The organism is Paenibacillus sp. UNC496MF (assembly GCF_900113915.1).
GTDB classification, from domain to species: Bacteria; Bacillota; Bacilli; order Paenibacillales; family Paenibacillaceae; genus Paenibacillus_Z; species Paenibacillus_Z artemisiicola.
This window is the reverse complement of the sequence record NZ_FORE01000023.1, coordinates 1-57,671: the sequence shown is the minus strand read 5'-3', so window position 1 is coordinate 57,671 and position 57,671 is coordinate 1. Positions and strand designations below refer to the sequence as shown.

Annotated in this window: 51 protein-coding genes, 1 pseudogene and 1 riboswitch (1 of these 53 running past the window's edge); of the genes and pseudogenes, 50 read left to right on the top strand and 2 right to left on the bottom strand. The window is 62.6% G+C overall.

Going from position 1 to position 57,671, the window contains the following annotated elements; all coding sequences use genetic code 11:
* Positions 1–318, top strand: the 3' portion of a protein-coding gene (locus tag BMZ79_RS32055) for a 50S ribosomal protein L25 (protein ID WP_090648907.1). Its footprint begins 333 nt before the window's first position; 318 of the gene's 651 nt are visible here — the last part of the coding sequence; the start codon falls outside the window, past its left edge; it ends in the stop codon at positions 316–318.
* A gap of 45 nt (positions 319–363) precedes the next feature.
* Here BMZ79_RS32055 and BMZ79_RS32050 read toward each other — a convergent pair whose 3' ends face one another.
* A complete protein-coding gene (locus BMZ79_RS32050) occupies positions 364–564 on the bottom strand; it encodes a hypothetical protein (protein WP_090648904.1) in 201 nt (66 codons plus the stop codon).
* A gap of 156 nt (positions 565–720) precedes the next feature.
* On the opposite strand from BMZ79_RS32050, the gene pth reads away from it, so the two are divergent.
* The 21 genes from pth (at position 721) to BMZ79_RS31945 (ending at position 27,987) form a co-directional block, all read left to right on the top strand.
* Positions 721–1,281 (top strand): aminoacyl-tRNA hydrolase, encoded by a 561-nt coding sequence (gene pth, locus BMZ79_RS32045; RefSeq protein ID WP_090648902.1) that lies wholly within the window; start codon positions 721–723, stop codon positions 1,279–1,281.
* A gap of 140 nt (positions 1,282–1,421) precedes the next feature.
* Positions 1,422–1,652, top strand: a complete 231-nt coding sequence (locus tag BMZ79_RS32040; RefSeq protein WP_090648900.1) for an anti-sigma-F factor Fin — start codon at positions 1,422–1,424, stop codon at positions 1,650–1,652.
* A 148-nt stretch (positions 1,653–1,800) separates the two neighbouring features.
* Positions 1,801–5,328, top strand: coding sequence for a transcription-repair coupling factor (gene mfd / locus BMZ79_RS32035; protein ID WP_090648897.1), 3,528 nt, complete (start codon positions 1,801–1,803; stop codon positions 5,326–5,328).
* Entirely contained in the window at positions 5,315–6,478 is a 1,164-nt protein-coding gene (locus BMZ79_RS32030; protein WP_090648894.1) for a peptidylprolyl isomerase, read from the top strand. Before mfd ends, BMZ79_RS32030 begins: the two co-directional genes overlap by 14 nt.
* 116 nt (positions 6,479–6,594) lie before the next feature.
* Complete coding sequence (locus BMZ79_RS32025) at positions 6,595–7,644, top strand: lactonase family protein (RefSeq protein ID WP_177222459.1); 1,050 nt, start codon at positions 6,595–6,597, stop codon at positions 7,642–7,644.
* A 164-nt stretch (positions 7,645–7,808) separates the two neighbouring features.
* Entirely contained in the window at positions 7,809–9,323 is a 1,515-nt protein-coding gene (locus BMZ79_RS32020) for an alpha/beta fold hydrolase (RefSeq protein ID WP_090648890.1), read from the top strand.
* 146 nt (positions 9,324–9,469) lie between these two features.
* On the top strand, positions 9,470–12,790 hold the full coding sequence (locus tag BMZ79_RS32015; protein WP_177222458.1) for an S-layer homology domain-containing protein: 3,321 nt from the start codon (positions 9,470–9,472) through the stop codon (positions 12,788–12,790).
* A 350-nt stretch (positions 12,791–13,140) separates the two neighbouring features.
* Positions 13,141–14,400 carry an urea ABC transporter substrate-binding protein gene (gene urtA, locus BMZ79_RS32010; protein WP_090648885.1) on the top strand — a complete coding sequence of 420 codons (1,260 nt, stop codon included), beginning with the start codon at positions 13,141–13,143 and terminating at the stop codon, positions 14,398–14,400.
* Between the two features lie 82 nt (positions 14,401–14,482).
* Positions 14,483–15,391 (top strand): urea ABC transporter permease subunit UrtB, encoded by a 909-nt coding sequence (gene urtB, locus BMZ79_RS32005; protein ID WP_090648883.1) that lies wholly within the window; start codon positions 14,483–14,485, stop codon positions 15,389–15,391.
* A gap of 41 nt (positions 15,392–15,432) precedes the next feature.
* Entirely contained in the window at positions 15,433–16,524 is a 1,092-nt protein-coding gene (urtC, locus tag BMZ79_RS32000) for an urea ABC transporter permease subunit UrtC (RefSeq protein WP_090648975.1), read from the top strand.
* Positions 16,487–17,278 (top strand): urea ABC transporter ATP-binding protein UrtD, encoded by a 792-nt coding sequence (gene urtD / locus BMZ79_RS31995; RefSeq protein ID WP_090648880.1) that lies wholly within the window; start codon positions 16,487–16,489, stop codon positions 17,276–17,278. The genes urtC and urtD overlap by 38 nt, the downstream gene beginning before the upstream one ends.
* Entirely contained in the window at positions 17,256–17,951 is a 696-nt protein-coding gene (gene urtE, locus BMZ79_RS31990) for an urea ABC transporter ATP-binding subunit UrtE (protein ID WP_090648878.1), read from the top strand. Before urtD ends, urtE begins: the two co-directional genes overlap by 23 nt.
* 143 nt (positions 17,952–18,094) lie before the next feature.
* Positions 18,095–18,223, top strand: a riboswitch (guanidine-I (ykkC/yxkD leader).
* Positions 18,224–18,305: 82 nt separating this feature from the next.
* Complete coding sequence (locus BMZ79_RS31985) at positions 18,306–19,328, top strand: ABC transporter substrate-binding protein (protein WP_256253294.1); 1,023 nt, start codon at positions 18,306–18,308, stop codon at positions 19,326–19,328.
* A gap of 5 nt (positions 19,329–19,333) precedes the next feature.
* Positions 19,334–20,134, top strand: coding sequence for an ABC transporter permease (locus BMZ79_RS31980; protein ID WP_090648875.1), 801 nt, complete (start codon positions 19,334–19,336; stop codon positions 20,132–20,134).
* 69 nt (positions 20,135–20,203) lie between these two features.
* Positions 20,204–21,064: an ABC transporter ATP-binding protein gene (locus tag BMZ79_RS31975; RefSeq protein WP_256253293.1), complete on the top strand. Its 861-nt coding sequence runs from the start codon at positions 20,204–20,206 to the stop codon at positions 21,062–21,064.
* A 383-nt stretch (positions 21,065–21,447) separates the two neighbouring features.
* Positions 21,448–21,990: a stage V sporulation protein T gene (gene spoVT / locus BMZ79_RS31970; RefSeq protein ID WP_090648872.1), complete on the top strand. Its 543-nt coding sequence runs from the start codon at positions 21,448–21,450 to the stop codon at positions 21,988–21,990.
* A 118-nt stretch (positions 21,991–22,108) separates the two neighbouring features.
* Positions 22,109–24,103 (top strand): polysaccharide biosynthesis protein, encoded by a 1,995-nt coding sequence (locus BMZ79_RS31965; RefSeq protein WP_177222457.1) that lies wholly within the window; start codon positions 22,109–22,111, stop codon positions 24,101–24,103.
* 337 nt (positions 24,104–24,440) lie between these two features.
* Positions 24,441–25,568 (top strand): ABC transporter substrate-binding protein, encoded by a 1,128-nt coding sequence (locus BMZ79_RS31960; protein ID WP_256253292.1) that lies wholly within the window; start codon positions 24,441–24,443, stop codon positions 25,566–25,568.
* A gap of 208 nt (positions 25,569–25,776) precedes the next feature.
* Entirely contained in the window at positions 25,777–27,255 is a 1,479-nt protein-coding gene (gene mazG / locus BMZ79_RS31955; protein ID WP_090648865.1) for a bifunctional methyltransferase/pyrophosphohydrolase YabN, read from the top strand.
* A gap of 172 nt (positions 27,256–27,427) precedes the next feature.
* Complete coding sequence (locus BMZ79_RS31950) at positions 27,428–27,700, top strand: HU family DNA-binding protein (RefSeq protein WP_090648863.1); 273 nt, start codon at positions 27,428–27,430, stop codon at positions 27,698–27,700.
* A 2-nt stretch (positions 27,701–27,702) separates the two neighbouring features.
* Positions 27,703–27,987: an RNA-binding S4 domain-containing protein gene (locus tag BMZ79_RS31945; protein ID WP_090648860.1), complete on the top strand. Its 285-nt coding sequence runs from the start codon at positions 27,703–27,705 to the stop codon at positions 27,985–27,987.
* A 147-nt stretch (positions 27,988–28,134) separates the two neighbouring features.
* Here the strand turns inward: BMZ79_RS31945 and BMZ79_RS31940 are convergent, their stop codons facing one another.
* Positions 28,135–28,866, bottom strand: a complete 732-nt coding sequence (locus BMZ79_RS31940) for a 6-phosphogluconolactonase (protein ID WP_090648857.1) — start codon at positions 28,864–28,866, stop codon at positions 28,135–28,137.
* A gap of 213 nt (positions 28,867–29,079) precedes the next feature.
* Here BMZ79_RS31940 and yabP point away from each other — a divergent pair, with 213 nt between their 5' ends.
* The 28 genes and pseudogenes from yabP to lysS all read left to right on the top strand — a co-directional run bounded on the left by yabP (position 29,080) and on the right by lysS (position 57,462).
* Entirely contained in the window at positions 29,080–29,367 is a 288-nt protein-coding gene (gene yabP / locus BMZ79_RS31935) for a sporulation protein YabP (protein WP_090648855.1), read from the top strand.
* Positions 29,364–30,014, top strand: a complete 651-nt coding sequence (gene yabQ / locus BMZ79_RS31930; protein ID WP_256253291.1) for a spore cortex biosynthesis protein YabQ — start codon at positions 29,364–29,366, stop codon at positions 30,012–30,014. Before yabP ends, yabQ begins: the two co-directional genes overlap by 4 nt.
* Positions 30,015–30,040: 26 nt before the next feature.
* A complete protein-coding gene (locus BMZ79_RS31925) occupies positions 30,041–30,358 on the top strand; it encodes an FtsB family cell division protein (RefSeq protein WP_090648852.1) in 318 nt (105 codons plus the stop codon).
* Between the two features lie 167 nt (positions 30,359–30,525).
* Complete coding sequence (locus BMZ79_RS31920; protein WP_090648849.1) at positions 30,526–31,080, top strand: S1 domain-containing RNA-binding protein; 555 nt, start codon at positions 30,526–30,528, stop codon at positions 31,078–31,080.
* A gap of 435 nt (positions 31,081–31,515) precedes the next feature.
* Entirely contained in the window at positions 31,516–34,023 is a 2,508-nt protein-coding gene (gene spoIIE, locus BMZ79_RS31915; protein ID WP_090648847.1) for a stage II sporulation protein E, read from the top strand.
* Between the two features lies 1 nt (position 34,024).
* On the top strand, positions 34,025–34,753 hold the full coding sequence (locus BMZ79_RS31910) for a hypothetical protein (RefSeq protein WP_090648845.1): 729 nt from the start codon (positions 34,025–34,027) through the stop codon (positions 34,751–34,753).
* Between the two features lie 252 nt (positions 34,754–35,005).
* Positions 35,006–35,731, top strand: coding sequence for a vWA domain-containing protein (locus tag BMZ79_RS31905; protein WP_090648843.1), 726 nt, complete (start codon positions 35,006–35,008; stop codon positions 35,729–35,731).
* On the top strand, positions 35,715–36,656 hold the full coding sequence (locus BMZ79_RS31900) for a protein kinase domain-containing protein (RefSeq protein WP_090648841.1): 942 nt from the start codon (positions 35,715–35,717) through the stop codon (positions 36,654–36,656). The genes BMZ79_RS31905 and BMZ79_RS31900 overlap by 17 nt, the downstream gene beginning before the upstream one ends.
* A 59-nt stretch (positions 36,657–36,715) precedes the next feature.
* Complete coding sequence (tilS, locus tag BMZ79_RS31895; protein ID WP_090648838.1) at positions 36,716–38,152, top strand: tRNA lysidine(34) synthetase TilS; 1,437 nt, start codon at positions 36,716–36,718, stop codon at positions 38,150–38,152.
* Between the two features lie 67 nt (positions 38,153–38,219).
* A complete protein-coding gene (gene hpt, locus BMZ79_RS31890; RefSeq protein ID WP_090648836.1) occupies positions 38,220–38,759 on the top strand; it encodes a hypoxanthine phosphoribosyltransferase in 540 nt (179 codons plus the stop codon).
* 105 nt (positions 38,760–38,864) lie between these two features.
* On the top strand, positions 38,865–40,886 hold the full coding sequence (gene ftsH, locus BMZ79_RS31885; protein WP_090648833.1) for an ATP-dependent zinc metalloprotease FtsH: 2,022 nt from the start codon (positions 38,865–38,867) through the stop codon (positions 40,884–40,886).
* 390 nt (positions 40,887–41,276) lie between these two features.
* A pseudogene (gene nadA, locus BMZ79_RS31880) lies at positions 41,277–42,218 on the top strand (quinolinate synthase NadA); the annotation flags it as partial.
* 51 nt (positions 42,219–42,269) lie between these two features.
* Positions 42,270–43,886, top strand: a complete 1,617-nt coding sequence (gene nadB, locus BMZ79_RS31875; RefSeq protein WP_090648828.1) for an L-aspartate oxidase — start codon at positions 42,270–42,272, stop codon at positions 43,884–43,886.
* On the top strand, positions 43,879–44,775 hold the full coding sequence (gene nadC, locus BMZ79_RS31870; protein WP_090648825.1) for a carboxylating nicotinate-nucleotide diphosphorylase: 897 nt from the start codon (positions 43,879–43,881) through the stop codon (positions 44,773–44,775). The genes nadB and nadC overlap by 8 nt, the downstream gene beginning before the upstream one ends.
* Positions 44,772–45,539, top strand: coding sequence for a type III pantothenate kinase (locus BMZ79_RS31865; RefSeq protein ID WP_090648823.1), 768 nt, complete (start codon positions 44,772–44,774; stop codon positions 45,537–45,539). Before nadC ends, BMZ79_RS31865 begins: the two co-directional genes overlap by 4 nt.
* 80 nt (positions 45,540–45,619) lie before the next feature.
* The gene (gene hslO, locus BMZ79_RS31860; protein ID WP_090648820.1) at positions 45,620–46,531 is read left to right on the top strand and encodes an Hsp33 family molecular chaperone HslO; all 912 of its coding nucleotides are present in this window, start codon (positions 45,620–45,622) and stop codon (positions 46,529–46,531) included.
* Positions 46,532–46,549: 18 nt separating this feature from the next.
* Entirely contained in the window at positions 46,550–47,506 is a 957-nt protein-coding gene (locus BMZ79_RS31855) for a peptidylprolyl isomerase (protein ID WP_090648818.1), read from the top strand.
* Positions 47,507–47,620: 114 nt separating this feature from the next.
* The gene (gene cysK, locus BMZ79_RS31850) at positions 47,621–48,559 is read left to right on the top strand and encodes a cysteine synthase A (RefSeq protein WP_090648815.1); all 939 of its coding nucleotides are present in this window, start codon (positions 47,621–47,623) and stop codon (positions 48,557–48,559) included.
* A gap of 310 nt (positions 48,560–48,869) precedes the next feature.
* Positions 48,870–50,495: an anthranilate synthase component I family protein gene (locus BMZ79_RS31845; protein ID WP_090648964.1), complete on the top strand. Its 1,626-nt coding sequence runs from the start codon at positions 48,870–48,872 to the stop codon at positions 50,493–50,495.
* Positions 50,476–51,057, top strand: a complete 582-nt coding sequence (gene pabA / locus BMZ79_RS31840) for an aminodeoxychorismate/anthranilate synthase component II (RefSeq protein WP_090648813.1) — start codon at positions 50,476–50,478, stop codon at positions 51,055–51,057. The genes BMZ79_RS31845 and pabA overlap by 20 nt, the downstream gene beginning before the upstream one ends.
* Complete coding sequence (locus BMZ79_RS31835) at positions 51,054–51,926, top strand: aminotransferase class IV (RefSeq protein WP_090648810.1); 873 nt, start codon at positions 51,054–51,056, stop codon at positions 51,924–51,926. The genes pabA and BMZ79_RS31835 overlap by 4 nt, the downstream gene beginning before the upstream one ends.
* The gene (folP, locus tag BMZ79_RS31830; RefSeq protein WP_090648808.1) at positions 51,923–52,786 is read left to right on the top strand and encodes a dihydropteroate synthase; all 864 of its coding nucleotides are present in this window, start codon (positions 51,923–51,925) and stop codon (positions 52,784–52,786) included. Before BMZ79_RS31835 ends, folP begins: the two co-directional genes overlap by 4 nt.
* 73 nt (positions 52,787–52,859) lie before the next feature.
* Positions 52,860–53,252, top strand: a complete 393-nt coding sequence (gene folB / locus BMZ79_RS31825; protein ID WP_090648805.1) for a dihydroneopterin aldolase — start codon at positions 52,860–52,862, stop codon at positions 53,250–53,252.
* On the top strand, positions 53,224–53,805 hold the full coding sequence (gene folK / locus BMZ79_RS31820) for a 2-amino-4-hydroxy-6-hydroxymethyldihydropteridine diphosphokinase (RefSeq protein ID WP_090648802.1): 582 nt from the start codon (positions 53,224–53,226) through the stop codon (positions 53,803–53,805). Before folB ends, folK begins: the two co-directional genes overlap by 29 nt.
* Complete coding sequence (locus BMZ79_RS31815; protein WP_090648799.1) at positions 53,757–53,969, top strand: helix-turn-helix domain-containing protein; 213 nt, start codon at positions 53,757–53,759, stop codon at positions 53,967–53,969. Before folK ends, BMZ79_RS31815 begins: the two co-directional genes overlap by 49 nt.
* A 77-nt stretch (positions 53,970–54,046) precedes the next feature.
* Entirely contained in the window at positions 54,047–55,078 is a 1,032-nt protein-coding gene (dusB, locus tag BMZ79_RS31810) for a tRNA dihydrouridine synthase DusB (protein ID WP_090648962.1), read from the top strand.
* A gap of 250 nt (positions 55,079–55,328) precedes the next feature.
* Entirely contained in the window at positions 55,329–55,805 is a 477-nt protein-coding gene (greA, locus tag BMZ79_RS31805; RefSeq protein WP_090648797.1) for a transcription elongation factor GreA, read from the top strand.
* A 145-nt stretch (positions 55,806–55,950) separates the two neighbouring features.
* Positions 55,951–57,462, top strand: a complete 1,512-nt coding sequence (gene lysS / locus BMZ79_RS31800) for a lysine--tRNA ligase (RefSeq protein ID WP_090648794.1) — start codon at positions 55,951–55,953, stop codon at positions 57,460–57,462.
* The last annotated feature ends 209 nt before the right edge of the window (positions 57,463–57,671 follow it).

Sequence of the window (57,671 nt, the reverse complement as noted above, 5' to 3'; positions counted from 1 at the left end):
GATTCGGCGGGCGTGCGCGAAGGCGGGATCCTGCAGGCGATGCTGCACGAGCTGGAGATTCAGTGTTTGCCGGACCGCATTCCGGAGGCGATCGAGGTCGACGTCTCGGCGCTCGGCATCGGGGAGAACCTGCTGGTCGGGGACGTGAAGCTGCCGCAGGGCGTGACGACCCGGGTCGATCCGGAGCAAGTCGTCGTGACCATCCTGCTGCCGCAGAAGGACCTGACGGAAGAGGAGGCCGCCCAGGCGGACGAGGCGGCGGAAGCGGCCGCGGAGCGGTCGCACGAAGCGAAGATGGAAGTGCATACGTCCGAGTAAACGAGGAATACCGGGGCTGCTGTCGGCAGCCCCTTTTGTTTTTTTTCAGTAGCCGGGTCTCGAGACGAAGGTAAATTGCTTGCGGCTGTAGAAAATATTATTCATCTTGATGTACGATGGACTGATGTGCTCGACATAGCCGATGTCATGATGCTCCTTGCCCCAGTAGACCTGCACGGGCACGCCGCATTCATGATGGTCGCGAAAATGGCGATCGTCGAAAATCAGCTGACCGTTCACATACATCGCATCAACGCCCCTTTGCGCACGAAGTTTCGGAAGTCCGCCGCCCTTGTCCCTATGACAATCCGGCCGGACCATTCGTTGCATGGGCCCAGAGAAATTTTCGCATTTCGCCTTTTCGCAATCGAATATTCGTAAACAGGAGTTGACGACAGCAGCATGAAATGGATCGTCGGTCTCGGCAACCCCGGTACCGCTTATCAAGGAACGCGGCATAACGTGGGATTCATGGTCGTCGACATGCTCGCCAAACGGTGGGGCATCTCGGTGACGCAAAGCAAATGCAAAGGGCTGATCGGCGAAGGCAACGTCGGCGGCACGAAAGTCGCGCTGATCAAGCCGATGACGTACATGAACCTGTCCGGCGAGACGGTCCGCGGCTTCATGGATTATTTCAAAGCGGACCTCGAGGATGCCATCATCGTCTACGACGATCTCGACACGGAGACCGGACGGATCCGGCTTCGCTACCAAGGCAGCGCGGGCGGGCACAACGGCATCAAGTCGATCATCCAGCATACGGGGACGCAGACGTTCAATCGGATCCGGCTCGGCATCTCGCGGCCGACGAACGGCATGAGCATCTCGGATTACGTGCTTGCGAACTTTCCGAAGAGCGAAGGCGAGCTGCTGAAAGCCATGGTGGAGGAGAGCTGCGACGCGGCCGAGTACGCGCTGACCAACACCTTCGAACGGACGATGGCCAAATATAACCGTTAAATTTCGGCGGGCGCGGGCATACTGAGGGTAGGATGCACACCCGGGCAGCGAACTTGGAAGGACGACTGAATAGTGAGAGGCGCTCACGGATCAGAGAAAGTTCGCGACCAGGGTATAACGACCACTCAGGAGGCATAAATATGGCTGTGAATTACGTTTGCCGGCATTGCAAGACGCCGATGGGCTCCATCAACAACGCGCAGATCACGGAAACGCAGCTCGGTTTCCATTTCTTGACCCCCGAAGAACGCAGCGATATAATAGCCTATAATCCGAACGGAGACGTTACGGTCAACGTAGTCTGCGATTATTGTCGCGAAGCGATAGAGAGCAATCCCGAACTGCTGCTGGTAGCCAATCCGCTGCAGTAGCGGCGGGGGAGCGAAGGAAGAGCCTTGGCGCACGGCTGAGGCTTCTTTTTGTAACGCCGCGAGCCAGAAAACCATTGGATACGCTCCCGTCCGCCGCTTGCTTGGCGAACGGGCGGTTCGGTTTGGAAAGAAACGAGGTGCCGCTAAGTTGAAAGCATTACTGGAAGCTTACGCCGCGGATACGGATTTTGGCTCCATCGTATCCGGGATCAAGAAAGGAATGCGCGAGCAGCTCGTGTCGGGGCTGGCCGGTTCGTCGCGGCAGGTGATGATCGCGGCCTTGAAACGGGAGTTCGAACGGCCGATGCTCGTCGTGACGCATAACATGTTCGCGGCGCAGAAGATCGCCGAGGACCTGGTGGAGTGCCTGTCGCCCGACGAGGTGCTGCTGTATCCCGCCAACGAGCTGGTCGCGGCGGAAGCGGCGATCTCGAGCCCGGAAACGCTGGCCCAGCGGATGGACGTTCTCATCCGGCTGTCGCAAGGGTTTCGCGGGATCATTGTCGTGCCGTTTTCCGGCGTTCGCCGGTTCCTGCCGCTGAACAGCGTCATGGCGAACGCGCGCATTCCGCTCAAGGTCGGCGAAACGCTCGCTTTGGAAGCGTTTTTACGGCAAATGGTAGAGCTCGGCTACGAGCGCGTCGATAAAGTAGAAGGCAAGGGCGAGATGAGCGTCCGCGGGGGCATCGTCGACTTCTTCCCGCTGACGTCGCCGCATCCGTTCCGGGTGGAATGGTTCGACGACGAGATCGATTCCATCCGCACGTTCGATTCCTCCGACCAGCGCTCGATCGACAAGCTGAACGCCTACAGCGTACCGCCCTGCCAAGAGCTGACGGCGGATAAGCGCCGCTTCGAGAACGCGGCCCAGCACGCGTCCGAGCTGCTGGAGCAACAGCTGCAGAAGATGACCGACCGCACGGCCAAGGACCGCCTGCGCACGGAGATCGGCGCCGAGATCGAGATGCTGCGGGAGCACCGGTATTTCCCCGAAATCTATAAATATATTTCTTTGCTCTATCCCGAACGGCAAACCTTGTTCGATTACGTGCCCGCCGATACGCTGCTGATCTACGACGAGCCGACCCGCCTCATCGAGACGGGCCGCCAATTGGAGCGCGACGAGGCCGAATGGTCGACGCATCTCATGACGAACGGCAAGGCGCTGCCCGCGCTCGCCCTCGCGCGTCCGTCGGACGACGTGCTGTTCCACCGGCCGTTCCCGACGCTGTTCCTCTCGTTGTTCCTGCGGCAGATTCCGCACACGCAGCCGCAAAACATCCTGAACGTCGTCAGCCGCGCGATGCAGAACTTCCACGGCCAGATGAACGTGCTGAAGGCGGAGATGGACCGCTGGCGCAAAGCCGGCGCGACCGTCATGATGTTGGCGGGCAGCGCGGAGCGGATGGACCGCATGCGGCGGGTGCTGCACGATTACGGCATCGAGCCGCCGATGCTCCTTGAAGGCAACCTGCAGAGCGGCTTCGAGCTGCCGTCGGTGCACCTGATCGTCATCACCGAGGGCGAGATGTTCTCGCAGAAGCAGCGCAAGGCCCGCCGGCTCGACAAGAAGATGGACAACGCCGAGCGGATCAAGAGCTACACCGAGCTGAAGGTCGGCGACTACGTCGTGCATCAGAATCACGGCATCGGCAAATATATGGGTATCGGCACGCTGGAGATCGCCGGCATCCATAAGGACTACATGCATATTATGTACGCCGGCGGCGACAAGCTGTCCGTGCCGATCGAACAGATCGACCTGATTCAGAAATACGTCGGCAACGAAGAGAAGGAGCCGAAGGTCTATAAACTCGGCGGCAGCGAATGGACGCGCGTCAAGAGCAAGGCGCAGTCGTCCGTTAAGGACATCGCCGACGAGCTGATCAAGCTGTACGCCGAGCGGCAGGCGACGTCCGGGTTCGGCTTCGGCGAGGATACTTCGTACCAGCAGGAATTCGAAGCGATGTTCCCGTACGACGAGACGGTCGACCAACTGCGCGCCATCTCCGAGATCAAGAAGGACATGCAGACGCCGCGCCCGATGGACCGGCTGCTCTGCGGCGACGTCGGCTACGGCAAGACCGAGGTCGCGGTGCGCGCCGCGTTCAAGGCCGCGATCGAAGGCAAGCAGGTGGCCGTCTTGGTGCCGACCACGATTTTGGCGCAGCAGCATTACGAGACGTTCCGCGAGCGCTTCGCGGGCTTCCCGTTCAACGTGCAGGTGCTGAGCCGCTTCCGGTCGAAGAAGGAGCAGACGGCGACGATGAAGGGGCTGAAGGCGGGCACGGTGGACGTCGTCATCGGCACGCATCGGCTGCTGTCGCAGGACATCATTTTCAAGGATCTCGGACTGCTCATCGTGGACGAGGAGCAGCGCTTCGGCGTGTCGCACAAGGAGAAGCTGAAGCGGCTGAAGACGAACGTGGACGTGCTGACGCTGACGGCGACCCCGATTCCGCGGACCCTGCACATGTCGATGCTCGGCGTGCGCGACTTGTCCGTCATCGAGACGCCGCCGGAGAACCGGTTCCCGGTGCAGACGTACGTCGTGGAGTACAGCCCGTCGCTCGTCCGCGAGTCCATCGAGCGGGAGCTCGCGCGCGGCGGCCAGGTGTATTATCTGTACAACCGCGTTCAGGGGATCTATCAAATGGCGGAGCAAATCAACGCCCTGGTACCGGATGCCAAGGTGGCCGTCGGTCACGGGCAAATGTCCGAGCAGGAGCTGGAGAAGACGATACTCGACTTCCTCGACGGCGAATCCGACGTGCTCGTCAGCACGAGCATCATCGAGACGGGCGTCGACATTCCGAACGTCAACACGCTGATCGTCCACGACGCGGACAAGATGGGCCTCTCCCAGCTGTACCAGCTGCGGGGCCGCGTCGGGCGCTCCAACCGGATCGCCTACGCGTACTTCACGTACCAGCGGGACAAAGTACTGACGGAGGTCGCCGAGAAGCGGCTGCAGTCGATCAAGGAATTCACGGAGCTCGGCTCCGGGTTCAAGATCGCCATGCGGGACTTGTCCATCCGCGGCGCCGGCAACCTGCTCGGCGCGGAGCAGCACGGGTTCATCGCGTCGGTCGGCTTCGACCTGTATTCGCAAATGCTGGCCGACGAGATCGCGAGGCGCAAGAAGGAGATGGGCGGCGAGGTCGAGGAGGTCGTCAAGGAAGTCAGCACGTCGATCGACATGAGCATCGATGCCTACTTGCCGTCGTCCTATATTTACGATAGCATACAGAAGATAGAGATTTACAAGAAAGTGGCGGCCGTCCGCACCTTCGAGGAATGCGAAGACCTGCGCGACGAGCTGATCGACCGGTTCGGCGACTTGCCGCAGTCGGTGGACAATCTGCTCGCCGTGGCGCGGCTCAAGGTGTTCGGCGCGCTGTGCGGCATCGAGCAGATCGGCGGCAAGGCCGACGATATCACGCTGAAATTCGCGGAGTCCGAGAAGAAGCGGTTCGACGCGAAGAAGGTGGACCGGCTCTGCCTGCAGCTCGAGAACCGGTTCGCCCGTTCGAACGGGCAGGAACCGAACCCGCTCGTGCTGCTGCGCGGCAAAGGATTGTCCGTCGAGCAGAAACTGGAGCTGCTGGAGCGGTTTCTCACCCAGTACAAAGACACCATTCAATCGAAAGGGGAACTACAGGATGTTACGCATTAACCAGGCAAGACGGACGATCCTGCTTGCGCTTGTCGCCGTAGTGGTCGTCGTGCTTGCGGCGGGCTGCGGCTCGAAGAAGGAGGAGGCGTCCGCGCCGGGTGCCGGCGGCGGCAAGACGATCGCCACGTACAAGGACGGCACCGTCACGGAAGGCGAGTTCAAGAAGTACTCCACGTTCTTCGGCATCGTGCAGCCGCAGACGGAAATGTACCTGAGCATCCCGCAGCTCCAGGAGCAGTTCCTGCGCGAGTACATCGGTTATAAAATCTTGTACAAGCCCCTCGCGGACAAGAAGTTGAGCGACGAGGACCAGAAGAGCCTCGACACCTTCTACACGCAGGTGAAGCAGCAGATCGATTCCGACGAGACGCTCAAGAAGAAAGTGGACGACGCCGGCCTGAAGGAAGCGGACATCCGCTATTACTATACGATGATCACCAGCATCATGAAGGACGAAGAAAGCAAAACGACGGACGCGGAAGTGAAGAAGCAGTTCGACGATACGAAGGCGGACTACAACGTTATCAGCGTCCGCCATATCCTGATCGCGACCGCGGACCCGAACACGGGCGCCGAGAAGCGCACGGACGAAGAATCGCTCAAGATCGCCAAGGAAGTCAAAGGCAAGCTGGATGCCGGCGGCGACTGGGCGGCGCTCGCGAAGCAGTATTCCGACGATACCGGCTCCAAGGACAACGGCGGCCTGTACGCGGACCAACAGGCCAAGGGCTGGGTGCAGGAGTTCAAGGACGCGGCGAACAAGCAGGAAATCGGCAAGATCGGCGATCCGGTCAAATCGCAGTTCGGCTATCACGTCATGAAGGTCGAGAAGCGCACGGCGACGACGTTCGACAAGCTGACCGACGCGGATAAGGAGTCGATCAAGCAGGAGGCGGCGTCCGCCAAGCTGAACGCGTTCATGACGACGGATCTGCCGAAGCTCGTCACGAAGATCGACCTGCCGAAAACGGAGACGCCGGCCGACGGTTCCGGCGCGGGCACGAATCCCGGCACCAACTCGGGCGCCGGCACGAACACGGATACGAGCAAGAACGGCGCGACGAACACGGACACGAGCAAGAACGGCACCACGAATACGGAGAAGAAAGACGATGCGGCCACGAACGATACCAAGACCGACGGCAAGTAAGCTTGCGGCGGCAATCGGGGAGTAAGCGCGGCTTTTCTTGAACGACAGGCCCGGCCCGGATGAAGGCCGGGCCTGTTTTTCATTCTACTTATGCGATTATGGGGAGGCGCGGAATCATGGGACAGGAGTTGCGCTTGTATACGGGATCGTACGCGAAGCGGGAGCAAGAAGGCGTGGCGGCGTGGGGGCTGCGCGCGGAAGACGGCCGTCTGGAACGGCGGTCCGGCTTGGCGGGCATTCATCATCCGTCGTTCGTGCGATGCAACGCGGCGGGCACCCGGCTGTACGTCGTCAGCGAGACGGGGGCCGAGCCGGGCAGCGTCTACGCATATGCCATCGAGGCCGGCAGCGGCGCGCTGACGCCGATCAACGACGCGTCCACGCTCGGCGGCTCGCCGTGCCATCTCGCGCTGGACGCCGGGGAACGGCTGCTCGTCGCGACCAATTACACCGGCGGCACGGTGAGCGCCTATGCCATCGGGGCGGACGGCGCGCTGACGCTGACGGACAACGTCGCCCACGAAGGGCGCGGGCCGCGGGACGACCGCCAGGAAGGGCCGCATCCGCATTCGACGGTCTTCGATCCCGCCAACCGCTACGCGCTCGTCGCCGATCTGGGCACGGACGAGATCGTCCATTACCGGATCGATTACGAAGCGGGCAAGCTGATCCGCCACGGCGCGACGAAGACGGCGCCCGGCGCCGGTCCGCGCCATATGGCGTTCCATCCCGCGGGAGACGTGCTGTACGTCGTCAACGAGCTGGACAACACGGTATGCGCGTACCGGTACGCCGGCGAAGACGCCGTGCTCGCGCCGATGCAGACCGTGCCGACCTTGCCGGCGGCGTACGAAGGCGCCAGCACCTGCGCCGACCTCCACGTGACGGAGGACGGACGCTATCTGTACGCCTCGAACCGCGGGCACGACAGCATCGCGGCGTTCCGCATCGGCGGAGACGGACGGCTCGAGCCGATCGAGATCGTGCCGTGCGGCGGCCGGACGCCGCGCAACTTCGGGATCGCGCCGGACGGCCGGTTGATGCTCGTGGCGAACCAGGACAGCGACAACATCGCGGCGTTCCGCATCGAGCCCGGGACCGGGCGGCTGCAGCCGACCGGCGAATCGATCGCGACGACCAAGCCGGTGTGCATCGCGTTCCTCTAGCACAGGACGATTCCAAGAACCGAGCCTCCGATTACCGATCGGACGGCTCGGTTCTTCTTGTTTAAATTCGGATGAAAAAATCGGGTTTTCCTTGGATTCCACTATCTTGCGACCGGCTTCTGTGGTAAAGTTAGCCATATTTTGCATGGCCGGGAGTGAGCAGGATGCGAGAATTCAGGATCAACGGCATTCATATTCGGGATACGGGCGGCGAAGCGCCGGGCACGGGAGAAACGCTCGTCCTGCTGCATGGGCTGGGCTGGGACATGGGGTGCTGGGAGACGCTGCTGCCTCTCTTCCCCGCATCGTACCGCATCGTGATGATCGATTTGCGCGGGCATGGGCAGTCGGAGGGGGACAACGGCCGTCCGAGCTGGCATGCCTTCGTCTGGGACGTTCGCCGAATCGCCGACCGTCTGGGCTTGGAGACGTTCCATCTGGCCGGGTACGGATTCGGAGCCAACCTGGCGATCAAATACAGCGCGGCCGATCCGGGGCAGGTACGGCGCCTGATGCTCATGGCGCCGGTCGTCCTCCTGCCGCGCGAGGTCATCGGCGAAATGGTGCGCACGCGCAAGACCCTCCTGGAGCGGCAGTCGATTCGGGGGCTGGCTCGTTATCTCGCGGAGCAGCTCACCGCGCAGCCGGCGGGCGGCCGGACGTTCCGACGGGTCGAGCAGGCGTTCGCCGCGATGGATCCGGATCGGTATCTCGAAATGCTGGCGTTATATCTGGACGCGCCGACCGACTACGATTACCGGTCCATTCGCCATCCGGTTCTCACGCTGGTCGGCGAATTCGACGAGCTGAACGCCGCTTCGTACGCGCTGACCCTCCGCTTTCTGCGCGATTCGCGCGTGGTCGTCGTTCCGGGCGCGGCGAACGCGGTATTTCTGGATCAGCCGGAGGCGGCCGCGAAGCTGATGGCGGACTTCATGACGGCGAATTTCACGGCCCCCGCCGGAGACGAAGGCCCGTTCGCGGCGCGGCCCGAACGCCGCGAGCGCCGGAGCCATGAATCGGGGAGCGACGGCGGCGCGCGGATTCGGGCCGATTTTTTGGGCGGCTTTCGGATTCGGATCGACGGGGAGGAACGGCATGAGGGCTGGAACCAGCGGTATGCCAAAAGCCTGCTGCTGTTCTTGGTGCTGAACCGCGCCGCGACGCGCGAGCAGATTTGCGATGCCTTGTTTCCGGACAAACCGCTGAAGCGGGCGCTGGCGAATCTGAAAGTGTACTTGAATCATTTGAAGAAGCTGCTGGAGCCGTCCGGATCCGCTCGGCAGGAGGCTTCCGGCATGCTCGCGGTGGATAAGGACCATATCCGGCTGATCGGGCCGGTCGAATCGGACCTGCTGCAGCTCATGCAGGCGGTTCAGGCCGTGCAGCGGGAAGAAGAGCCCGGTGCCAAGCTGAAGCGCTGCCGGGACGCGGTGTTGAATGTGCCCGAGACGCTCCTTCCCGGCTTGTTCGACGACTGGATCGCCGATGTCCGGAGCGGCCTTGAAGCGCAATTGATCGCGCTGGCGGCGGAGGCGGCCAGGCTGGAGGAGGCGCGCGGCAATCTGGCGGGCAGCCTGTACTTCCTTCAAAAAGCCAGCCTGTACCAGCCGGAGGACGAGAGCTTGTTCGAGCAGACGCTGAGACTTGCGGACCATATGCTGCAAGCGAGACGATAGTAGTTTGTCGGAAGTTGGATTAACAAAACGGGTGTAACGTTCCTGTAACGGTGAATTTTGTATAATCGTGTTGCTTTGGAACTACCAAATTATACAGTCCATGGGCATTAATGCCTATGCGTAAATTCACGTTATGGGAGGATCTTATGTCTAAGAAATTACGTCGCACAACAGTTGGCCTGCTCGGGCTGACGCTCGCCATGAGCCCGGCTTCCGCATTCGCCGATCAATCGTTCAAGGATGTGGACGGGCATTGGGCGCAGAAGCAATTGGAGCAATGGATCGCAAGCGGCAACCTGAAGGGCTTCGACGACGGCACCGTCCGTCCGAACGAATCGGTGACGCGGGCGCAGTTCGCGGCCATGATCAACCGGCTGTTCGCGTTCACCGAGGAAGCGTCCATCGATTTCAAGGACTTGAACGCGTCGAGCTGGGCTTACGGCGATATCGCCAAGGCCGTGAAAGCCGGCTACTTGATCGGCTCCCCCGATCATACCGTCCATCCGAACGACGCCGTCACCCGTCAGGAAGCGGCGGTCATGATCGCGCGCGTGCTCAAGCTCTCGCCGGCGCAAGCGGAAGCGCTTGCGTCCTTCAAGGACAAGGACGACGCGGCCGCTTGGAGCAAGGACAGCCTGGCGGCGCTGGTCGACCGCCACATCCTGAACGGCCTGCCGGGCGGCCTGCTTGCGCCGAAGCGCGGCATGACGCGGGCGGAAGCGGTCGTGCTCATCCAAGCGGCGCTCGACGCGAAGGCGTCGGCGGCTGCCGTGACGTATAATCAAGCGGGCGTATACGGCTCGACCGATCCGTCGGCGCCGCAAGTCATCGAGGGCGACGTCGTCATCGGCGCGGCCGGCGTCACGCTGCAAAACGCGGTCGTTCACGGCGACCTCATCCTGGCCGAAGGCATCGGCGCGGGCGACGCGACGATCAAGAACGTGAAGGTATCCGGGACGACCTATGTCCGCGGCGGCGGCGCGAACTCGGTGCATTTCGTCGACTCCGTGCTGGTCAAGATCGTGGTCAACAAGGCGGACGGTTCCGTCCGGATCGTGGCCGAAGGCACGACGCAGACGGGCAGCGTCGTCGTGCAATCCTCCGCGAAGCTCGAGGAGTCCGGATTGACCGGGAACGGCTTCACGGACGTGGAGCTGGCCAAGGAGCTCCCGGCGGACGCGACGGTGAATCTGGTCGGTCAATTCGAGGACGTCAACGTCTATTCGACGCAAATCAGCGTGAAGCTGTCGGAAGGCTCGATCGAGCATCTGGCCACCGCGCCGGGCGCAAACAATAACGAGATCGAGATCAGCCAAGAAGCGCGCGTCGTGCAGCTGGTGCTGGAAGCCGTGACCAAGATGCTCGGCGACGGCACGATCGCGAGCGTGACGGCGAAGGACGGCGCGCAGGGCTCTTCGTTCGCGAAGGCGCCGGGCCAACTGGAGGGCCTGAAGAAGGACGAGGTCATTCTGCCGTCGGCGCCGGCGGGCGGCGGCTATATTCCGCCGGCTCCAAGCGGTCCGAACGTCGTAGCCAACCCGACGGATTATCTCACGACGCAGGATTTCGGCTACTGGAGCGATCAAGACGCCTATAACGTCGGCTTCAAGCTCAACCTGAGCAAGCTGAGCTACGATAATATCGCGAGCATCAAGGTCGCCCTGCAGGACGCGGCGGGCAACGAGCTGGCGAACCGCGTCGCGACCGGCGCGCAGATCGAGCAGCTGAAAGCGGACGACGCGCTGTACGGGGCGGGCCTGGACGGCGAGCTGAGCGCCGCGTTCTTCGAGCGTGCCGCGCCGGCAAGCAACGAATGGTGGACCAGCACGGCCTACGATTTCACCGCGCCTTCGAAAGCGGTCGTGACGATTACGGACAAGAGCAACAACGTGTATATCGTCAGCAACGGTACGGTCAATCCGGTCGCCGAGCCGGTTCCGGTACAGGATCCGGAGACGTTCGTGCAAGCGCAGGATTTCGGGTTCTGGGCGGACCAGAACGCGTATAACGTCGGTTTCCAAATCGACTTGGACAGGCTGAACTACGCGCAGATCGCGAGCATCAACGTCGCGCTTCGGGACGACCAAGGCCAAGAGCTTGCGAGCCGGACGGCAACGGGCGCGCAGCTGCTGCAGCTGAAAGCGGACGACCAGGAATACGGCGGTCTGGACGGACAACTGAGCGCGGCCTTCGTCGAGCGCGCCGAAGCGGGAAGCAACGAATGGTGGACGAGCACGGCGTACGACTTTGCCGCGCCTTCGCAAGCGGTCATTACGATCACCGATAAGCACAACAAGACGTACACCGTGTCGAAGTCGACCGCCGCGAGCGGCATCACGCTCGATCAGTCGGCCATGGAGCTGACGGCGGGCGGCGCGGCCGGAACGCTGACGGCAACGTTCGCGCCGGCGAACGCGACGAACAAGACGATCCTCTGGAACTCGAGCAACCCGGCGGTCGCAACCGTCGAGAACGGCGTCGTGACCCCGGTAGCGGGCGGCACGGCCGTTATTACGGCGACTTCCGCCGCCGATGCGTCCATCAAGGCGACGAGCACGGTCACGGTCGCGGCATCCGTGACGACGCCGCAGGAACTGACCGCGGCGCTGGCCGATCCGACCATCGCCTCGATTATGGTAAGCGGCACGCTGGGCGGCTCGGACGCCTACACGGCTTACGAGATTGCGAGACCGGTGACGATCAAGGAACTGCCGAACGCGGAAGCCAAGATCTACGGCTCCTTCGTCATCAAGTCCGACGGCGTCACGGTCGACGGCTTGACGATGTATACGCGCGGCGGCGGCAGCGGCCCGTTGAAAGCGGCAATCGACGTCATCGCGAAGCAAGTCACGATTACGCACAATCAGTTCGAACTGCCGAATCCGGACGCGCTTGCGGTTAACGGCGGCGTCGGCAACGGCGTGACGATCTGGCCGGTCGGCGATGCGCCGGCGAACTACGCGATCAGCGGCAATGCGTTCACGGGCTACGGCGCGAACACGGCGGACTGGTCGTCGACCGCGCTCCAAATCGCGGAAGGCCTGGATCTGGCCCGTTTCGACCTACCGGGCACGGTTTCGCAAGCCCTCACGATGGCACCGGACGTCGAACAAGCCCTGGCGACGGGCAACAGCTACGTGGATTGCACGAACGGCTACATTCGCAGCAACTGGACGAACGGCATCGATTATCGCTTCTACCTCGTCTCGAACGCCGCTCAATGGAGCAACGTCGAATTTGCGGGTAACGGCGGCACGGTGTGGCTGGCCAACGATATCGCGAATGCCGATAACCTCACGATCGGTCATAACGTGACGCTGGCCGGCGGACATGCCATCGCCTTTGACGCCGGGAAGACGTTGACGGTAAGCGCAGGCGCGACGCTGACGATCGTTCCGGGCACCACGGTGAATGCGATTGCGGGCGACGGCAGTTGGACGGGAAAACAAGACCCGAACGGACGCTAAGCCCTCTTACAAGCTACGATAACGGCACGAATCACCCGCTCTCCTCATCTGAGAGCGGGTGTTTTTGTTCGTAGAAGTACCCGAAACGACCTATTTATGTAATATTAATGTTAGATATCTTCCTTGCCTTCTTCCCGATATGTAAGGTTTTCACAAGGTTTCTACGCGGGGAAGGCTCGAAAATAGGCGAAACACGGTAGGCGAAATCGATTGACGTGAAATTTATACCATTTATGTAAACTTTATTGACACGAAGGCAAAGGCGCTTTTATAATGATCCCACGAACGATGGGAATGATATCCAGTCAAACGTTCGGATTAGAGAAGAGAAGCGGATGGGGAGTGGGAGAATGAACGGAAAGCTTTGGAGAAGCGGTGCATTCGTATTGCTTGCGCTGACGCTCGCGCTGGCGGGCTGCGGCAAGAACGAGAACGCGGCGACGACGGCGGCAAACGCGGACGGCGCCAAAACGGACGACGGCGGCAGCGGAGAAATCAAGGTCGGCATTCTTCATTCTCTTAGCGGTACGATGGCGATCAGCGAAGTGTCGGTCAAAGACTCGGAAATGATGGCGATCGACGAGATCAACGCAAAAGGCGGGGTCATGGGCAAGAAGCTCGTGCCGGTCGTCGAGGACGGCGCCTCCGACTGGCCGACGTTTGCGGAGAAAGCGCGAAAACTCCTCTCCGAGGATAAAGTGGCGACCGTCTTCGGCGGTTGGACCTCCTCGAGCCGGAAGGCGATGCTGCCGGTCTTCGAAGAACTGAACGGCCTGCTCTGGTACCCCGTCCAGTATGAGGGGCTCGAGCAGTCGCCCAACATCATGTACACGGGAGCCACGACGAACCAGCAGATCGTGCCGGCGGTGTCGTGGCTGCTCGAGAACAAAGGCAAGAAGTTCTTCCTGCTCGGCTCCGACTACGTCTTCCCGCGTACGGCGAACAAGATCATCAAAGAGCAGCTGAAAGTCGAAGGCGGCGAGCTGGCCGGCGAAGCGTACACGCCGCTCGGCCATACCGATTACGCGACGGTCATCGCCAAAATCAAGGAAGCGAAGCCGGACGTCGTGTTCAACACGCTGAACGGCGACAGCAACGTGGCGTTCTTCAAGCAGCTGAAGGACGCGGGGATTGCCTCGGCCGACTTGACGACGCTGTCGGTTTCCGTGGCGGAGGAAGAAATCCGCGGCATCGGCGCCGACGTCCTGGCCGGCACGTTCGCCGCGTGGAATTACTACGAGACGACGGATACGCCGGCGAACAAAACGTTCGTCGAGAATTACAAGAAGAAGTACGGCGGGGACCGCGTCACGGCGGATCCGATCGAAGCGGGCTACGATGCGGTGTACCTGTGGGCGGCCGCGGTCGAGAAGGCCGGCTCCACGGACGTCGGCAAAGTGAAGGAAGCGGCCAAGGACCTGGAGTGGGACGCGCCGGAGGGCAAGGTCAAGATCGACGGCGAGACGCAGCACCTGTACAAAACGGTGCGGATCGGCGAAGTGCAGACGGATGGCCAGTTCAAGGAAGTGTGGAACTCGGGGTCGCCGGTCAAGCCGGATCCGTACCTGAAAGGCTACGACTGGGCGAAGAGCTTGAGCACGGGCGGCTGACGGGGCGGCGCGGCCGGCTCGCCTCGCATGCCCTACGGCCGGCCGCGCGCCGTTCCATCCGTTCTCCATGAGGAGGGAAAGCATGGACGTCACGATTCTTCAACTGTTCAACGGCATCAGCGTCAGCTCGATCCTGCTGCTCATCGCGCTCGGGCTGTCCGTCACCTTCGGGCTGATGAAGGTCATCAACATGGCGCACGGCGAGCTGATCATGATCGGGGCGTACACGGCGTACGTCGTGCAGAACCTGTTCGCCGATTATTTGCCGGCCTCGGCGTTCGGTTGGTATTTCGCGCTCGCCATTCCGGCCAGCTTCCTGGCGGCCTTCGTCTTCGGCCTCGCGCTCGAGACAGGTCTCATCCGCTTCCTGTACGGGCGGCCGCTCGACAGCCTGCTCGCCACCTGGGGCGTCGGCCTGATGCTCCAGCAGCTCGCGCGCAGCGTCTTCGGCGCGCCGAACGTCGGCGTGAAGAGCCCGGCCTGGCTGGACGGAGGGCTTCATCTCGGGGCCGACGTCGTGCTTCCGTACAAACGGCTCTTCATCCTCGGGCTCGTCATCGTCTGCCTGCTCGCGATGTACCTGTACATCTACCGGAGCCCGGCCGGCCGCCGCATGCGGGCCGTCATGCAGAACCGCGAGATGGCCGCCTGCCTCGGCATATCGACGCGCCGGGTCGACGCGGCCACGTTCGCGATCGGCTCCGGCATCGCGGGCGTCGCGGGCTGCGCGCTCACGCTGATCGGGCCGATCGGGCCGTCGATCGGCACGTATTACATTGTCGACGCGTTCATGGTCGTCGTGCTCGGCGGCGTCGGCAAGCTGGCCGGCACCGTGCTCGGGGCGCTCGGCATCGGCTTATCCAATACGCTGTTCGAATACTGGACGACGGCTTCGCTCGGGAAGGTGATCGTGTTTCTGGGCATCGTCGCGTTTCTGCAATGGCGGCCGAGCGGCTTCGTCGCGCTGCGCTCCCGCTCGCTCGACAATTGATACGTCCCGGGCGAAGGCGCCCGTGAAAGGTGGAGAACGTCATGCCTATTCGCAACCTGCCGGCGCGGCGGCTTTGGCTGCTGGCCGCATACGCGGCGGCCGCGGCGGCGCTGTTCTGCGCGCCGCTCGCATTGAGCGATTTTCGCCTCAACCTGCTCGCGAAGTTTCTGGCCTACGCCATCGTGGCGCTGGGGCTCGACCTGATCTGGGGCTATACCGGCATCCTCAGCCTGGGCCACGGCGTGTTCTTCGGGCTCGGCGGCTACGCGATGGCGATGTACCTGAAGCTCGAGGCGAGCGGCGGGCGGCTGCCGGATTTCATGGACTGGAGCGGGCTGACGAAGCTGCCGTGGTTCTGGAAACCGTTCGAATCGCTCGGCTTCGCGCTCGCGGCGGGCATCCTGCTGCCGGCGCTGCTCGCGTTGTTCCTCGGCTACTTCACGTTCCGCAACCGGATCCGCGGGGTCTACTTCACGATCCTGACCCAGGCGCTCGTCATCATCGCGACGACGCTGTTCGTCGGCCAACAAGCGTACACGGGCGGCACCAACGGCCTCACCGGCTACGGCAAGCTGCTCGGCCATTCGCTCGGGGCGCCGGAGACGAAGCGGGCGCTGTACGTCGCGACCGTGGCGGTCTTGATCGGGGCGTTCCTGCTGTGCCGGTTCCTCGTCAAGAGCCGTTTCGGCAAAGTGCTGCGGGCGATTCGGGACGCCGAGAACCGCGTTCGGTTTCTCGGCTACGATCCGGCGGTCTACCAAACGGCCGCGTTCGCCTTCTCGGCCGGGCTGGCCGGGCTCGCGGGCATGCTGTTCGTGCTGCACGTCGGCATCGTCTCGCCGTCGATGATGGGCATCGTGCCGTCGATCGAGATGGTGCTGTGGGTCGCCATCGGGGGCCGCGGCACGCTGATCGGGGCCGTGCTCGGCGCGGTGCTGCTCAATTACGCCAAGAGCGCATTCAGCGAATCGTATCCGGACATGTGGATGATGCTCATGGGCGCGCTGTTCGTCGCGGTCGTCGTGTTCCTGCCGAAGGGCGCGGCGGGGGCGTTCGGCCTGCTGGCCAAAGGCTTCGGAAGGAGGAGGGCGGCCGATGAAGGAGCCGACGGAGTCCGTTATCCTGCGGTGTGAGGACGTAACCGTCGAATTCGACGGCTTCAAGGCGGTGCGGGGGATGAATCTGGCGCTCGCGCGCGGGGAGCTGCGGTTCTTGATCGGGCCGAACGGCGCCGGGAAAACGACGCTGCTCGACGTCATCTGCGGCAAGACGAAGCCGGCTTCCGGGAAGGTGCTCTTCGGCGCCTCGGCCGCGATCGACATCACCCGCATGAGGGAGCATCGGATCGCGGAGCTCGGCATCGGGCGCAAATTCCAGACGCCGTCGATCTTCGCGTCGCTCACGGTCTGCGAGAATGCGGAGCTCGCGATGAAGCGGAACCGCGGCGTCTTCGCCGCCATGCGCGCGAAGCTGCGCCCGGAAGAACGCGATCGCATCGCGGCGCAGCTGGAGATGATCGGCCTCGCGGACAAGGCGCGGCTGCGCGCCGGCGGACTGTCGCACGGCGAGAAGCAGTGGCTCGAGATCGGCATGATGCTGCTCCAGGAGCCGGAGATTCTGCTGCTCGACGAGCCCGTGGCGGGCATGACCGACGACGAGACGGCGAAGACCGGCGAGCTGCTGCGAGAGATCCGCAAAACGCGCTCCGTCATCGTGGTGGAGCACGACATGGAGTTCGTGCGCAAGTTCGCGAGCAAGGTGACCGTGATGCACGAGGGCAGGCTGCTGACGGAAGGCGCGATGGACGAGGTGCAGCGTGACGAGCGGGTCGCGGAAGTGTATCTGGGGAAAAGGCGGGATGCCGATGCTGGCCGTTCAACAGCTTGAAGCGGGGTATGGGGAAAGCGTGATCCTGCGCGGGGTCACGCTGCAGGTGAGACCGGGGCAGGTGGTCTGCCTGCTCGGGCGCAACGGCGTCGGCAAGACGACGCTGATGAAGAGCATCATGGGCGTCCTGAAGGCGCGCAAAGGCTCGGTCTCCTATAAAGGGACGGACCTCACCAAGCGCCCGCCGGGACAGCGCGCGAAGCAGGGGATCGGCTACGTGCCGCAGGGCCGCGAGGTATTTCCGCAGCTGACCGTGTTCGAGAACGTGTTCCTCGGCATGGAGGCGTCGGCGGCGAAGAGGCGGGCGATTCCGGAATCGGCGATCGCGAAATTCCCGGCGCTGCCGGCGATGTACGAACGCCGGGGCGGCGACTTGAGCGGCGGGCAGCAGCAGCAGCTCGCGTTCGCCCGGGCGCTGGCGGCGGAGCCGGACCTGCTGCTGCTCGACGAGCCGTGCGAAGGCATCCAGCCGTCCATCGTCGAAGATATCCGCGACGTCATCCGGTCCATCAAGGCGGACGGGAAGACCGCGATTTTGCTTGCGGAGCAAAGCCTCGAGTTCGTGAAGAGCGTCGGCGACTACTTCTACATCCTCGAGAAAGGCGCGGTCGCCTGGGAGGGCGGCCTCGAGGACGTGAACGACGAGGTGATCCGGCACTACTTGACGGTGTGATCCGCGGAACGGCGAACCGGATTTATGTAATAAAACCTCACATAAGTATTGACACATGCAGAGTCCGGCTTTTACAATACAGATAAATGTAAGGTTACCTCACAACTTCAAATCGGTTCCCGGCATGCGACATCCCTTGGGAACGATAGGCTGTCTAGGGTTCCGTGACCGTTCGCGGTCAGTCTGGTCCAAGAGGCGGCGTATGGCGCTCCGTCCCGCAAGGCGCGGCCCGGCGGACCCATATAACACGGAAGGACAAAAGCCTGGGAGATCTCTCCTTGGGCTTTTTCTTTTTATACGCGGGAGGCATCCGGTCCGCCGGGAGCCCGAGCGAGAGAAGGGGAGTGGGGACATATGAAGATGGGGAAAGCAAGGCAGCGAATGGCCGGGATGCTGGCGCTGGCCGTCCTGCTGACGGCGCTGGCCGGCTGCGGAGGGGCCAAGGAAACGTCCTCGGGGGCATCGGGCGAACCGATCACGATCGCGCTCAGCCCGTGGCCGGGCTGGTTTTTCTGGTACTTGGTCGACGAGAAGGGCTTCTTCGAGAAGCACGGCGTGAACGTCGAATTGAAATGGTTTCCCGTCTACAGCGACTCCTTGCAGGCGCTCGCGACGGGCAAGGTGGACGCGAACAGCCAGACGCTCAGCGACACGCTCGCGCCGGCCTCGAAGGGCATCGGGCTGAAGGCCGTCCTCGTCAACGACAATTCCTTCGGCGGCGACGCCATCGTGAGCAAGACCAACATCGGGTCGATCCAAGAGCTGAAGGGCAAGACGGTCGCGACGGAGCTCGGCACGGTGGACCACCTGCTGCTGCTGACGGCGCTCGCCCAGAACGGGATGGGCGAGAAGGACGTCAACTATGTGAACATGACGGTCAACGACGCCGGCCCGGCGTTCATCTCCGGCAAGACCGACGCCTCCGTGCTGTGGGAGCCGTTCAAGACGACCGCGGTCAAGGAAGGCAAGGGCAAGGTGCTGTTCTCCTCCAAAGACACGCCGGGGCTCATTCCGGACCTGCTCGTCTTCCGCGACAACGTCGTGAAAGACCGGCCGGACGACATCCAGAGGATCGTCGACGCCTGGTTCGAGGCGCTCAACTACTTCAAGTCCCATCAGGACGAAGCCATCAAGCTGATGGCGGAGAAGGCGGAGACGACGCCGGCGGACTTCAAGCAGGGCCTCTCGGGCATCAAGCTGTTCGGAGCCGACGACAACGTGAAGGCGTTCGGCAAGCGGGACAGCGACTATACCTCGCTTAGCTTCACCGCCAAGACGACGGCCGACTTCTTGAAGAAGCTCGACATGGTCGGCGACATTAAGGATTTCGACGCTTTGTTCGACGCGAGATTCGTCGAGAAAGCCGCCAAGGAGTGAGGAGAATGACCGCGAAGAGACGCCGGAAGGCGCCCCTGTTCCAAATCTTCAAGGACATCGGCGGAAGGCCGTTCGCCTTCGCCGCCGGCCTGTCGTTCCTGCTGCTGCTCGCGCTCTGGTCCGCGCTCAGCTACGGGAAGGCGGTCAATCCCGTCTTCCTGCCCGCGCCGGACCTCGTGCTGCGGGAGATGGCATCGCTGCTCGGCACGAGCGACTACTGGCACCACATCGGCATCAGCGTCTTCCGCGTCTCCGCGGGGTTCGCGCTCGCCTGCGCCGTCGGCATTCCGCTCGGCATCCTCGCCGGCACGTTCAAGCTCGGGGAAGCGTTCGTGGAGCCGCCGATGGAATTCATCCGCTACATGCCGGCCGTCGCGTTCATTCCGCTCATCATGGTATGGGCGGGCATCGGGGAATGGGCGAAGATCCTGCTGATCTTCCTCGGCTGCTTCTTCCAGCTCGTGCTGATGGTCGCCGACAACACGCGCCGCGTGTCGCACGACCTGCTGCAGGCGTCGTTCACGCTCGGCGCCGGGCGGTGGAAGGCGATCGAAACGGTGCTCATTCCGGCCATTCAGCCGCAGCTGATGAACACGCTGCGCCTGATCCTCGGCTGGGCGTGGACGTACCTCGTCGTGGCGGAACTCGTGGCGGTCAACAGCGGTCTCGGGTACGCCATCATGAAGGCGCAGCGCTTCCTGAACACGGATCAAATTTTCGTCGGCATCATCGTCATCGGCTTGCTCGGACTGATCAGCGACCGGATCTTCGCGTTCCTGAACCGCAGATTGTTTCCTTGGGCCTAAGCGCGGCGGCCGAACCAGAAGAAACGGATAGCAGCTCCCGACAGGGAGACTTACGGGGAGGGAACGCGGGTGGAAGCTGCAGCGAAGCGCGAAGCGGTCGAGGAGAAAGCGTCCGCGGCCGGTCCGGCAAGGACGGCGGCCGGCACGGACCGGGGCAGGGACGCAGGCGCGAAACAAGCGGGCGAAATCGCCGTTACGGGCCTGACGAAGGTGTACGAAACGAAAAAGAGCCGATTCGAAGCGCTGGCCCCCATCGATCTGACGGTCGGCGCGAACGCGTTCGTGACGATCGTCGGGCCTTCGGGCTGCGGCAAGTCGACGCTGCTGCGCATCGTCGCCGGACTCGACGAGCCGACGGACGGCAGCGTGCTGCTGGACGGGGAGGAGGTCGTCGGCCCGGGCGCGGAGCGGGGCATGGTGTTTCAGGGCTATACGCTGTTTCCGTGGCTGACCGTGCGCGAGAACATCGAATACGGGCCGAAGCTGAAGGGCGTCTCCACGCTGGAACGCCGGGCGATCAGCAGCCATTATTTGAAGGTGATCAGGCTGGAGTCGTTCGCGAACGCCTATCCGAAGCAGCTCTCCGGCGGCATGAAGCAGCGGGTGGCCATCGCCCGGGCGCTCGCCAACCGTCCGAAGGTGCTGCTCATGGACGAACCGTTCGGCGCGCTCGACGCGCAGACGAAGCTGGAGATGCAGGAGCTGCTGCTCGAGGTGTGGGAGAAGGAGAAAACGACCGTGCTCTTCATCACGCACGACATCGAGGAAGCGGTCTTCCTGTCCCGGCGGATCGTCGTCATGGGCGCCCATCCGGGGCGGATCCTGAAGACGTTCGACGTGGCGCTGCCCGTCCGGCGGACGCCGGAGGTTCGGGAGCTGCCGGGATTTCTGGCGCTCAAGCGGGAGCTGGGCGCGCTGCTGAAGCATTGACGAATCCGATTTTTCGAAACGACCAAACGGGGAGCGATCGACCATGGAACGTATTGGCAAGGCTGCCGGCCCGAGAGGGCGAATGTTGACCGTACTCGGTTTCATCGTGACGCTGATGTTCTTCCGTCATCCCGCCGCTCGGCTGTGAGCGGCGGTTTTTTTTGTTCGTCGCGCGCCACGCGCCGAGGGCTCCCGGGACCGCGCGCGGACGGCCGCGGCGCGTTTTGCCCAATGCATAAGAAAATGGGAGGGGATGAATACTATGGTCAGTTCGCTAAACACCTCTTTCAAGGATTCTCTCCTCTTGAATAATAAAGCTCTGCCGGCATCACCATCGTCCAGTCGAATTCAAAACCTTCCAAGGAAAGTGGGGCAACTAGAACATGAAAGCAACTGGAATTGTCCGTCGCATCGACGACCTCGGCCGGGTCGTCATCCCTAAGGAAATCCGCCGTACGCTGCGTATCCGCGAAGGCGACCCGCTGGAAATCTTCGTCGACCGCGACGGCGAGGTTATTTTGAAGAAGTACTCCCCGATCGGCGAGCTCGGCGATTTTGCCAAGGAATACGCGGAATCCCTCTCCGAAAGCACGAATCATATCACGCTGATCACGGACCGCGACAACATCATCGCCGTGGCCGGCGCGCCGAAGAAGGAGTACCTGGAGAAACCGATCGGCTCGATGCTGGAGGGCTGCATGGACAGCCGGAAGACGGTCGTGGAATCGAACGGCGGCTCGTTCGAGGTCGTGAAGGACGTCGGCGAAACGTTCAGCTCGTTCGTCGCGGCGCCGATCGTCGCGGGCGGCGATCCGATCGGAACGGTCGTGCTGCTGAGCAAGGAAGAAGGGACGAAGATGTCGCAGATGGAAACGAAAATGGCGGAAACCGCGGCCGGCTTCCTCGCCAAACAAATGGAACAGTGACGACGACAAGCTCTCTTGAAGGCCAGCCTTCGGGAGGGCTTTTTTGCGTCCGCGTCTCATCTCTGCCGGCCGTTAGGGTATAATGGGGGCAGGAGAAGAGACAGGCAGGTGCGGAAGCGTGAAGCAAAAGCAAGCGGGGAACTTGGCGGAAGGCGCCGGGAGCGCGGAACCGGACGTTCGCGTTCCGGGCGGGCAAGACGGGCGGCACGGGGATGGACGGGCATCGTCGCGGGGCGAGGCCGCGGCGCGGCGCGGCGGAAGCGGCGGAACGGGGCCGCGATACATGAGGGGCGCCGCCCTGATGGGCGGCGCGATGCTGGTGAGCAAGGCGCTCGGCACGCTGCAGAAGATTCCGATGCAAAACATCGCGGGCGACCGCGTTTTCGGCATTTATAACGCGGTCTATCCTTTGTACCAATTGCTGCTCGTCATGGTGACGGCGGGCTTTCCCGTGGCGATTTCGCTGCTGGTCGCCGAGCGCGAAGCCGCCGGAGACCGGAACGGCTCGGCGCGCGTGCTGTCGGCGAGCGTCCGGCTGCTGGCGGCGTGCGGCGTCGCCGGCTTCCTGCTGCTGTGGACGGGCGCGCGCCAGATCGCGGACTGGCTCGGCGACGACGCCGCCGCGCAGGCGGTCCGCGCCTCGTCGCTCGCGTTCTGGGTGGCCCCGGTCATGGCGGCGTTCCGCGGCTATTACCAGGGCCGCGGCCATATGCTGCCGTCGGCGGCTTCGCAGCTGGCCGAGCAGGCGGTGCGCGTCGCCGGCATGCTGGCGCTGCTGATCGCCGGCTGGCAGCTCGGCTGGCCCGACGCCCGGCTAGCGGCAGGCGCGACCGCGGGCTCCGCGATCGGCGGCACGGCCGGGCTCGCGGCGATCGTCGGATACTGGGCGTGGGAGAAGAAGCGGGCCGCGGCCGCGGCGAGTATCGGGGACGACGCGATGAAGGAGCGCCCGGCGGACCGCGGGAATGAGCGGGCGCCGAAGCAGGCGCGCGGCCAGGGACGGAGCCGCGATGGCGGGAGCGAGGCCGTAAGCCCGGGGACGAATGTTCGGATTCTGGGCGCGCGGCCGTCCGCCGAACCAGGGCTTCCGGGCGAGGCGACGTCATGGGCGGACGCGCGGGAGCGGCGCCGTTCGGCGGCCGCCGCGGCGGGCGGCGATTCGGGTGCCGCCGGGGCGAGCCTGCCCGCGCTGATGAAGCGGCTCGCGCTGCTGGCGGTGCCCGTGACGCTGGGCGCCCTCGCGCTGCCGGTGCTGAACGTCGTGGACGCGTTCACCGTGCCGCGGCTGCTGCAGGGCGACGGCCTCGCCCAGCCCGAGGCGATGTCGCTGTTCGGGCTGTACAGCCGCGGGCAGCCGCTCGTGCAGCTGGTCGTGATGGTCGCCGGCGCGATGGGCGGGGCGTTCGTGCCCGCGCTGGCGGGCGCCCGCACGAGCGGCGACGCGGACGGGATCCGGCGGCAGGCGGCGCTCGTGCTGCGCGCCGCCTGGAGCGTCGGCGCCGCCGCGGCCGTAGGGCTCGCGCTGCTGGCCGAGCCCATGAACGTCATGCTCTATGCGGACGCGGACGGCTCGCGGACATTCGCGCTGGTCGGGTGCACGGCGCTCGCCGGCACCGTGAGCGCGCTGGCCGCCGCCGTGCTGCAAGGGCTGGGCGCGGCGCGGACGCCCGCGCTGCTCATGCTGACCGCGGCCGCGCTCAAGGCGGCGTTCAACGCCGCCCTGGTGCCGGCCTACGGCACGGCCGGCGCCGCCTGCTCCGGCATCGCGGCGCTCACCGCGGCGGCCCTGCTGGGCTCGGCCGCCGTCCGCCGCGCCACCGGCGCGGCCGTGCCCGCGCGCCGGGCCGCGGGCGTGGTCCTCGCGCTCGCGGTCATGGCCGCGGCGCTTGTCCTGGCCGAGCGCGGCGGCGCCCCGCTGCTCGGCCTCGTGCTGCCGCCGAGGGCGGCGGCGGCCGCGCTCGCGCTCGGCTGCACCGCCTTCGGCGGCGCGCTCTTCGCCGCCGCCGCGCTGCGCTTCGGCGGCGTGACCGCGCGCGAGCTGCGCGCGCTGCCGGGCGGCGAGGCGATCGCCGCCCGGTTGATCCGCCTGCGTCTGCTGCGCGACGAAGGCTAGCGCGCCGCCGGCCAACCACGCCGGCCGCGACGCTCATGCTTTGCACGCCATCGTTCCGGCCCGTTTCCGCTTCGTAAGCGGCGAACGGGCTTTTTTCGTTTGCTCTTTCCTGCGGACACGTCAATGCCGCGTCAACTCGTGAAAAGCGAACGTTCGGCTTTTCCCCGTTCCCGCTCGTCATTTCGCCCAAAGGACACCGTTTCCATTCGTTATTTCGCCAATTCTACGTGAAGAAACTTTACACGTTCTTCCGCCCGGCGGTACGATCGTAACGGATCGACGATACATACAGAGAGCGTCGCATATCGCCGGCCGAGACCGGCATGGGAGGGGAACCATGGCAAAACGAGCGAAAGGCGTTTGGATGGCAATGGTACTGAGCGCGGTGCTGGTCGCGGGCTGCGGGTCGAACGGAAACGGAAATACCGGCGCCGACGCGACCGCGAACTCGGGCGAAGGGCAAGGCAATACGCAAAGCAGCGCCGTGGCGGATTCGGCTACGACAACGAACGCGGATTCGACGGCGGCAGGGGTAGCGAACGAGCCGGCCGCGGCCGGCAAGCCGGCGTCCGGGGTACCGGCGAACGTCACCCTCATCGAGGGGTGGTACGCGAAGGGCGAGGACGGCGGTTATTTTGCCGCGCTGCAGCAAAATTATTATCAGGAGGCGGGCATCAACATGACGATCACGCCCGGCGGACCGCAAATATCGGCGATGACGCTGGTCGCCTCGGGTAAGGCGGACTTCGGCATTTCCTATGCCGACGACATCCTGCTCGCGCGGCAGCAGGGCATTCCGGTCGTCGGCGTGCTGGCCGGATTCCAATATTCTCCGCAGGTGCTGATCCACCATGCCGACGACAAGATCGACGGCTTCGCCGACATCGGCGACCGGACGGTCTACGTCACGCCGGGGACGCTCTATTGGGAATACATCAAGCACAAGTTCAATCTGACGAACGCGAAGCCGATGGCGTACACGGGCCAGCTCGTCAATTTCATCAAGGATAAGAAATCGCTCAATCAGGGTTACATCACGAACGAGCCGTACGCGCTCGGCCAGCAGGGCGTCGACGTGTCGCTGCTGAAGATCGCCGATTCCGGGTATGCCAACTACGCCGACGTGCTGTTCACGACCGAGGATTACCTCGCGAAGCATCCGGACGTCGTGAAAGCCGTCGTCGGGGCGAGCCAGAAGGGCTGGAGCTACTACCTCGAGAACTACAAGACCGTCAATCCGTTCATCAAGACGTATAACCAGGAGGCGACGCTGGACGCGATGGATTACGAGGCGGAGCACCAAAAGGAATTCATCCTGACGGACGAGGCGAAGGCGAACGGCATCGGCACGATGACCGTCGACCGGTGGAACGAGCTGCAGGAGCAGCTGATGACGATCGGCGGCCTGAAGGCGAAGCAGGACGTGACCAAAGCGTTTACAACCGAGTTTCTGGCCAAGCCGTAGTCAGCTCCGATTCGCCCGCTTGACGATCAAGACCGCCCCTGTCAGGGGCGGTCTTTTCAGGCGCGCCGCGCTTGCGGCCTTCGCCGCCCGCCCGCGCCGCCGCGGCGGACTTGTCGGGAATTTGGATCGTTCCCGCCAAAGTGATACACTTAGCCATAGCGCGATTTACGCGAGATCATTTTGCCCCGACCAGGAGGAAATCGAAACGATGCAACCGACCATTACCGTCGTCGGACTCGGCTCCGGCGACGCCGACCAGCTGACGCTCGGCGTCTGGCGCCGGCTACAAGAGGCGCCTAGCCGCTATGTCCGGACGGAGAAGCACCCGATGATGGGGCTGTTCCGCGAGCACGGGCTGGCTTACGAATCCTTCGATTCGCTGTACGAACGGCTGGATTCGTTCCCGGACGTCTACGACGCGATCGCGAGCGAGCTCATTCGGCTCTCCCTCGAGAAGGGATCGCTGCTTTACGCGGTGCCCGGCCACCCCATGGTCGCCGAGCGCACGGTGCAGCTGCTGCGCGAGCGCTGCCCGGAAGCGGGCGTCGCGCTGGCCGTGCTCGGCGGCGAGAGCTTCCTCGACCAGGCGTTCACGCGGCTCGGCTTCGATCCGATCGAAGGCTTCCAGCTGCTCGACGCCGCCGAACTGAAGCCGTCCCTGATCCGTCCGGAGCTGCACACCGTCATCGGCCAAGTCTATGACGAATTTACGGCATCCGACGTGAAGCTGACGCTCATGGAGACGCTGCCGGACGATTATCCCGTGACGATCGGCCACGCGCTGGGCGTCGCCGGCGAGGAGCGAATCGTCAGCGTGCCGCTGTACGAGCTGGACCGGACGCCGGGCTTCGGCAACCTTTCGCTGATCTGGCTGCCGCGCTCGGAGGACGATCGTCTGCGCAACCGCTCCTTCGAGCGGCTGCACGAAATCGTCGGCATTCTCCGCAGCGCCGAAGGCTGCCCGTGGGACAAGGAGCAGACGCACCAGTCCATTCGCAAAAACTTCATCGAAGAAACCTACGAGGCGATCGAGGCGCTCGACAACGACGATCCCGACGGCATGCGCGAGGAATTCGGCGACGTCATCCTCCAGGTCATGCTCCACAGCCAGATGGAGGAGGAGACGGGAACGTTCACGGTTTACGACGTCATCCAGACGCTGAACGAGAAGCTGCTGTTCCGCCACCCGCACGTATTCGGCGATTCGTCCGCGGGCGACGCGCAGGAGGCGCTGAAGAACTGGGAGCAGATGAAGGCCGAGGAGAAGCGCCGCAAGGGCATCGACCCCGCCGCCGCCTCGCAGCTGGACGGCATTCCGCCGGAGCTGCCCGCGCTGATGAAAGCTTATAAGCTTCAGAAGAAAGCGGCCAAGGTCGGCTTCGATTGGGACGAGATCGGCCCGGTGCTGGACAAGATCCAGGAGGAGCTCGGCGAGCTGCGGGAAGCGATCGCGTCCAAGGACAAGGAGGAGCAGGCCGGCGAACTCGGGGACCTGCTGTTCGCGACGGTCAATGCCGCGCGGTTCATCGGCGCCGACCCGGAGGAAGCACTCTCGCGGACCAACCGCAAATTCAAGAAACGATTTTCATATATTGAGGAGCAGCTTCGTATAAGCGGGCGATCCTTTGACCAAACTGATTTACTAGAGATGGACCGTTATTGGGAGGAAGCGAAAAAGCTTCCGTAATCTTCAAGGCGGATTCGTCAAATTTCGGCTAATTTCCTCATAAAACACAAAATATTTTTCGGGTCAGGCAGGATTTTTTTGCTAACGGGCAGAATAGTACGATTTGAGGAAATGAGGCTATCGGCGGCTAATCCGCCTACAACCATAATTGAATTATTAGGAGGATTTTACGATGAACAAAACGGATTTGATCAACAACATTGCAGCGAAGAGCGGCTTGACGAAGCGCGACGTGGAATCGGTACTGAACGGCTTTCTCGGCGAAGTCACGGACGCGCTGGCAGGCGGAGATAAAGTGCAGCTGATCGGCTTCGGCACGTTCGAGACGCGCAAGCGCTCCGGCCGCACGGGCCGCAACCCGCAAACCGGCAGCCCGATCACGATCGCGGAATCGAAAGTCCCAGCGTTCAAAGCCGGCAACAAACTGAAAGACGCCATCAAGTAAGCATGCGTCTGGACAAATTCCTCAAAGTATCCCGTCTGATCAAGCGGCGCACCGTCGCGAAGGACGTGTCCGACCAAGGGCGCGTCTGGATCAACGGCCGCGAAGCCAAAGCGAGCAGCGACGTCAAAGCCGGCGACGAGCTCAAGATCCAATACGGCCAGAAGATCGTGACCGTCCGCGTCGAGCGGATCGCGGAAACGACCAAGAAGGACGAGGCGAGCGGCATGTATACTTTGTTGAAGGAAGAATCGCGCCAGCCCGAAGAGAAGCTCGACTGGCAGCAATAAAAGAAGACGGCCGCCCGGATCCCGATCCGGCGCGGCCGTCTTCTTTTATTGCTGCGGCTGCCCGAAGGCACAGGCACGACGCGCCGCGGCCGCCCGCGCGACCCGCGCGGTCCTCCATGCTTCCGCGTACCTTCGCCGCGGCCTCTCCTACCCGCCTTCCGGCCAGGCCGCCCGGTCCGCGATGATCGTGACGTCCGCGTGCGTCTGCAGGAAGCTCGACGGCACGCCTTCGTCGACGGCGCCCTCCAGCGTCCGCTTCAGGATCTCGCGCTTGCCCGCGCCGGACGCCAGCAGCAGCACCTTCCGCGCGCCGAGCAGCACGTCCATCCCCGCCGTGATGCTTTCGCGGGGCACGCGGTCGAGGCCGCCCCAGTACGCGGCGTTGCTTTGCAAGCTCTTCTCCGTCAGCGCGACGGCGCGCGTCGGCGAGTCGGGGCGGGAGGGCGGCTCGTTGAAGCCGAGATGCCCGTTCGGCCCGAGGCCGAGCACCGCCGCGTCGAAGCCGCCGGCCTCGCGTACCCGGCGGTCGTATTCGCGCGCGGTCGCCGCCGGATCGTCCGTGTTCTCGTCCAGCAGCACGAGCTGTTCCTCGCGCAGCTTCCACGGCTCCGCCACGGACCGGCGCAGCCAGCCCTCGAGCGAACGCGGGTCGTCGTTCGCGAGGCCGAGATAGCCGTCCAGCTGGAACGCGCGGACGGCGGAGAAATCGACGTCCCCGGCGGCCCGCCTCGCCGCCAGCGCCTCGTACATGCCCATCGGGGTATTGCCCATGGCCAGCACCATCGCCGCGCCGGGCCGGTCCGCCACGATCGCCGCCAGCCAATTCGCCGCTTCCTCGCTCATGGCCTTGTAATCGTCCGCCACGATCAATTTCGTCATCGTTCATCCGCTCCTTGATGCGCCCGGCATGCCGCTCGTCCGGCGCGAGTATCGTCGTTTTGCTTCCCTGGTAAGCCGCGAAGCCGCTTCGCTCCCATCGTACCATTGTCCCCTCGCGCGCCACAACGTCCCCGGCGGACCGGTTCTAAAGCCGTTCTCCCTCTCATAGGCTAGTCTCAGTTACCAGTACGCTCGTAGGAGGGGGACGGGGCAATGATAGAGCAGGGCGGCAAGACGCAGAAGCGCCAGGAAATCAAAATGCTTAACCGCAAGATCCTTGAGATTACCGGCGTCATGAACGTGGAAAGCTTCGACGTGGAAGAATTTCTGTTGGAGACCGAGCTCGGCTTCCTGGCGATTCGCGGCCAAAATCTGCATATGAAGCATTTGAGCCTAGAGCAGGGACTCGTCGCCATCGAAGGGCTTGTCCATTCGCTTACGTACCTGGACGGCAATACGGCCGCGAAGTCCAAGGGCCTGTTCGGGAAGATCTTCAAGTGAGCGTCAGCCTCAGCGTGCAATGGTGGACCATGATGACGATGCTGCTCTCTGGGATCGGGATGGGCATCGTTTTCGATGGTTACCGCGTCGTGTCGGACGAGCTGCGGATCAGCCGCATCTGGGTGCCGGTCTTCGACCTGCTTTACTGGATCGCCGCCACGCTCACGGTATTTCAGGTGCTGTCGTCGAGCAATCACGGGGAAGTCCGGTTCTACGTGTTCCTGGGGCTGCTGCTCGGCATCGGCTGCTACCATTGGCTGTTCAGCAAACTCACCGTCCGGCTGGTGAAGCTGCTGATCGAGACCGTACGCGCCGTGACGCGCTTCGCGGTCAGGTGTTTCCAATTGCTCATCGTCAAGCCGCTCGTGCTGCTGTTCCGGCTGGCCAAGCTGCTGCTGGCGTTTTTCCTGGCGCTTACTATGTTCCTCTTTAAAATTGTGGTACAATTGGGTCGTCCGTTCTGGCTTCTGAGTGCTTGGATGACCAAACCGGTCTGGAAGCCGTTGTTTCGCTGGTGGGGGAACCGGGTAAATCCCCTTATCGCGACGTGGCGGATCCCGGAGAGGTTCCGGCAGGGCAAGAGCGCCGCGCAAGGGCTCTGGCAGCGCTGGAAGAACCGCAAGGATACGAAGAAGAACGATGACTGATTCCACTAACGTCGGGAGGTCCATGAATGGCAACGGCAAGCTCCAATTCGGCCCCGAATCGCGCCGGAACGAAACGCAGATTGAAGCTATGGCTATTTTTCGTCGTGCTTTTCATGGGCTGGGCGCTTTATACGGGCATTACGCAGATGGGCCGTCAGGGGCAGGCCGAGGATAAGCTGGCCGCCGCGAAGCAGAAGATCGACGAGGCGACCAAGCAGACCGAGGACCTCAAGCTCGAGCTCAAGCGGCTCAACGATCCGGAATATATCGGGCTCAAAGCCACGCAGGAATTCGGCATGGTCAAGAAGGGCGAGAAACAGATCGACGTCGTCCCGAAGCCGTAACCGGGCGGCAAAACGGGCTTCCGTCTGTTGCCTTGCACCCACCGTTCGGGTATAATCAGCTTAAGTAACCGCATTTTTCGGCTTACCTCATTATTTACCCGCGGGTTTCGGCTGCGGATCTCGAAGCGGATGCTTCTTATAACGGTTAGGGAGGAACATTTTTACCTATGGCAATTGAAGTGGGCGCCAAGTTAGAAGGCAAGGTGACAGGCATTACGCATTTCGGGGCATTCGTCGATTTGTCGGGAGGTGTCACAGGGCTAGTTCACATCTCAGAGATTGCCGATAACTACGTCAAGGACGTTAAGGACCATCTGAAGCTGGAAGACATCGTGACGGTGAAGGTCATTAACGTTGACAAAGACGGGAAAATCGGACTTTCCATCAAACAAGCAATCGACCGGCCAGAAGGTTCCGTACCTCCTCAGCGTGAGCGCACCGGAGATCGCCCAGGCGGCTTCAATCGACCAGGCGGAGGCGGCGGAGGCGGAGGCTTCAATCGTCCAGGTGGCGGAGGCGGAGGAGGCGGCTTCAATCGCCCAGGTGGCGGCGGAGGCGGCGGACGTCCGTTCAACAAAGCCGGCGGCGGCAAGCCCTCTTACGGCAAGCCTTCTTTCGAGGATAAAATGTCGCGCTTCCTGAAAGACAGCGAAGAACGCATGTCCTCCCTGAAGAAGAACACGGAATCCAAACGCGGCGGCCGCGGGGCCAAGCGCGTTTAATCCCATAGCATTTTTAGGCAGCGCCCTCCGGGCACTGCCTTTTTTGCGTTTTCTTCCCCCTTAAGGACGCGGATATGCAGGCCGCTACATAAATATACCCGCCCACGCAAAAAAGTTTTCCCGCCTTCTCACGGAATCCCGACAGGTTCGGACGGCGAATGGACGCCGGTCGCGCGGAAACCGGCCACGCAATTTGTTGAAATCGTAAACGCGACGCCCGCGCCGGGCCATTCCGAAGGGTCCCCGAAGCGTCCCGCCCACGGTCCAATCCCAGCAGAGACGCAGGGTTGCGCCGCGGCGACAAAGCCGCCGCCCACGGCAGGCGGAAATGTCGGAAAAAACTTCGGCGTTGACAACGCTATCTGACAAACTTTCTCGTTTGGCCGATTCTATAATGGCGATACACTATTTTGGAAAAGGGTGGTGCTTCTCTCCATGGCAGTCAAACCCAAGGTCGTCATGTTCCCCGGCGTGCGCAAGACCAGCTTCATCCAATCGGCTCTCCATAAAGGATTGGCCCGCACCGGCGTCCTTCGGCTCGCAGGCATGCTTACTTCGCGCAAGTGGACGTTCATCCTCATGGCCGTCGGCTTCTTGCTCGGACGAGCCGTCATCCTGGAATCGCTCACCCCGTTCGCGGTCGCATACTTCACGGTCATTTACTTCCTGCGGAGGGACCTGTCCCTGCCGGTCGCGGCGGCGATCGTCGCCGGCAGCTGGTTCGCCGTCGCCCCGGACCCGATGTGGATCGCGATGGAGCTGGCGGTCATGTACCTGCTGCTCCGCGGGCTGGAGGCGTACGAGAGGGCGGAGCTCTCCTACGCGCCGCTGCTCGTGTTCGTCGCGACCTTGCTCGTGCGGCTGTTCGGCGTCGTCATCGAGAGCACGCTCGGCTGGTACGAGCTGATGATGGTCGGGGTGGAAGCCTCGCTCGGCTTCGTCCTGACGCTCGTGTTCGTCCAGGCTATTCCGGTGCTGACGTTCACGAAGAAGACGTCGGCGCTCAAGAACGAAGAAATCATCTGCCTCATGATCATGTTGGCCTCCATCATGACGGGAGCCGTCGGTTGGACCGTGGAAGGCTTATCCTTGGAACACATCATGTCGCGCTACATGCTGCTGCTCTTCGCCTTGGTCGGCGGTGCCCCGCTCGGCGCGTCCGTCGGCGTCGTGGCCGGGCTCATCCTGAGTCTCGCCGACGCCAACGCGATCGTGCAGATGAGCCTGCTCGCCTTCGCCGGCTTGCTGGCCGGGCTGCTTCGCGAAGGGGGCAAGATGGCCGTCGCCTTCGGGATGCTCCTGGGCTCGTCCATTCTCGCCATCTACATCGGCAACCAGTCGGACGTCATGGCGTCCACGTGGGAGTCCGTCATCGCGGCCGCCTTGCTGATGGCCACGCCCAAATCGATTACTCGCATCATTTCCAAATATGTGCCCGGCACACACGAACACGTCAAATCCCAGCATGAATACGCGAAGCGCGTACGGGACGTGACGGCGCAGCGGGTTGCGCAATTCTCCGAGGTGTTCCGCCAGCTGTCCCGCAGCTTCGGCCAGTTCGGAGGCGCGGCGGACGAGCCGGACAAGCCGGACAGGCGGGAAGAAACCGTCGGCCACTTCATGAACGCGGCCGCGGAACGGACATGCAGCTCGTGCCACCGCAAAGATCTTTGTTGGGAGGGGAAATTTTATGACACGTACCGGATGATGACGAACATGATGACGTCGGTGGAGGAAGGACGACGGCTCGGGCCGAAGGAGGTGCCGAAGGAGTGGAGCGTGCACTGCGTCAAGCCGCAGCAGGTGCTGTCGGTGATGCAGCAGCAGTATGAACTTTATCAGCATGATCTCAAATGGCGGAAGCAGCTGAGCGAATCGCGCCTGCTCGTGGCGGAGCAGCTGTCCGGCGTCTCGCAGGTCATGGAGGACCTGGCGAGGGAAATTCAACGGGAGGGGCAGCAGCTCCATTTGCAGGAAGAACAGATCCGAGAAGCGCTGGAAGGGCTCGGTTTATCGATACAGGGCATCGAAGTCATCAATTTGGAGGAGGGGAACGTCGAGATCGAGGTGTACCACACCTTCGGGCAAGGCTACGACGAGTGCCGCAAAATCATCGCGCCGCTGCTGTCCGACATCATCGGCGAGCCGATCGCCGTCATGTCGGAGAAGCTGCCGGAGAAGGAGGGCGGCGCCGCGCTGGTGACGTTCGGCACGGCGAAGGCGTTCGAGGTGGAGACCGGCGTGGCCGGCCTCGCGAAAGGCGGGGATTTGCTGTCGGGAGACAGCTTCAGCACGGTCGAGCTGGGCAACGGCAAGTTCGCCGTGGCGATCAGCGACGGCATGGGCAACGGGGAGCGCGCGAAGCAGGAGAGCAGCACGGCGCTCACGATTTTGCAGCAGCTGCTGCAGTCCGGCATGGACGAGAAGCTGGCGATCAAGTCCGTGAATTCGGTCTTGCTGCTTCGGTCCTCGGACGAGATATTTGCGACGGTCGACGTGGCGTTGATCGACATGTATTCGGCCAAGACGACGTTTATGAAAATCGGATCAACGCCCAGCTTCATCAAGCGCGGGAACGAAGTGATTCCGATCTCGGCCAACAATTTGCCGGTAGGGATTTTGCAGGACATTGACATAGATTTGATTCGCGTGCAGCTGCAGCCGGGGGATACGCTCATCATGATGACGGACGGCATCTACGACGCCCCGGGGCATGCCGTGAACAAGGAAATGTGGATGAAGCGGGTGATCCAGGAGATTAAGACGAACCACCCGCAGGAGATCGCCGACGCGCTTCTCGATACGGTCGTACGGTACCACAAGGGAGACATTGTCGACGACATGACGGTCGTCGTCGCGAGAGTGGACAAGCATCAGCCCGAGTGGGCGACATTCCGCTGGCCTGGCATGACCAAGGTCGAGCGTCCAAGGACGGTGAGCTGAAATGGCGATGAAGAAGATGACGACATGGATGCGCGAAGCATTCTTGAATAGAAGCGGCATGGCGGCGGAGGGCGAAGGCAAGCGGAGCGGCGTGACGGCGGAGGAGCAAGCCAAGACGAGGCCCGGCGAAAGCAAAGCGGCGGAGGGCCGCGGGATCCGGGCGACGCGGAGCAGCTTGCGCCAGCGGCTGCTCGCGGAGCGGCGGCGCAAGCTGGGCGGCCAGCCGCTCATGATGCTCGTTCCGTTGCAAGCGGCGGAAGCGGAGCGGATACGCTTAAGGGACGAGCAGCAGCGCGCGGCGGTCGCGGAAGAGCGCCGGCGCGAGGCGGAGGCGCGGCAGCGGGCAGAGGCGCGGCAGCGGGCGGCGGCGGACCGGCCGCAGCGGGGCGTGACGCGGCTGCGCGCGCCGGCGGACGCGGAGGCGCCGACGCTGCGCATCGCGGCGGCGGACAAGCCGCGGCTCGCGCTGGCGGCGAACGCGCGCGGCCCTTCAGCGGCCGGCCGGGAGCGCCCGCCGGCGCCGATCGCGGCCGGGCGCCCGCCGGCGGACGCGCCGGAGGCGAAGCCGCCGGACGCGCGGGCCGCGCGAAAGCAGGCGGGGGGCCTGCAGCCGTTCAAACGCGCTTCCGGCCCGGGCCGGAAGAAGCGAATGTTCGTCGCCCGGCACCGGAAGCGAACGCCTGCCGACCAGCTGCCGGCGCGCGCGCCGGCCATCCTGCGAGACCAGTGATGCCGCGGAGGCGATGAAGAGAGAGGGCCGCCCGTCAAGCGCCCTGAATTTCGCCTTTGTTGTCACGTTCCCTCTATGCGTTTCCTCATTTAAATAGAAAGCGCGCGAAGCCTGCCGGGCCTGCGGCAGGCTTCTTCGGGCTTTGCCGCTCCGGGGGTTAGTCTCTTCTATTTCTGGCAATGCTGATAGAACGAGTACTAGCCGGCTCTATCGGACCGGCGTTTTAATCACGAGCATTTGGGGGAATGTACAATGAGGCAGATTCTGTTAGTGACGGACGGATGCTCCAATGTCGGCGTCAGTCCGGTCGTAGCGGCCGCGCAGGCGCATGCCGTCGGCATCACGGTCAACGTCGTCGGCATCGTCGACCAAGGCGAGCTCGTCGAATTCGGCACGACGGAGATCGAAGAGATCGCCCGGGCCGGCGGCGGACTCAGCCGGCTTTCCCATACGCGCCAGCTGTCCCAGACGGTGCAGATGCTGACGCGCAAGACGGTCGTCCAGACGATCCAGCACGCCGTGCACCGCGAGCTGAAGCAGGTGCTCGGCACGTCGTCCATCGAGGAGCTCCCGCCGGAGAAGCGCGGCGAAGTCGTGCGCGTCATCGACGAGCTGAGCGAGACGAGCCGCCTGCAGGTGGCGCTGCTGATCGACGCCAGCGCGAGCATGAAGCCGAAGCTGCACGCGGTCGAGGAAGCGATCCGCGACCTGGCGCTCAGCCTGCGTTCGCGCCAGGGCGGCAGCGAGCTGTCGGTGTTCCATTTTCCGGGCTCGGCCTATGGCGAGGACTGCAGGATGGACCTGGATTGGACGACGGACATCGGCGGCGTGAACGCGATTTTCCCGCGGCTGCAGATGCGCGGCACGACGCCGACGGGGCCGGCGATCCTGCATGTCATTGATTTTTACCAGAAAGCCGATTATGGTAATAGGAAGAATGATGAAACGGACGGGATGATGAGTGACTACGTCGTTTGAATGGAGCCTCCCGCGCGGCACGCCGATCCGGGGCAAGTGGAAGCAGGGGACGTACCGGGTCGAGCGGCCGCTCGGCGAAGGCGCGAACGGCAAAGTGTTTCTCGTCGAGCGGCACCGGCAGCTGTACGCGCTCAAGATCGGCGCCGACGCCGTCGACCTGCAGTCCGAGGTGAACGTGCTGCAGGCGATCGCGGGGCAGAAGCGCAGGCAGGGGACCAAGGCCGGCGCCTTCCTCTTCGACGTGGACGACTTCCAGGCCGCCGACGGGAAGGACTATCCATTCTACGTCATGCGCTACATCAAGGGCTTGACGCTCGGGGATTACCTGGAGCGGCAGGGCAAAGAATGGCTCCCGGTCGTCGGCTTCCATCTGCTCGGCAAGCTGGCCGAGCTGCACGAGGCCGGCTGGGCATTCGGCGATTTGAAGCTCGAGAACGTCATCGTCGAGGACTACGGGCGGCCCGAGCTGGTCGATTACGGCGGCGCCACGGCGTTCGGCAAAGGCGTGCGGCAATTTACCGAGATCTACGACCGCGGCTATTGGAACGCGGGATCGCGCACGGCGGATGCGGGCTACGACCTGTTCTCGTTCGCCGTGCTTTGCGTGCAGCTGCACGAGGGGCGCCGGCTGTCGCAGCTGTCCGCGGGGCTGCTGCCGCAGAACCGGACGCAGGAGGAGCTCGCCCGGCTCGCGGCGTCGAGCCCGCAGTTGAAGCCGCTGAGCGGATGGCTGCGCAAGGTGTTTTACGGCGAATTCCGCAGCGCGCGCGAGGCGGCCTCCGCCTGGCAGCAGTGGATGCACGGGCCCCGGCGGACGCGGAGCCGCGCCGCGGCCCCGGCGCCGCGCTGGATGAAGGGGCTCTTCGCGCTGTCGGCGGCGCTCCTCGCCACGACGGTTTATTGGCTGCTTCGTTCGGGCTTGTAGTCGTCGCGTCCATCGGACATTAGAGAATCTAGCAGATCGGCAAGGAAGGGGGACGCGGCGTGGAAGAATGGCTGAAGGAGCTGTCGGAGTATGCCAAGGCGGAAAGGCTTTGGGCGCCGGGCGACGCGGTGGTCGTCGCCGTCTCCGGGGGACCGGATTCCATGGCGCTGCTGCACGCGCTGCACCGGCTGTCCGGGCCGGAGTCCCTGACGCTCGTGGCGGCCCACGTCGACCATGGCTTTCGCGGCGAGGAGTCCGCGAAGGAGGCGGAGTCGGTCCGCCGGTTCGCCGCGTCGCTCGGCGTTCCGTGCGAATCTGCCTATATCGACATGCCTGCTTATATTGAAGCAACGGGCATGAACGGCCAAGCGGCGTCCCGCGGGAAGCGGTACGAATTCCTGCTCGGCGTCGCCCATACATACGGGGCGTCGCGCATCGCGCTCGCCCACCACGCCGACGACCAGGCGGAGACGGTACTCATGCGGATTTTGCGCGGAACCGGGCTCTCGGGGCTCGCCGGCATTCCCGTTTCGCGTTTCGAAAAAAACGTGGAACTTATTCGGCCGCTTTTGCGTAAATACAAGGCAGACATCCTGCGCTACTGTGAATCGTGGGCCATCCCGTACAGCTATGACAGCAGCAACGGGCAGCGGCACTATTTCCGCAATGCCGTCCGGCTCGATATCCTGCCGTATCTGTCGGCGTACAACCCGCAGCTGCCGCAGTCGCTGGTGCGATTGGCGGAGCTGGCTTCGGCCGAGGACGATTGGCTGGCGCTCGAAACGAAGGCGGTTTACGATCGCCTGGTCCTGCCTCACCGCGAAGGATGCCAATTGAACCGCAAAGCGCTGCTCGGTTTGCACGTCGCTTTACAAAGGAGATTGATTAAACTAATATTGAGTTATATTGGCTTGGAAACGGAACCCTCTTCGTTCGAAAGCGTTGAAACGATACGGCTTGCGGCCTCCGAGGGCGCGGCCACGACGTGGAGCTACGATGCAGGCGGCGGCATCCGGTTCGTGCGCGAGTACGACAATTTGCGCTTCATCCGCGCCTCGGATGTGGGACGGGAACCCGTCGCTCCGGGCGGATACGCTTACGCTGTGGCGGAAGGGACGACGTCCCTCAGCCTGCCCGAAGCGGAAGCGATTTTGTCGTTCGAGGAGACGGCTGCGGCAGGCGCGCGCCGGCCGGGAAACCGGCGGGAAGCGCTGTTCGACGCGGACGCGATCCGCTACCCGCTCACGGTACGAAACCGGCGGCCCGGCGACCGTATGGCGGTGCTTGGTTTAAACGGCACCAAAAAAGTACAAGATATGTTCGTTGACGATCGCGTGGCTCCCTCGCGCCGCGAAGTGCTCCCGATCGTCGTGGACGCCAATGGACTGGTGCTATGGATTCCGGGCATCCGCAGATCGGCTTCGGCGTTGGTCGCGGCTACGACGACGCGCGTCCTGCGCATGAAAGCGCGATTTGCGTCGGATTTTACCGATTGACGAATTGTCCGAATAAGATGCGCGGAACCATTCATAGTATAGGCAAGAAACATTAGGAGGGCCCGTGTTGCTGAACGACATTCAAGAAGTGCTTTACGACGCAGACCAAATTCAGCAGAAGGTACAGGAGCTTGGCGAAACCATCAGCCGCGAGTTCGAAGGACGCAATCCCCTTGTCATCTGCGTGCTCAAGGGCGCGTTTATTTTTATGGCGGATTTGGTCAAAACCATTACCATTCCGCTCGAGATCGACTTTATGGCGGTGTCCAGCTACGGTCAATCGACCAAGACGAGCGGCGTCGTCAGGATCATCAAGGACCTTGACGCTTCGGTGCAGGGCCGCGACGTCCTCATTGTCGAAGACATCATCGACAGCGGGCTGACGCTCAGCTACCTCATCGACGTGCTTGAGCGCCGCAACGCCAAATCCATCACGCTGGTGACGCTGTTCGACAAGCCGGCGGGCCGCAAGGTGGAGCTGGAAGCGGACTATAAAGGGTTCGTGCTGCCGGACGCGTTCGTCGTCGGATACGGGCTCGATTACGCGGAGCAGTACCGCAACCTGCCGATCATCGGCATCTTGAAGCCAGAGGTTTACGAAAAGTAACAGAACCACACAAGGATGCAATCCGCCTTGTCAGACGGCTCCCGCCCGCCGGGGGCTTCTCGTGCAGGGTCCACTTAGTTTTTGCGTCTTGAGAGGAGGTAGGGGATGAATCGGATCATCCGCAACACTGGCTTTTATTTGATTATTTTTTTGGTGACCGTCGGGATCTTCCAATTTATCAGCAGCCAAAACGACTCCAGCACGGAGATTCGCTACGACCAGTTCAGGCAGGAATTGCAAAGCAACAACATCGCTGAACTGCAGTACCAATTCGACGGGTATTCGTACTTGATTACGGGGGAGTACAAGAAGAAGCCGGAGGGCGCTGACTCCAACCAGTTCTACACCCACTCCAACGTCGAGGAATTCGTCGTGAAGGAAGTGTACGACGCCCAAGTCAAGAACGGGTTCGAGATGAAGAGCAAGCCGATGGAAGGCCAAAGCATCTGGCTGACCTTCCTGACGTCGATCATCCCGTTCGTGATTATTTTCATCCTGTTCTTCTTCCTCATTAACCAAGCCCAGGGCGGCGGCGGCAAAGTCATGAATTTCGGCAAGAGCCGCGCCCGGCTATATAACGAAGAGAAGAAACGCGTCACGTTCGAGGACGTGGCGGGCGCAGACGAAGAGAAGCAGGAGCTCGTCGAAGTGGTCGAGTTCCTGAAGGATCCCCGCAAGTTCGCGGCCGTCGGCGCGCGCATCCCGAAAGGGGTGCTCCTCGTCGGACCTCCGGGTACCGGTAAAACGCTCCTCGCGCGCGCCGTCGCGGGCGAAGCGGGCGTGCCGTTCTTCAGCATCTCCGGTTCCGACTTCGTGGAAATGTTCGTCGGCGTCGGCGCATCCCGCGTCCGCGACCTGTTCGAGAACGCGAAGAAGAACGCGCCATGCATCATCTTCATCGACGAGATCGACGCCGTCGGCCGCCAGCGCGGCGCCGGCCTCGGCGGCGGACACGACGAGCGCGAGCAAACGCTCAACCAGCTCCTCGTCGAAATGGACGGCTTCGGCGCGAACGAAGGCATCATCATCGTCGCGGCGACGAACCGTCCGGACATTCTCGACCCGGCATTGCTGCGTCCAGGCCGTTTCGACCGCCAAATCACGGTCGACCGTCCGGACGTCAAAGGCCGCGAAGCGGTCCTGAAAGTCCACGCGCGCAACAAGCCGCTGACCCGCGACGTGAAGCTCGACGTCATCGCCAAGCGCACGACCGGCTTTACGGGCGCGGATCTGGAGAACCTGCTTAACGAAGCGGCGCTCCTGGCAGCCCGCCGCAACAAGAAAGACATCGGCATGATCGAGGTCGACGAAGCCATCGACCGCGTCATCGTGGGCACGGAGAAACGCAGCCGGATCATCAGCGACCGGGAGAAACGGATCGTCGCCTATCACGAAGCGGGCCATACGATCGTCGGTTACTTCCTGGAGCACGCCGACCAAGTGCATAAAGTCACCATCATCCCGCGCGGACGCGCAGGCGGCTACGTCATCATGCTTCCGAAAGACGGCGACCGCATGCTGACGACCAAGCAGGAATTGCTCGATAAAGTCACCGGCTTGCTCGGCGGCCGCGTCGCCGAAGAGATCTTCATCGGCGAGATCGGCACCGGCGCCTACAGCGACTTCAAGCAAGCGACCGGCATCGTCCGTTCCATGATCATGGAATACGGCATGAGCGACAAGCTCGGCCCGATGCAGTTCGGCAGCTCGCAGGGCCAGGTGTTCCTGGGTCGCGACATCGGACACGAGCAGAACTACTCCGATGCGATTGCGTACGAGATCGACCAAGAGATGCAATCGATCATCCAAGCGTGCTACGCCCGAGCAAAGCAGCTGCTCACCGAGAAGAGCAAGGAAGTGCATTTGATCGCGCAAACCTTGCTCAGCGAAGAAACGCTGGAGCTCGAGCAGATCAAACGCCTGATCGAGAGCGGTTCGATCGCGGGAGACACCGGCGGCCCGGTTACGACCGAGGAGCCGAAAGGCGACCCGATCGTCGACACGATCGGCGGCGTGAAAGTACGCATCCAATCCAAAGAAGCCGGCGATATCGTCACGCCTCCGGTCGATCCGGACAGCGGCAACGACGACGGGAACGGGAACGGAAGCGGCCCGCAACAATCGTAACCAGTATTTAATCGGCGTCCGACCGCCCTTTGCAGACCTGTCTGCAAAGGGCGGTTTTTTTTGTGCGCGAATGCCGCCGTCCGGCCGGATTCCAAGCAGAACCAAGCCTGCGGGACGCGGGTCCCGTTCCGGCGCGCCTACCGTCCGACAATGGGGAAAATGCCCGCTTTTGTGTGTTGACAGCATACCGGAACGTGTGTAAATTTAATGTTAATTACTGATATTGCCGACTGCGAGTCATGGGTTTGGCGAGAGCCGGCTTGAGGGCCGTTCTTGTTCAGATTCGCGCTCTCGATATAAAGCGGCACAAACAGGCATGGGGCAGGTTCGCCCGTTTATTTTGGCAGAGTTTGTGCATCTGTTCACAAAGTCAGGGAAAAGAGGGGAAACGCCATGGAAGCACTAGCGCTCGAGCGCAAAGCGGAGCAAAATCGCGAACTGCGGGAACGGCTGATGCAGCTGAAGAAGGAACGAAACGCCATTATTCTTGCCCATTATTACCAGCGCGACGAAATTCAGGAGGTCGCCGATTTCCGCGGCGATTCCTTCCTGCTTGCCCAGAAGGCGGCAGAGACCGATGCCGACGTCATCGTATTTTGCGGCGTTCACTTCATGGGCGAAAGCGCTAAAATTTTGGCGCCGAACAAAACGGTCATCATTCCCGACGAGCGCGCCGGCTGCCCGATGGCCGACATGGTCAACGTCGACGGCTTGCGCAAGCTGAAGGCGCAGCATCCGAACGCGAAGGTCGTGACGTACATCAATTCCTCGGCTGAAATTAAAGCGGAGACCGACATTTGCTGTACGTCGGCGAACGCCGTGCGCGTGGTCAATTCGGTCGATGCGGACGAGATCATTTGGGTGCCGGACAAGAACCTCGGCCATTACGTACAGCAGAAGACCGACAAGAAGATGATCATCTGGGAAGGCTACTGCAACACGCACGACATGCTGACCGTGAAAGACGTCGAGGAAATGAAAGCGAAACACCCGAACGCGCAGTTCGTCGTGCATCCCGAATGCCGTCCGGAAGTCGTCGCGCTGGGCGATTTCGTCGGCAGCACGACCGCCATCATCAAGCACTGCAAGGAATCCGATTGCCAGGAATTCATTGTCGGCACGGAGGACGGCACCGGCTACCAGCTTCGCCTCGACAGCCCGGACAAGACGTTCCACTTCGCGACGAAGTACCTGGTCTGCCCGAACATGAAGGTCAACAACCTGAAGAAGCTCGTGAAGAGCCTGGAAACGATGCAACCGCAAATCTACGTGCCGGAAGACGTTGCCGCGAAAGCGCGGTTGTCGCTCGAACGCATGCTGCAAGTGAAGTAACGCAGTAGCAACGCCGCTCCCCACTTTCCGAAGAGAAGGGAAAGCATCGATATGATTCCACGTTATCTCGTAGACGAGCAGCTCGAAGAGCTGCCGGTATTGCATAAAGACGTCATCGTGATCGGGGCCGGCATTGCCGGCCTCTTTACCGCCATCAAGGCCAGCGAGCGCTACGACGTGCTCATGATCACGAAGAAGTCGCTGCTCGACAGCAACACGCGCTACGCGCAGGGCGGCATCGCCGCCGTCATTTCGGAAGACGACAAGCCGGAGTATCATCTTCAGGACACTTTGTTCGCCGGGGCCGGGCTGTGCTCCGAGGAAGCGGTCGACGTGCTCGTGCATGAAGGCACCAAGGGCGTGCAGGATTTGGTGGGCATGGGCACGAAGTTTGATGTGGAGAACGGCGAATTCGCCTTGACCAAAGAAGGCGCGCACAGCCAGCGGCGCATCTTGCATGCCAACGGCGACGCCACGGGCTATGAGATCGTTCGTGCACTTTCGGAGAAAGCGGTGGCCAACCCCCGCATCGAAGTGTGGGACGATCATTTTGTCATTGACCTCGTCACCGACGACAACGTGTGCGTGGGCGCGCTCGTCCAGAAGCCGGACGGACAGCGTCTGATCGTTCGCGGCAAGGCGACGGTTCTGTGCTCCGGCGGCACCGGGCAGCTGTACCGGTATACGACGAATCCGGAGGTGGCGACGGGCGACGGCATCGCCATGGCTTATCGGGCGGGCGCGGAAGTTCGGGACATGGAGTTCGTCCAATTCCATCCGACGTCGCTCTGCTATCCGGGCGCGCCGCGCTTTCTGATTTCGGAGGCCGTCCGCGGCGAAGGCGCCTACCTGCGCAACATTCGCGGCGAGCGCTTCATGGCGAAGTACCACGAGCAGCTGGAGCTTGCGCCCCGCGACGTGGTCGCCCGCGCGATCGTCAGCGAGATGGAGGAGACGAAATCAACGTTCGTGTTCCTGGACGTGACGCACGAATCCTCGGAGATGGTCAAGCATCGTTTCCCGAATATCTACCAATACTGTTTAACCTATGGCCTCGATTTAACCACGGACTGGATTCCGGTGGCGCCGGCGGCGCATTATATGATGGGCGGCGTCTCGACCGACTTGAACGGCGAAACGAGCATCTCCCGTCTATTCGCTTGCGGCGAATGCTCGTCGACGGGCGTGCACGGCGCGAATCGGCTTGCCAGCAACTCGCTGTCCGAAGCGATCGTGTTCGGCCGTCGGATCGTCGAGCGCATCCATTTGTTGGCTCCCATGAACGAAGAGCCGCGCGTGCGCATGGAATCGCTGTCGCGTACCGAAGCCCCGATCCAGGCCGTCGTCGAGAAGCGGTTGAAGCTGCAAAAACTCATGGTGCGCTACGCGGGCCTGAAGCGCAACGCGAACGGGCTACGCAAGGGGCTCGAGGAATTGGGGCGGTTGAGCTCGATTTTTCGCTCCGTCATTGCGAAGCGCGAGGAATACGAGTTCGCCAACCTGCTCACGTGCGCGCTGCTGACGACGGAAGCCGCGCTGACCCGGGAAGAAAGCCGGGGCGCGCACAGCCGCGAGGATTTCCCGGACCGCGACGACGAGATATGGCGCAAGCACGTCGTGCTTCATCGCGAGCACGGCTTAACGGAGGAGCGAATCGAATATGTTTGAAGCAACGTTGGCATCGGCCGGCGGCATTAGCCCGGACGCGGTGCGCGCGCAGATCCGCGCGTGGCTGGCCGAAGATATCGGCACGGGCGACATTACGAGCTGGGCGACGATTCCCGCGGGAAGCCAATCGAAGGCGATCATCCACGTGAAGGAGTCCGGCGTGCTTGCCGGCATTCCGGTCGCGCGGCTGGTGTTCGAGGTCGTGGACACGGCGCTCGCGTTCCGGCCGCTCGCCGCGGACGGCGAAGCCGTCGCGAAGGGCGACGTCATCGCGGAGGTCGAAGGCAGCACGCACAGCATTCTGACCGGCGAGCGGCTGGCGCTGAACCTGATGCAGCGGATGTCCGGCATCGCGACGAAGACGCGGGCGTTCGTGGACGCGCTCGAGGGATTGGCGGCTCGTCTCGTGGATACGCGCAAGACGACGCCTGGCCACCGGACGCTCGAGAAATACGCGGTCCGGATCGGCGGCGGCCATAATCACCGTTTCGGCTTGTACGATGCCGTCATGATCAAGGATAATCATATCAAGGGGTCCGGCGGCATCGCCGGCGCGGTGAAGGCCGCGCGCGCGGCGATTCCCCACACGATGAAGATCGAGGTGGAGACGGAGTCGCTCGCGCAGGTGGAAGAAGCGCTCGCGTGCGGGGCAGACATCATCATGCTCGACAACATGCCGCAGGACGGCATGCGCGAGGCGGTGCGCGTCATCAAGGCGCGCGCGCCGCACGTCATCGTCGAAGCGTCGGGCAACGTCCGGTTGGACACGGTGCGCGCGATCGCGGAATGCGGCGTGGACGTCATCTCGGTGGGCGGCCTGACGTATTCGTTCCAGTCGCTCGACATCAGCCTCGACCTGCACGGCAAGAAGGGAGGCGCTTCCGCATGATCGTCGTCGTGGACGTAGGCAACACGAACATCGTGCTCGGCATCTACGAAGGCCGGAAGCTGCTGTACCACTGGCGTCTCAGCACGAACCGCTCGGCGACCGTGGACGAATACGGCATCATGATCCACAACCTGTTCCAGATCGCGAACGTGAAGCTGGACCAGATTCAAGGCGTCATCATATCCTCCGTCGTGCCGCCGCTGATGCGGACGCTGGAGCAGTTGAGCCAGAAATACCTGCGCAAGCCGCCCCTGGTCGTCGGCCCGGGCATCAAGACGGGGCTGAACATCCGGTACGAGAATCCGCGCGAGGTCGGCGCGGACCGGATCGTCAATTCCGTGGCGGGCATCGAGAAGTACGGGACGCCGCTTATCGTCGTCGATTTCGGCACGGCGACGACCTTCGACTACATCGACGCCGACAGCAACTACTTGGGCGGCGCCATCGTGCCGGGCATCGGCATTTCGACGGAAGCGCTGTACCAGCGCGCCGCGAAGCTCCCGCGCATCGAGCTGATGCGGCCGAAGAGCGTCATCGGGCGCAACCCCGTCACGTCCATGCAGGCGGGCATTATTTTCGGTTACGCCGGGCAGGTCGACGGCATCGTGAACCGGATTCGCAAGGAATTCGGCGTCAACCCGCGCGTGATCGCCACGGGCGGGTTGGCCGATTTGATCGCGGCGGAGTCGGAAACGATCGAGGAAGTCGATCCGCTCCTGACCTTGGAAGGCTTGCGCATGATTTACGAACGGAATCAGGATTGATACGAGACTAACCCTTATCCGCTGCAACACCGACAGCAGGAATTCGACATATTTGCATCACCGAAGGAGGCCATCGCATCATGGCAGAAGAAACGAACAAGAAGCACGATTATCTCGTGCGGGGCACCGCCTGGAACGGCCAGCTGCGCGTGTTCGCCGTGCGGACGACGGAGCTCGTCGAGGAGCTGCGCAGCCGGCACCGGACGCTGCCGACGGCGACGGCGGCTCTCGGCCGGACCGCGACGGCGGGCGCCATGATGGGAGCGATGTTGAAAGGCAGCGAGAAGCTGACGATTCAGGTCAAGGGCGACGGTCCGGTCGGGCAAATCGTGGTGGACGCCAACGCGAACGGCGAAGTCCGCGGCTACGTCGACAACGGGCAAGTCCTGCTGCCGAGCAACGCGCTCGGCAAGCTGGACGTGGCCGGGGCGGTCGGACGCTCGGGCTACATCCACATCATCAAGGATCTCGGGCTGAAGGAGCCGTACCGCGGCAGCACGCCGATCGTGTCGGGCGAGCTCGCGGAGGATTTCACGTATTATTTCGCGACGTCCGAACAGACGCCGTCCGTCGTCGGGCTGAGCGTGCTGGTCGACGAGTACGGCGGCGTCATTTCGGCAGGCGGCTTCATCGTGCAGGTGCTGCCGGGCATGCCGGAGGACGAAGTCGCGAAGCTGGAGGCGGCGCTGGCCGGCTTGCCGGCGATTTCCGCTTTGATGGAACAGGGCGAGACGCCGGAGGGATTGCTGCGCTGGGTTGTAGGCAAAGACGTGCAGCTGATGGACGAATTGGGCGTCGCGTTCAAATGCCAATGCTCCAAGGAGCGCGTCGAGCGCACGCTGATCAGCCTGGGCGAGCATGAACTCAGACAGATTATTGAAGAAAACGGACAAGCTGAAGTCGAGTGCCATTTCTGCAACGAGAAGTATGTGTTTGACCGCCCGCAGCTGGAGATGCTGCTCGAACAGGCGAAGCCGAAACCGATGCAATAAATCGGAGGCCGAGCGATCATGAAGAAGGACCGGGTGCTGCAGGTAATCGTGCTGCTGCAAGCCTTATGTTTGATAGTGATGGCGCTGCTCGTCGTCTATCGCGTGCTGCTTCCGCCGAAGAGCGAGCCGCAGGTGCCGCCCGGCGGTGCGCAAGGACACAAGGACGCGCCCGCGATCGAGCCCGATCCGGTCGTAGCCAGGGTCGGCGACGAGCAGATTACGGAGAAGGAACTGAACGGCCGCTTGCGCACCCAATACGGCGACGCCGTATTGCGGACGCTCATGGTCCAAGCGGCCACCCGTTTGGAAGCGAAGGCATACGGGCTGAACGTGACGGACGGGGAAGTGGACGACGAGCTGGCGAGGATGATGACGGGGTACGACGGTCCGGAGGCGTATTACGACGCGATGAAAGAGCAGCTCGGCCTCTCGCCGGACGAGATCCGGGAGGACGCGAGATACCGGCTGCTGCTGGAGAAGATCGCGGTGCGGACCGCGGACGTCGGCGACGACGAGGTCGAGGCGTACATCGCGGACAATCCGCAGGAGTTCGCGCCGCACACGCAGCTTCGGATCGCGTGGATTTTGTCCAAGACGGAGAAGGACGCCGATGGCGTGATTCAGCGGCTGGAGGACGGCGAAGATTTCGAGCTGATGGCTAAAACCTACTCCGTCGACGCCGACACGGCGCAGGACGGCGGCGACCTCGGCTACATCGACGCGGACGATCCGCTCGCCGATCCGGCTATGCTTGCCGAGGCGAAAGAACTGAGCGTCGGGGAAACGACGGGTCCGGTTAAGGTCCGGGAGGGCTACGCCGTCGTGCGCCTCACGGAGAAGCAGACGGACGCGCAGATGGACCCGCGGAAGAGCCGCGATCAAGCGCGCATAGAAATCGCGATGGCCAAGCTGAACGGCCAGCAGGCGATCGAGGACGGCTTGCTCGCCAAATACCATGCGGCGGTCCTGCCATAGGCACCGGGACAAGGCGCCTATTCGACGAAACTCGCTATTGACAAGAGCTGGCACCGATTGATAAGATGTAAGTAAAACCTACTGATTTAGTCGGAATAAGGAGGAGCAACTTGCATGGCTAGGATTGTACAGAGCGTTACGGAATTGATCGGGGATACGCCGCTTGTCCGCTTGAATCGTCTGGTGCCCGAAGACAGCGCCGAAATCTACGTCAAGTTGGAATACCAGAATCCGGGCGCGAGCGTGAAGGACCGGATCGCCATCAGCATGATCGAAGCGGCCGAGCAAGAAGGACGCATCAAGCCGGGCGACACGATCGTGGAAGCGACGAGCGGCAACACCGGGATCGGGCTGGCCATGGTCGCCGCGGCGAAGGGCTACAAGGCGATTCTCGTCATGCCGGAAACGATGAGCATCGAGCGCCGCAACCTGCTTCGCGCTTACGGCGCGGAGCTCGTGCTGACGCCGGGGGCCGAGGGCATGAACGGCGCCGTCCGCCGCGCGGAAGAGCTGCGGGCCGAGAATCCCTCCTACTTTATTCCGGAGCAATTCAAGAACCAAGCGAACGTGAAAATCCACCGCGAAACGACCGGTCCGGAAATCGTCGAAGCGATCAACTCGCTGGACGGCAAGCTGGACGCGTTCGTGGCGGGCATCGGCACGGGCGGCACGATCTCCGGCGCCGGCGAAGTGCTGAAGCAGCATTTTCCGGGCATCAAAGTCGTGGCGGTCGAACCGGCGGCGTCTCCGCTGCTCTCCGGCGGTAGCCCGGGCGGCCACAAGATCCAAGGGATCGGCGCGAACTTCATCCCTGAGATTCTGAACCGCGAAATCTACGACCAAGTCATCACGATCGAGAACGACGAAGCGTTCGAAACGGCGCGTCGCGCGGCGAAGGAAGAAGGCATCCTGTGCGGCATTTCCTCCGGCGCAGCCATCTTCGCGGCGTTGAAAGTGGCGAAGGAGCTCGGCAAAGGCAAGCGCGTCGTGGCGGTCGTTCCGTCCAACGGCGAGCGTTACCTGTCCACGCCTCTGTTCAACTTCGAGAACTAATTCCGGCCGCTCGGCCAACCATACGAGGAGAGGACCCTGGCGAAGGGGTCCTCTTTTTGCATCCGGTTAGGCATGCCGGCCCGTCCTGCCGAGAACCGGCGCGTTTCTGTGCCGCTTAGACTCCGTACTCTCCGTGACTCGCCAACTCCGCGCCCCCGTGACACCGCACCACGGCGCACGGCGCCGCCGCACCTCGCTTTGACACAAGCGTCGCCCTTCCCTTTTCGGTTCAATTTCGGTATACTAGCTTCCAACCGAGAGCCTGAGGCTCGTGAGACGATGAACGGCAAAGAAGCGGAGGGCTTTGGACGTGGAACGGACTGCCTTGAACGATTGGCTGACCTGGCAGGCGCAGGGCTATACGTCGCTGCCGCTCGTGGTGCGGCGCCCCCTGGGCGGAGCGGAGGCCGGCCGGCCGGCTTCATGGGAGGCCGCCTGGCGGGAGGGCGCGCCGCATGCGTTCGTGCTGGAGAGCGGCAAGACCGGCCGGTACACGTATTTGGGCTTGGCACCGGCTTCCGTCATCCGCGGCGACTTAGTGCGCGGCGAAGCGGTGGACGCCTCGACCGGGAAGGTCACCGTATACGAGGAAAAGCCGCTGGAAGCGGTCCGCAGCTGGATGGGCGGGCGGCGGGCGCCCCGCGTGCCGGGCGCCCCGAAGTGGACGGGCGGCTGCGCGGGCTACTGGAGCTACGACGTCATCCGGACCATCGAGCGAATCCCGGAGCTGGCCGAGGACGATCTCGGGCTGCCGGACTATTTGTTCATGCGGATGGACGAGCTGTGGATTCTCGATCATGCGGCGATGCGCCTATATGCCGCGGTTCATACCGAGCTGCCTGCCGACGCCGCGCCGGCGGAGCTGGAGGCGCTGTACGCGCAGGCTTGCGCCCGGGCGGAACGGATGATGGCGCGGTGGACGTCATTCGCCGAAGGGCGGGCGGCGGTCCAAGCGGAGAAGCTCCGAGATGAGCGGCTGCGCTTCATGGCGGACGAGGCCGCGATCGTCGAGGCGGAGTCGGCGGACGGCATCGCGTCGCCTTTCGGCAAGGAGGCGTATGAAGCGGCCGTCGCGCGCATTCAAGCGTATATCGCGGCCGGCGACGTGTTCCAGGTGAATCTGTCCCGGCGGCAGGACCGGGCGTTCCGGGGCGATCCCCGCGAGCTGTACGAATGGCTGCGCCTCGTCAATCCGTCGCCGTATATGGGCTACCTGGGCGCGCCCGACTTTCAGCTTGTCTCCGCCTCGCCGGAGCTGCTCGTGGAGCTGGCGGACGGGAAGCTGGCGACCCGGCCGATCGCGGGAACGCGGCGCCGCGGGCGAACCGCGGAAGAAGACCGGCGGATGGCGGAGGAGCTGCTGGGCACGGAGAAGGAACGGGCCGAGCATATCATGCTCGTCGATCTGGAACGCAACGACCTTGGCCGCATTTCCGCCTACGGCTCCGTCAAGGTCGAGGAGCTGATGGTCATCGAGTACTACAGCCACGTCATGCATTTGGTCTCCCAGGTGGAAGGCATGCTCGCGGAAGGCAAGGACGCGTACGACGTCATCGCCGCGACGTTCCCGGGCGGCACGATTACCGGAGCGCCGAAGATTCGCACGATGGAGATCATCGAGGAGCTGGAACCGACGCGGCGCGGGCCGTACACCGGCTCCATGGGATGGATTGACTACAACGGGGATATGGAATTTAATATTATTATACGTACGATGGTCGTGAAGGACGATGTCGTCCATGTGCAAGCCGGCGCCGGCATCGTCATCGATTCCTTGCCGGAACGCGAGCATTTCGAGTCCATGAACAAGGCGAAAGCGCTGTGGAAAGCGATTCAATACAGCGAGCGGCGAGCGGCGCCGATCGGAGCATCGAGCGACGGCGGCCGGAACCACGCATCCGAAGGGGGAAACGCGCATGATATTGGTCATCGATAACTATGATTCGTTTACGTACAACTTGGTGCAATATTTAGGCGAGCTAGGCGAGGACATCGTCGTGAAGCGCAATGACGAGATCGACCTGGACGGCATCGCCGCGCTCAAGCCGGACCACATTCTCATTTCGCCGGGGCCGTGCAGCCCCGACGAGGCGGGCATCAGTCTCGCGCTCATCGACCGGTTCAAGGGCGAGGTCCCGATTTTCGGCGTCTGCCTCGGCCATCAGGCGATCGGACAAGCGTTCGGCGGCGACGTCGTGCGCGCGGATAAGCTGATGCACGGCAAAACGTCGCCGATCTTCCATGACGGCCGGACCGTCTTTGCCGGGATTCCTTCGCCGTACACGGCGACCCGGTACCACTCGCTGATCGTCAAGCGCGAGACGCTGCCGGATTGCCTCGAGATCAGCGCCGAGACGGAAGAAGGGGAGATCATGGGCCTTCGCCATAAGGAATACCCGATTGAAGGCGTGCAGTTCCACCCGGAATCGATCATTACCGAGCACGGGCTCACGCTGCTGCGCAATTTTCTCGGCATGCGCGCGGGCGCGGCGCGATGAACGTCGGATGGAATGGCGGCATCAAGCGCCAGGAGGAAGCCGTGATCTCGGTCTACGATCACGGTTTTTTGTATGGGATGGGCCTGTTCGAAACCTTCCGCACGTACGGGGGACGGCCGTATTTGTTGGAGCGGCACTTGGCCCGTCTGGCCGAGGGCTGCCGGTCGCTCGGCATTCGGTACGAGCCGGATGCCGGAGGCGTGCGGAGCTGGCTGCGGGAGCTCCTGGCGGCCAACGGGCTGGGCGAGGCGTACGTGAGATTGACGGTGAGCGCCGGAGAAGGCGTGCTCGGGCTGCCGGCCGGCGATTACGAAGCGCCGAACGCGCTGCTGCTGGTCAAACCGCTTCCTTCGGCTTCCCCGGAGGTATATAAGCATGGACGCGAGCTGGCGCTGCTGGCCACGCCGCGCAACACGCCGGAAGGGAAAGTTCGGCTGAAATCGCTGCATTACATGAATAATATCGTCGCCAAGCGGGAATTAACGGCAATAGGGGCGTCGCCCGGCGCGGAAGGCCTCATGCTGACGCGCGAGGGGCGGTTGGCCGAAGGCATCGCGAGCAATTTGTTCTTTGCGCGCGAGGGCCGCATTCATACGCCGGCGATCGAGACGGGCATCTTGCCCGGCGTGACGAGGCGGCGGGTCATCGAGCTCGCCGCCCGCGAAGGCATCGCGGTCGAGGAAGGCTTGTACGGCTGGGACGAGCTGGTTAGCGCCGACGAGGCATGGGTGACCAATTCCGTGCAGGAGCTGGTGCCGGTTACGACGCTTCGGGACCGCGAAGGCCGGACACGCGCGATGGGCGGCGGACAAGCGGGGCCGATCGCGAGCCGCCTGCTGGCGCTCTATCGGGAGGATACGAAGCAATGACGAAACCTTATCCGCTGCATCCGGAATGGCCGTTCCGGCGGACGTACTCGTTTCCGGGCGGCGTGAACCTGGAGCTCGGCAAACGCACGCTGATCATGGGCATCCTGAACGCGACGCCGGATTCCTTCTCCGACGGGGGACGCTACAATACCGTCGAAGCGGCGGTCGCCCACGCGCGGCAGCTGGCGGAGGAAGGCGCGGACATCCTCGACATCGGCGGAGAGTCGACGCGGCCCGGCTTCGCGGCGGTTCCGCTCGAGGAAGAGCTCCGCCGCGTGGTGCCGATCATTCGGGCCATCCGGGAGGCGCTGCCGGAGATGCCGCTGTCCATCGACACGTACAAGGCCGAGACGGCCAAGCAGGCGCTCGAAGCGGGCGCGCACATCATCAACGATATCTGGGGGCTGAAGGGCGATCCCCGAATGGCGGCGGTCGCGGCGGCCTGCCGCTGCCCGGTCATCATCAGTCACAATCGGCACGACCGGGACTACCGCGATTTGGCGGCGGACGTCATCTCGGACTTGCGCGGCAGCATCGCGCTCGCGCGGGCGGCCGGCGTATCGGATGCCGACGTTTGGCTTGATCCCGGGATCGGCTTCGCCAAGACGCACGACGACAACCTGGCGCTCATGAACGAGCTGCACCGGCTGACCGCGGAAGGGTATCCCGTTCTGCTCGGCACGTCCCGCAAGAAGTTCATTCGCGAGACGCTTGGTCTCGCGACGGACGAAGTCGCCTACGGCACGGCGGCCACGACGGTGCTCGGCATCGCCCAGGGCTGCCAGATCGTCCGCATCCACGACGTGCGCGCCAACCGCGAAGCGGCGGCGATGACCGACGCGATCGTCTACCCGCGTTAGCGGCGAAGAACCGGCGGCAAGATCGCCGCGTACATGCAAGCCCAACGAAGGAAAGGGGAATCGGAGGATGGCTATGGATACGATGACGCTCCGGGGAATGCGCTTTTTCGGGTACCACGGCGTGTTCCCGGAGGAGAACAAGCTGGGGCAGCAGTTTTTCGTCGATTTGACCTTGCGGCTCGACCTGTCGGAGGCGGCGGCGACCGACGACTTGGAGGCGACCATCAATTACGCCGAGGTCCACGCGTTCGTGAAGACGATCGTCGAAGGCCCGCCGTTCAAACTGATCGAAGCTTTAGCCGGTCACATTGCATCGGCCGTGCTCGACGCTTATACTAGTGTAAATGAAGTGACGGTTGCGGTAACGAAGCCGCATCCGCCGTTCGAGATTTATTTCGACGGCGTGACGGTGGAACTTTGCAGAAAGCGGGATGACCATGGAAGACAACAACCCGCCGGGAGATGACTTGCGGCCAAGCCCGCGGAGTCATGCGTTTCATACGGCTTATATCGCGCTCGGCTCCAATGTCGGAGACCGGGTTCGTCTGCTTCGCGACGCGCTGAACTTGCTGGGCGGGCATCCGGGCATCGAGGTGCTCCGGGTTTCGGCCGTATACGAGACCGAACCGGTCGGCTACACCGACCAGCCGGCATTTCTGAATATGGCCGCCGCCCTGGGCACGACGCTCGGGCCGCATGAGCTGCTGCGCGCCATGCTCGGCATGGAGAAGCAGCTCGGACGGACGCGGGACATCCGCTGGGGGCCGCGCACGATCGACCTGGATTTGCTGCTGTACGAAGAGACGGCGCTGGACGACGAAGAGCTGACGCTGCCCCATCCGCGGATGATGGAGCGGGCCTTCGTGCTCGTGCCGCTTGCCGACGTGCTGGAGAGCGGGCATCCGCTGCGCGGCCGGGCAGCGGATATCGCGCAGCGGGCCTTACAGGACAGAGGGGAAGGAATCGCGCTATGGAAAACGATCACTTGGCAGGGCGCGTCCGCGCATTCCGAAAACTGAAAGGATACACGCAGCAGGAGCTGGCCGCGAAGCTGGACGTTTCCGTCGCCGTGCTCGGCTCGTTGGAGCGGGGAACGCGCAAGCCGGACCCCAAGCTGCTGGAACGGATTTCGGAGGCGCTCGGCGTCAGCTACGCCGATTTGACCACCGAATCGCAATCGTAACGAAGGCTTCATAAGAATACTGGTTTTTGCATTCCCGCTATATTACCTCTGCGAGTCAGAAGGGAGACTGGATGTCCATGCTCAAAATCGGAAACATCGAGATGAAAAACAATGTCGTGCTGGCGCCGATGGCAGGTGTGTGCAACCCGGCTTTTCGACTGATCGCCAAAGAGTTCGGCACCGGCCTCGTCTGCGCCGAAATGGTCAGCGACAAGGCGATTTTGCACGGCAACAAGCGCACGATGGAAATGCTGTTCGTCGACGAGCGCGAGAAGCCGCTCAGCCTGCAGATCTTCGGCGGCGATCGCGAATCGCTGGTGGAAGCGGCGAAAATCGTCGACAAGCAGACGAACGCGGATATCATCGACATCAACATGGGCTGCCCCGTGCCGAAAGTGACCAAATGCGACGCGGGCGCCCGCTGGCTGCTCGACCCGAACAAGATCTACGAGATGGTATCGGCCGTCGTCGATGCCGTCGAGAAACCCGTTACCGTCAAAATGCGCATCGGCTGGGACAGCGAGCACGTCTACGCGGTCGAGAACGCCCGAGCCGTCGAGCGCGCGGGAGGCCAGGCGGTCAGCGTCCACGGCCGCACGCGGGAGCAATTGTATACCGGTACCGCGAATTGGGATATTATAAGGGATGTTAAGCAGGCGGTCTCCATTCCGGTCATTGGCAACGGCGACGTGTTCACGCCCGAAGACGCGCAGAAGATCCTCGACCATACCGGCTGCGACGGCGTCATGATCGGCCGCGGAGCCCTCGGCAACCCATGGATGCTGTACCGGACCGTGCATTATTTGACGACGGGCGAGCTGCTCGGCGATCCGACGCCGCGGGAGAAGATGGACGTCGCGATCCTGCACATGGACCGCCTCGTGAACCTGAAGGGCGAATCGACGGCGGTTCGCGAGATGCGCAAGCACCTGGCCTGGTACCTGAAGGGCATTCCGGGAGCGGCGCGCGTGAAGGACGTCATCATGGAAGAGACCTCCCGCGATAAAATGGTACGGATTTTGGGCGATTTTGTCGAAGCCTTGGGCGAGAAGAGCGAAGCTCCCGTGGCTTCGGTCGCATCGAACCGAGACGCGGTCGCCTACCACTGAACAGAGCGCAAAGGAGCCCCCGCGGCGCCTTTGCGCTTCGCCAAGTTAAGCGATTACATTTCGATTTCCCTTTCGTTGACATATAGTTGAACATGAAATATAATCTTCCAATAACAAACCGTCGCCAAGGGTTTTGGAACGTCGACCGATTTCCGCGCGGTGTCATCACGGGCATGGAGCGTAATATAGTAAGTAACAGTGAATTCATACTCCGTATGAATAAATGCCACACGACAGGAGAAATGGTACCATGAGCGATAAAGAGATTATTCTTACACAAGACGGTCTAACCAAGCTTGAGGACGAACTTGAAAACCTGAAATCCGTCAAACGGCGGGAAGTGGCGGAACGGATCAAAGTGGCGATCGGGTACGGCGACATCAGCGAGAACTCGGAATACGAAGACGCGAAGAACGAACAGGCTTTTATCGAAGGGCGAATCATTACCCTGGAGAAAATGCTGCGCAACGCCCGTATTATCAATAACGATGAAATCGATATCGATACGGTGAGCATCGGCTCGATCGTCACGGTAGAAGATCTGGAGTTCGGCGACACGATGGAATATACGATCGTCGGCACGGCGGAATCCGATCCGCTTCACAATAAAATTTCGAACGAAAGTCCGGTCGGCAAAGCGATTCTCGGCAAAACCAAAGGAACCATCGTGGAAGTCAGCGTGCCTGCCGGCATTATTCAATATAAAATCGTCGATATAAAGAAATAAACAGGCATGCCTTTCGAAAAAGCTTCCTTGTGGAAGCTTTTTTCAACATAGAGGACCATTTTTGCTGTAGAGTAAGGATTAGGCGTAACCCGTCGCGGCGGCGAAAAACCGGCCGGCGGGCGGAATCAGAAGGAGATGAATCGCGTTGGAGCAAGGAAACGGTACGAATGAACAAGAGTTAAGCGAACTGCTGCGAATCAGAAGAGAGAAGCTCGACGACCTGCGGAACCTCGGAATCGACCCGTTCGGCGGGAAGTTCGAGCGGTCCCATCAGGCCCGGCAAATTCTGGCGGCCTATGACGAAGTGGGCAAGGACGAGCTTGAAGCGCAAGGCGCCGACGTGGCGATCGCGGGACGGATCATGCAGAAGCGCGCCATGGGCAAAGCCAGCTTTGCGCATATTCAGGACTTGAGCGGCAAAATCCAAATCTACGTCCGCAAGGACTCCGTGTCGGAGTCGCAATACCAAGCGTTCGACATGCTCGACATCGGCGACATCATCGGCGTTCGCGGCACCGTGTTCAAGACGAACACGGGCGAGACGTCCGTCAAGGCAAAAGAAATCGAAGTGCTGTCCAAATCGCTGCTTCCGCTGCCGGACAAGTTTCATGGCTTGAAGGACGTCGAGCTGCGGTACCGCCAGCGTTACGTGGATCTGATTACGAATCCCGAAGTGCAGCAAACGTTTATTTCCCGTTCCCGCATCATCCAGTCGATGCGCCGGTATTTGGATTCGCTCGGTTATCTGGAAGTCGAGACGCCGACGCTTCACGCGATCGCCGGCGGCGCGGCCGCTCGCCCGTTCATCACGCACCATAACGCGCTCGACATGCAGCTGTACATGCGGATCGCGATCGAACTGCACTTGAAGCGCCTCATCGTCGGCGGCATGGAGAAAGTATACGAGATCGGCCGCGTGTACCGGAACGAAGGCATTTCGACGCGCCACAATCCGGAATTCACGATGATCGAGCTGTATGAAGCTTATGCCGACTACAAGGATATCATGGCGCTTACGGAGTCGCTGATCGCGCATATCGCGCAGGAAGTGCTGGGCACGACCAAGATCATGTACCAAGGCCAGGAGGTCGACTTGTCGCCGCCGTGGCGCCGCGTCTCCATGGTGGATCTGGTCAAGGAAGCGAAAGGCATCGATTTCAGCCAGCCGATGACCGATGAAGAAGCGCATGCGCATGCCAAAGCCCATCATGTCAAAGTAGAGCCGCACTGGACGTTCGGCCATATTCTCAATGCCTTCTTCGAGGAGTTCGTGGAACACACGCTCATTCAGCCGACGTTCGTCACGGGTCATCCGGTCGCCATTTCGCCGCTGGCGAAGAAGAACGACGCGGACCCTCGGTTCACCGACCGGTTCGAGCTGTTCATCGTGGCGCGGGAGCATGCGAATGCGTTCACGGAGCTGAACGATCCGATCGACCAGCGCCAGCGTTTCGAAGCGCAGCTGTTGGAGAAGGAACAAGGCAACGACGAAGCGCACGAGATGGACGAAGATTTCATCCGCGCCCTGGAATACGGGATGCCGCCGACCGGCGGTCTCGGCATCGGCATCGACCGGCTGGTCATGCTGCTGACCGACGCGCCGTCGATCCGGGACGTGCTGCTGTTCCCGCTCATGCGGGAGCGCGCGGGCGAATAATAAGAACGACGGAACGCAGGGGCGCACCCTGCGTTCTTTTTGTTTCCCGATGAGCTGTTAACCAATTAAAAAAGTTTGAAAAAAGGGTTGCATGATTATGTATGTCTATGATATATTAATCAAGTCGCCGCTGAGACATGGGCGAACGAGCGAGAAACATTTGTTCCTTGAAAACTGAACAATGAGCGACCTGTCAAAAGGTTTGAACA

Excerpts from the sequence above, each read along its gene's own strand:
- urtE (WP_090648878.1), top strand. The coding sequence starts at position 17,256 with ATGCTGGCCGTTCAACAGCTTGAAGCGGGGTATGGGGAAAGCGTGATC.
- folK (WP_090648802.1), top strand. The coding sequence starts at position 53,224 with ATGGAAGACAACAACCCGCCGGGAGATGACTTGCGGCCAAGCCCGCGG.
- BMZ79_RS32025 (WP_177222459.1), top strand. The coding sequence starts at position 6,595 with ATGGGACAGGAGTTGCGCTTGTATACGGGATCGTACGCGAAGCGGGAG.
- folB (WP_090648805.1), top strand. The coding sequence starts at position 52,860 with ATGGATACGATGACGCTCCGGGGAATGCGCTTTTTCGGGTACCACGGC.
- dusB (WP_090648962.1), top strand. The coding sequence starts at position 54,047 with ATGCTCAAAATCGGAAACATCGAGATGAAAAACAATGTCGTGCTGGCG.
- hslO (WP_090648820.1), top strand. The coding sequence starts at position 45,620 with ATGGCAGAAGAAACGAACAAGAAGCACGATTATCTCGTGCGGGGCACC.
- spoIIE (WP_090648847.1), top strand. The coding sequence starts at position 31,516 with ATGGCAGTCAAACCCAAGGTCGTCATGTTCCCCGGCGTGCGCAAGACC.
- greA (WP_090648797.1), top strand. The coding sequence starts at position 55,329 with ATGAGCGATAAAGAGATTATTCTTACACAAGACGGTCTAACCAAGCTT.
- BMZ79_RS32020 (WP_090648890.1), top strand. The coding sequence starts at position 7,809 with ATGCGAGAATTCAGGATCAACGGCATTCATATTCGGGATACGGGCGGC.
- nadB (WP_090648828.1), top strand. The coding sequence starts at position 42,270 with ATGATTCCACGTTATCTCGTAGACGAGCAGCTCGAAGAGCTGCCGGTA.
- BMZ79_RS31940 (WP_090648857.1), bottom strand. The coding sequence starts at position 28,866 with ATGACGAAATTGATCGTGGCGGACGATTACAAGGCCATGAGCGAGGAA.
- BMZ79_RS32015 (WP_177222458.1), top strand. The coding sequence starts at position 9,470 with ATGTCTAAGAAATTACGTCGCACAACAGTTGGCCTGCTCGGGCTGACG.
- urtB (WP_090648883.1), top strand. The coding sequence starts at position 14,483 with ATGGACGTCACGATTCTTCAACTGTTCAACGGCATCAGCGTCAGCTCG.
- urtA (WP_090648885.1), top strand. The coding sequence starts at position 13,141 with ATGAACGGAAAGCTTTGGAGAAGCGGTGCATTCGTATTGCTTGCGCTG.
- nadC (WP_090648825.1), top strand. The coding sequence starts at position 43,879 with ATGTTTGAAGCAACGTTGGCATCGGCCGGCGGCATTAGCCCGGACGCG.
- BMZ79_RS31865 (WP_090648823.1), top strand. The coding sequence starts at position 44,772 with ATGATCGTCGTCGTGGACGTAGGCAACACGAACATCGTGCTCGGCATC.
- ftsH (WP_090648833.1), top strand. The coding sequence starts at position 38,865 with ATGAATCGGATCATCCGCAACACTGGCTTTTATTTGATTATTTTTTTG.
- BMZ79_RS31980 (WP_090648875.1), top strand. The coding sequence starts at position 19,334 with ATGACCGCGAAGAGACGCCGGAAGGCGCCCCTGTTCCAAATCTTCAAG.
- urtD (WP_090648880.1), top strand. The coding sequence starts at position 16,487 with ATGAAGGAGCCGACGGAGTCCGTTATCCTGCGGTGTGAGGACGTAACC.
- BMZ79_RS31985 (WP_256253294.1), top strand. The coding sequence starts at position 18,306 with ATGAAGATGGGGAAAGCAAGGCAGCGAATGGCCGGGATGCTGGCGCTG.
- BMZ79_RS31945 (WP_090648860.1), top strand. The coding sequence starts at position 27,703 with ATGCGTCTGGACAAATTCCTCAAAGTATCCCGTCTGATCAAGCGGCGC.
- BMZ79_RS31910 (WP_090648845.1), top strand. The coding sequence starts at position 34,025 with ATGGCGATGAAGAAGATGACGACATGGATGCGCGAAGCATTCTTGAAT.
- BMZ79_RS32050 (WP_090648904.1), bottom strand. The coding sequence starts at position 564 with ATGTATGTGAACGGTCAGCTGATTTTCGACGATCGCCATTTTCGCGAC.
- BMZ79_RS31920 (WP_090648849.1), top strand. The coding sequence starts at position 30,526 with ATGGCAATTGAAGTGGGCGCCAAGTTAGAAGGCAAGGTGACAGGCATT.
- BMZ79_RS31925 (WP_090648852.1), top strand. The coding sequence starts at position 30,041 with ATGGCAACGGCAAGCTCCAATTCGGCCCCGAATCGCGCCGGAACGAAA.
- mazG (WP_090648865.1), top strand. The coding sequence starts at position 25,777 with ATGCAACCGACCATTACCGTCGTCGGACTCGGCTCCGGCGACGCCGAC.
- BMZ79_RS31960 (WP_256253292.1), top strand. The coding sequence starts at position 24,441 with ATGGCAAAACGAGCGAAAGGCGTTTGGATGGCAATGGTACTGAGCGCG.
- BMZ79_RS31815 (WP_090648799.1), top strand. The coding sequence starts at position 53,757 with ATGGAAAACGATCACTTGGCAGGGCGCGTCCGCGCATTCCGAAAACTG.
- BMZ79_RS31950 (WP_090648863.1), top strand. The coding sequence starts at position 27,428 with ATGAACAAAACGGATTTGATCAACAACATTGCAGCGAAGAGCGGCTTG.
- folP (WP_090648808.1), top strand. The coding sequence starts at position 51,923 with ATGACGAAACCTTATCCGCTGCATCCGGAATGGCCGTTCCGGCGGACG.
- BMZ79_RS31855 (WP_090648818.1), top strand. The coding sequence starts at position 46,550 with ATGAAGAAGGACCGGGTGCTGCAGGTAATCGTGCTGCTGCAAGCCTTA.
- BMZ79_RS31905 (WP_090648843.1), top strand. The coding sequence starts at position 35,006 with ATGAGGCAGATTCTGTTAGTGACGGACGGATGCTCCAATGTCGGCGTC.
- spoVT (WP_090648872.1), top strand. The coding sequence starts at position 21,448 with ATGAAAGCAACTGGAATTGTCCGTCGCATCGACGACCTCGGCCGGGTC.
- pth (WP_090648902.1), top strand. The coding sequence starts at position 721 with ATGAAATGGATCGTCGGTCTCGGCAACCCCGGTACCGCTTATCAAGGA.
- BMZ79_RS31835 (WP_090648810.1), top strand. The coding sequence starts at position 51,054 with ATGAACGTCGGATGGAATGGCGGCATCAAGCGCCAGGAGGAAGCCGTG.
- pabA (WP_090648813.1), top strand. The coding sequence starts at position 50,476 with ATGATATTGGTCATCGATAACTATGATTCGTTTACGTACAACTTGGTG.
- yabP (WP_090648855.1), top strand. The coding sequence starts at position 29,080 with ATGATAGAGCAGGGCGGCAAGACGCAGAAGCGCCAGGAAATCAAAATG.
- cysK (WP_090648815.1), top strand. The coding sequence starts at position 47,621 with ATGGCTAGGATTGTACAGAGCGTTACGGAATTGATCGGGGATACGCCG.
- BMZ79_RS32030 (WP_090648894.1), top strand. The coding sequence starts at position 5,315 with ATGTTACGCATTAACCAGGCAAGACGGACGATCCTGCTTGCGCTTGTC.
- BMZ79_RS32040 (WP_090648900.1), top strand. The coding sequence starts at position 1,422 with ATGGCTGTGAATTACGTTTGCCGGCATTGCAAGACGCCGATGGGCTCC.
- urtC (WP_090648975.1), top strand. The coding sequence starts at position 15,433 with ATGCCTATTCGCAACCTGCCGGCGCGGCGGCTTTGGCTGCTGGCCGCA.